42 protein-coding genes, 3 tRNA genes and 1 rRNA gene (2 of these 46 only partly in view) are annotated in these 57,671 nt (G+C 54.5%); 7 read left to right on the top strand and 39 right to left on the bottom strand.

Features of this window, described 5'->3' with window-relative positions:
• From OEV49_15330 to OEV49_15345, 4 genes are all read right to left on the bottom strand, one after another.
• Window positions 1-16: transfer RNA gene (locus OEV49_15330), tRNA-Ile, on the bottom strand; it reaches 58 nt to the left of the window's first position.
• Window positions 17-153: 137 nt separating this feature from the next.
• Window positions 154-1,707, bottom strand: a 16S ribosomal RNA gene (locus OEV49_15335).
• Window positions 1,708-2,388: 681 nt separating this feature from the next.
• Window positions 2,389-2,964: a hypothetical protein gene (locus OEV49_15340; protein MDH3892441.1), complete on the bottom strand. Its 576-nt coding sequence runs from the start codon at window positions 2,962-2,964 to the stop codon at window positions 2,389-2,391.
• A gap of 406 nt (window positions 2,965-3,370) precedes the next feature.
• Window positions 3,371-4,450, bottom strand: coding sequence for a hypothetical protein (locus OEV49_15345; protein ID MDH3892442.1), 1,080 nt, complete (start codon window positions 4,448-4,450; stop codon window positions 3,371-3,373).
• A 749-nt stretch (window positions 4,451-5,199) separates the two neighbouring features.
• Between OEV49_15345 and OEV49_15350 the strand changes: the two genes are divergently transcribed.
• The 4 genes from OEV49_15350 to OEV49_15365 all read left to right on the top strand — a co-directional run bounded on the left by OEV49_15350 (window position 5,200) and on the right by OEV49_15365 (window position 13,421).
• Entirely contained in the window at window positions 5,200-5,505 is a 306-nt protein-coding gene (locus tag OEV49_15350) for a hypothetical protein (GenBank protein ID MDH3892443.1), read from the top strand.
• Complete coding sequence (locus OEV49_15355; protein MDH3892444.1) at window positions 5,495-5,716, top strand: hypothetical protein; 222 nt, start codon at window positions 5,495-5,497, stop codon at window positions 5,714-5,716. The genes OEV49_15350 and OEV49_15355 overlap by 11 nt, the downstream gene beginning before the upstream one ends.
• Window positions 5,717-6,690: 974 nt before the next feature.
• Window positions 6,691-8,715, top strand: a complete 2,025-nt coding sequence (locus tag OEV49_15360) for a hypothetical protein (GenBank protein ID MDH3892445.1) — start codon at window positions 6,691-6,693, stop codon at window positions 8,713-8,715.
• A gap of 155 nt (window positions 8,716-8,870) precedes the next feature.
• On the top strand, window positions 8,871-13,421 hold the full coding sequence (locus OEV49_15365; GenBank protein ID MDH3892446.1) for a S8 family serine peptidase: 4,551 nt from the start codon (window positions 8,871-8,873) through the stop codon (window positions 13,419-13,421).
• Between the two features lie 53 nt (window positions 13,422-13,474).
• Here the strand turns inward: OEV49_15365 and OEV49_15370 are convergent, their stop codons facing one another.
• From OEV49_15370 to metH, 29 genes are all read right to left on the bottom strand, one after another.
• Window positions 13,475-13,969, bottom strand: a complete 495-nt coding sequence (locus OEV49_15370; protein ID MDH3892447.1) for a hypothetical protein — start codon at window positions 13,967-13,969, stop codon at window positions 13,475-13,477.
• A gap of 134 nt (window positions 13,970-14,103) precedes the next feature.
• Window positions 14,104-14,188: transfer RNA gene (locus OEV49_15375), tRNA-Tyr, on the bottom strand.
• 701 nt (window positions 14,189-14,889) lie between these two features.
• The gene (locus OEV49_15380) at window positions 14,890-15,960 is read right to left on the bottom strand and encodes an NAD-dependent epimerase/dehydratase family protein (GenBank protein ID MDH3892448.1); all 1,071 of its coding nucleotides are present in this window, start codon (window positions 15,958-15,960) and stop codon (window positions 14,890-14,892) included.
• A gap of 9 nt (window positions 15,961-15,969) precedes the next feature.
• Complete coding sequence (locus tag OEV49_15385) at window positions 15,970-17,037, bottom strand: glycosyltransferase family 2 protein (protein MDH3892449.1); 1,068 nt, start codon at window positions 17,035-17,037, stop codon at window positions 15,970-15,972.
• Window positions 17,030-18,181, bottom strand: a complete 1,152-nt coding sequence (locus OEV49_15390) for a Wzz/FepE/Etk N-terminal domain-containing protein (GenBank protein ID MDH3892450.1) — start codon at window positions 18,179-18,181, stop codon at window positions 17,030-17,032. The genes OEV49_15385 and OEV49_15390 overlap by 8 nt, the downstream gene beginning before the upstream one ends.
• A 299-nt stretch (window positions 18,182-18,480) precedes the next feature.
• Window positions 18,481-19,749 carry a hypothetical protein gene (locus OEV49_15395; protein MDH3892451.1) on the bottom strand — a complete coding sequence of 423 codons (1,269 nt, stop codon included), beginning with the start codon at window positions 19,747-19,749 and terminating at the stop codon, window positions 18,481-18,483.
• Complete coding sequence (locus OEV49_15400) at window positions 19,710-21,287, bottom strand: hypothetical protein (protein ID MDH3892452.1); 1,578 nt, start codon at window positions 21,285-21,287, stop codon at window positions 19,710-19,712. The genes OEV49_15395 and OEV49_15400 overlap by 40 nt, the downstream gene beginning before the upstream one ends.
• Complete coding sequence (locus OEV49_15405) at window positions 21,280-22,644, bottom strand: hypothetical protein (protein MDH3892453.1); 1,365 nt, start codon at window positions 22,642-22,644, stop codon at window positions 21,280-21,282. The genes OEV49_15400 and OEV49_15405 overlap by 8 nt, the downstream gene beginning before the upstream one ends.
• Window positions 22,628-23,668: a glycosyltransferase family 1 protein gene (locus tag OEV49_15410; protein ID MDH3892454.1), complete on the bottom strand. Its 1,041-nt coding sequence runs from the start codon at window positions 23,666-23,668 to the stop codon at window positions 22,628-22,630. Before OEV49_15410 ends, OEV49_15405 begins: the two co-directional genes overlap by 17 nt.
• Window positions 23,669-23,677: 9 nt before the next feature.
• On the bottom strand, window positions 23,678-25,360 hold the full coding sequence (locus OEV49_15415) for a hypothetical protein (protein MDH3892455.1): 1,683 nt from the start codon (window positions 25,358-25,360) through the stop codon (window positions 23,678-23,680).
• 328 nt (window positions 25,361-25,688) lie between these two features.
• Window positions 25,689-26,738 carry a hypothetical protein gene (locus OEV49_15420; protein MDH3892456.1) on the bottom strand — a complete coding sequence of 350 codons (1,050 nt, stop codon included), beginning with the start codon at window positions 26,736-26,738 and terminating at the stop codon, window positions 25,689-25,691.
• A 1-nt stretch (window position 26,739) separates the two neighbouring features.
• Window positions 26,740-27,984, bottom strand: a complete 1,245-nt coding sequence (locus tag OEV49_15425) for a hypothetical protein (GenBank protein MDH3892457.1) — start codon at window positions 27,982-27,984, stop codon at window positions 26,740-26,742.
• Window positions 27,981-29,078: a pseudaminic acid synthase gene (gene pseI / locus OEV49_15430; protein MDH3892458.1), complete on the bottom strand. Its 1,098-nt coding sequence runs from the start codon at window positions 29,076-29,078 to the stop codon at window positions 27,981-27,983. The genes OEV49_15425 and pseI overlap by 4 nt, the downstream gene beginning before the upstream one ends.
• Before the next feature lie 12 nt (window positions 29,079-29,090).
• Window positions 29,091-29,786: a PIG-L family deacetylase gene (locus OEV49_15435; protein MDH3892459.1), complete on the bottom strand. Its 696-nt coding sequence runs from the start codon at window positions 29,784-29,786 to the stop codon at window positions 29,091-29,093.
• On the bottom strand, window positions 29,779-30,459 hold the full coding sequence (locus tag OEV49_15440; protein MDH3892460.1) for a methionyl-tRNA formyltransferase: 681 nt from the start codon (window positions 30,457-30,459) through the stop codon (window positions 29,779-29,781). Before OEV49_15440 ends, OEV49_15435 begins: the two co-directional genes overlap by 8 nt.
• Window positions 30,456-31,022: a UDP-4-amino-4,6-dideoxy-N-acetyl-beta-L-altrosamine N-acetyltransferase gene (pseH, locus tag OEV49_15445; GenBank protein MDH3892461.1), complete on the bottom strand. Its 567-nt coding sequence runs from the start codon at window positions 31,020-31,022 to the stop codon at window positions 30,456-30,458. The genes OEV49_15440 and pseH overlap by 4 nt, the downstream gene beginning before the upstream one ends.
• The gene (gene pseG / locus OEV49_15450) at window positions 31,009-32,121 is read right to left on the bottom strand and encodes a UDP-2,4-diacetamido-2,4,6-trideoxy-beta-L-altropyranose hydrolase (GenBank protein MDH3892462.1); all 1,113 of its coding nucleotides are present in this window, start codon (window positions 32,119-32,121) and stop codon (window positions 31,009-31,011) included. Before pseG ends, pseH begins: the two co-directional genes overlap by 14 nt.
• A gap of 17 nt (window positions 32,122-32,138) precedes the next feature.
• Complete coding sequence (locus tag OEV49_15455; GenBank protein ID MDH3892463.1) at window positions 32,139-33,479, bottom strand: aminotransferase class III-fold pyridoxal phosphate-dependent enzyme; 1,341 nt, start codon at window positions 33,477-33,479, stop codon at window positions 32,139-32,141.
• A complete protein-coding gene (locus tag OEV49_15460; protein MDH3892464.1) occupies window positions 33,476-34,240 on the bottom strand; it encodes a glycosyltransferase family protein in 765 nt (254 codons plus the stop codon). Before OEV49_15460 ends, OEV49_15455 begins: the two co-directional genes overlap by 4 nt.
• Window positions 34,240-35,175: an aldo/keto reductase gene (locus tag OEV49_15465; GenBank protein ID MDH3892465.1), complete on the bottom strand. Its 936-nt coding sequence runs from the start codon at window positions 35,173-35,175 to the stop codon at window positions 34,240-34,242. Before OEV49_15465 ends, OEV49_15460 begins: the two co-directional genes overlap by 1 nt.
• Window positions 35,165-36,412 carry a UDP-4-amino-4,6-dideoxy-N-acetyl-beta-L-altrosamine transaminase gene (pseC, locus tag OEV49_15470; protein MDH3892466.1) on the bottom strand — a complete coding sequence of 416 codons (1,248 nt, stop codon included), beginning with the start codon at window positions 36,410-36,412 and terminating at the stop codon, window positions 35,165-35,167. Before pseC ends, OEV49_15465 begins: the two co-directional genes overlap by 11 nt.
• Window positions 36,413-36,434: 22 nt before the next feature.
• Window positions 36,435-37,568 carry a UDP-N-acetylglucosamine 4,6-dehydratase (inverting) gene (gene pseB, locus OEV49_15475; protein ID MDH3892467.1) on the bottom strand — a complete coding sequence of 378 codons (1,134 nt, stop codon included), beginning with the start codon at window positions 37,566-37,568 and terminating at the stop codon, window positions 36,435-36,437.
• Window positions 37,569-38,222: 654 nt separating this feature from the next.
• Window positions 38,223-38,690, bottom strand: a complete 468-nt coding sequence (locus OEV49_15480) for a dTDP-4-dehydrorhamnose 3,5-epimerase family protein (GenBank protein ID MDH3892468.1) — start codon at window positions 38,688-38,690, stop codon at window positions 38,223-38,225.
• Window positions 38,680-39,576, bottom strand: a complete 897-nt coding sequence (gene rfbD / locus OEV49_15485) for a dTDP-4-dehydrorhamnose reductase (GenBank protein ID MDH3892469.1) — start codon at window positions 39,574-39,576, stop codon at window positions 38,680-38,682. Before rfbD ends, OEV49_15480 begins: the two co-directional genes overlap by 11 nt.
• Window positions 39,566-40,456 carry a glucose-1-phosphate thymidylyltransferase RfbA gene (gene rfbA, locus OEV49_15490; protein ID MDH3892470.1) on the bottom strand — a complete coding sequence of 297 codons (891 nt, stop codon included), beginning with the start codon at window positions 40,454-40,456 and terminating at the stop codon, window positions 39,566-39,568. The genes rfbD and rfbA overlap by 11 nt, the downstream gene beginning before the upstream one ends.
• 12 nt (window positions 40,457-40,468) lie before the next feature.
• Window positions 40,469-41,524: a dTDP-glucose 4,6-dehydratase gene (rfbB, locus tag OEV49_15495; protein MDH3892471.1), complete on the bottom strand. Its 1,056-nt coding sequence runs from the start codon at window positions 41,522-41,524 to the stop codon at window positions 40,469-40,471.
• A gap of 136 nt (window positions 41,525-41,660) precedes the next feature.
• A complete protein-coding gene (locus tag OEV49_15500; protein MDH3892472.1) occupies window positions 41,661-42,614 on the bottom strand; it encodes a Gfo/Idh/MocA family oxidoreductase in 954 nt (317 codons plus the stop codon).
• Window positions 42,615-42,905: 291 nt separating this feature from the next.
• Window positions 42,906-43,847: a methylenetetrahydrofolate reductase gene (locus OEV49_15505; GenBank protein MDH3892473.1), complete on the bottom strand. Its 942-nt coding sequence runs from the start codon at window positions 43,845-43,847 to the stop codon at window positions 42,906-42,908.
• A gap of 66 nt (window positions 43,848-43,913) precedes the next feature.
• A complete protein-coding gene (gene metH, locus OEV49_15510) occupies window positions 43,914-47,591 on the bottom strand; it encodes a methionine synthase (protein ID MDH3892474.1) in 3,678 nt (1,225 codons plus the stop codon).
• Window positions 47,592-48,323: 732 nt separating this feature from the next.
• Here metH and OEV49_15515 point away from each other — a divergent pair.
• Window positions 48,324-49,259 carry a hypothetical protein gene (locus tag OEV49_15515; protein ID MDH3892475.1) on the top strand — a complete coding sequence of 312 codons (936 nt, stop codon included), beginning with the start codon at window positions 48,324-48,326 and terminating at the stop codon, window positions 49,257-49,259.
• Between the two features lie 90 nt (window positions 49,260-49,349).
• On the opposite strand, the gene OEV49_15520 is transcribed toward OEV49_15515, so the two are convergent.
• From OEV49_15520 to OEV49_15540, 5 genes are all read right to left on the bottom strand, one after another.
• Window positions 49,350-49,422 (bottom strand) — tRNA-Phe (locus OEV49_15520).
• A 77-nt stretch (window positions 49,423-49,499) separates the two neighbouring features.
• Window positions 49,500-49,898: a hypothetical protein gene (locus OEV49_15525; protein MDH3892476.1), complete on the bottom strand. Its 399-nt coding sequence runs from the start codon at window positions 49,896-49,898 to the stop codon at window positions 49,500-49,502.
• Window positions 49,895-50,872 (bottom strand): ROK family protein, encoded by a 978-nt coding sequence (locus tag OEV49_15530; protein MDH3892477.1) that lies wholly within the window; start codon window positions 50,870-50,872, stop codon window positions 49,895-49,897. The genes OEV49_15525 and OEV49_15530 overlap by 4 nt, the downstream gene beginning before the upstream one ends.
• Window positions 50,873-51,150: 278 nt before the next feature.
• Entirely contained in the window at window positions 51,151-52,071 is a 921-nt protein-coding gene (locus OEV49_15535; protein MDH3892478.1) for a carbon-nitrogen hydrolase family protein, read from the bottom strand.
• 677 nt (window positions 52,072-52,748) lie between these two features.
• The gene (locus tag OEV49_15540; GenBank protein MDH3892479.1) at window positions 52,749-53,552 is read right to left on the bottom strand and encodes an aminoglycoside 6-adenylyltransferase; all 804 of its coding nucleotides are present in this window, start codon (window positions 53,550-53,552) and stop codon (window positions 52,749-52,751) included.
• A 407-nt stretch (window positions 53,553-53,959) separates the two neighbouring features.
• Here OEV49_15540 and OEV49_15545 point away from each other — a divergent pair, with 407 nt between their 5' ends.
• Complete coding sequence (locus OEV49_15545) at window positions 53,960-54,550, top strand: DUF899 family protein (protein ID MDH3892480.1); 591 nt, start codon at window positions 53,960-53,962, stop codon at window positions 54,548-54,550.
• Between the two features lie 177 nt (window positions 54,551-54,727).
• On the opposite strand, the gene OEV49_15550 is transcribed toward OEV49_15545, so the two are convergent.
• Entirely contained in the window at window positions 54,728-55,438 is a 711-nt protein-coding gene (locus OEV49_15550; GenBank protein ID MDH3892481.1) for a hypothetical protein, read from the bottom strand.
• A 245-nt stretch (window positions 55,439-55,683) separates the two neighbouring features.
• On the opposite strand from OEV49_15550, the gene OEV49_15555 reads away from it, so the two are divergent.
• Window positions 55,684-57,671, top strand: the 5' portion of a protein-coding gene (locus OEV49_15555; protein ID MDH3892482.1) for a tail fiber domain-containing protein. It continues 172 nt past the right edge of the window; only the first 1,988 of its 2,160 coding nucleotides appear in the window; its start codon is at window positions 55,684-55,686; the stop codon falls past the right edge of the window.

Here is a 57,671-nt window from a genome sequence, read left to right on the forward strand (position 1 = left end):
ACTGAGCTATAGGCCCATTCAACTCGTACCGCCCATAATTGGCGGACGAATTTTTAAAATAGTCGGCTGAGACAAGAGTCTCTAATCGTGTCGGAGAATCGTGTCGCTCGACCTAAGCGTTGCTAAGCAAGCTTAGCACACCGTGCTCCTTAGAAAGGAGGTGATCCAGCCACAGCTTCCGCTACGGCTACCTTGTTACGACTTAGCCCCAGTCATCGGTTTCACCTTAGGCGCCGCCATCCCGTGAGGGTTAAGCTAGCGACTTCGGGTGCTCCCAACTTCCGTGGCTTGACGGGCGGTGTGTACAAGGCCCGGGAACGTATTCACCGCTGCTTGCTGATCAGCGATTACTAGCGATTCCTCCTTCATGGAGTCGAGTTGCAGACTCCAATCTGAACTGGGGTCGGCTTTGGGGATTGGCTCCACCTTGCGGTATTGCAACCTACTGTACCGACCATTGTAGTACGTGTGTAGCCCTGGACATAAGGGCCATGAGGACTTGACGTCATCCCCACCTTCCTCCAGCTTATCACCGGCAGTCTCCATAGAGTTCCCAGCATGACCTGATGGCAACTATGGACAGGGGTTGCGCTCGTTGCGGGACTTAACCCAACACCTCACGGCACGAGCTGACGACAGCCATGCAGCACCTGTGCAAAGGTCCCCGAAGGGAAAATCGGCTTTCACCGACGGTCCTAAGCATGTCAAGCCCAGGTAAGGTTCTTCGCGTTGCCTCGAATTAAACCACATACTCCACCGCTTGTGCGGGCCCCCGTCAATTCCTTTGAGTTTCAATCTTGCGACCGTACTCCCCAGGCGGGGTACTTAATGCGTTAGCTGCGGCACCGAGGGGGTCGATACCCCCGACACCTAGTACCCATCGTTTACCGCTAGGACTACCAGGGTATCTAATCCTGTTTGCTACCCTAGCCTTCGCGCTTCAGCGTCAGTATCGGACCAGAAAGCCGCCTTCGCTACTGGTGTTCTTCCAGATATCTACGCATTTCACCGCTACACCTGGAATTCCGCTTTCCTCTTCCGTACTCAAGACCTCTAGTATCGAGTGCAGGCTGGCAGTTAAGCTGCCAGTTTTCACATCCGACTTGAAGGCCCGCCTACGCGCCCTTTACGCCCAGTAAATCCGAACAACGCTTGCACCCCCCGTATTACCGCGGCTGCTGGCACGGAGTTAGCCGGTGCTTCCTCTGTGGGTACCGTCAGGTATCAGGTAGTTACGCCTGATATTGTTCTTCCCCACTGACAGGGTTTTACACACCAAGATGCTTCATCACCCACGCGGCGTTGCTGCGTCAGACTTTCGTCCATTGCGCAATATTCCCTACTGCTGCCTCCCGTAGGAGTCTGGGCCGTATCTCAGTCCCAGTGTGGCCGATCACTCTCTCAAGCCGGCTACCCATCGCAGCCTTGGTGAGCCGTTACCTCACCAACAAGCTAATGGGGCGCGGGCTCATCCTCAAACGGCAGATTGCTCCGCCTTTGACCACTTGATGATGCCACCTTGTGGTCTTATCCGGTATTAGACCTCCTTTCGAAGGATTATCCCAGATTCGAGGGTAGATTGCCCACGTGTTACTCACCCGTTCGCCACTTTACCGGGCCGGCCGAAGCCAGCCTTTCTCGTTCGACTTGCATGTATTAAGCACGCCGCCAGCGTTCGTTCTGAGCCAGGATCAAACTCTCCATAAATATTCTTATAGATTGTTATCAAATCCTGACGCAAACAAAACGTTTGCATCGTTCATAGATTCACAAAAATTAATAGAGTCTCAAAGTTTATAAAAAACTATTGGACCCGCGACACGAAGACAAGATTGAGTATCTCTTGTCTTCAGCACGACTATTTAGTTGTCAAAGAGCGTTCGATTCTACGGCCTGCTCTCGCAGGCAGGCGCCCAAAATACTGATTCGCATTGCTTTGTCAAGACATTTCTTTCAAAATGTCTTGTGGGGCCAAACTTTTTTTCGCTTGCGTATTCTGAGCGACTTTTTAGCGACAAAAAGCCCATTTATGGGCGGCCCCTTTTGTCGTAATAATATCGACAATATATTATACGACTTTAGCTTAACTGTGTCAAGCGAATGCGGCGGGATTTTGGGGTTGGCTGGCTCTCGGATGAGTCTCCGTAGGGCGGGTCCGTCTTCGCCTGCGCGCCGCGGCGTGAATCCGCCAAACAGTGCTTGGCAGATGTCCACATCTGCCGATGTCGCAGTGGGCGGCAAGACATACTGCAAACGGCACTAGCCCGACCTGTACAACCAATAACCGCAAACCTCATTTCCCTGCCGGCAATCGGATACTACCCTGTACATCAATCTTGGGTCTGTTGTCCTTCTTCGCTTTAGGCTTCTAAGTCGCAACCGCCTTTCTTAAGCGTATTCATTGTTGCCTATTACGGTGTTCGGATCCGGTTCAGGGTGGCAGCCGATCGTGTCCACATTGGAGATACTGGAATAGACATGGTGAATTCCGCGTGATTTGATAGCTAGCTGCACACGAAAAACCAAGCCCTCGTCGGTGGTTCCAGCGAAGGATTCGGAGCTTGTCTCAGGCACTGGAATCAACAGAGCCGAGACCACTTCCGACACAGGCAGCGCGCCTATCACAGTCTCCAAGGTCTTGTCGTCTACTGTCGCCTCAACTTTGTTCAACGTGCCGTCGGCCATCAAATCTACACTGGCGTCAGCGTTCCCGATAACCGGTCTTTTGGAATTGATGTAATATTTGTTAGTGTAATCGACCCTTGCTTCCTCTCGGAAGTCATTGGACACTACAATGAGGCCGGAATTGTCCTGCGGCCTGACTTGAGGATCGTAGCCTTGAATTGAATCAAAGAACCTGATTAGGGTTTCCAACTGCACCGATGGTATCGTCTGGTATCCGATAGCGTTCAAGTTGTCACGCAGACTGTTGAATTCGGTCGAGTGTAAAGCAAGTGTTGGCACTGTCTTCTTAAGTCTGTCAACCTCTATTGGCTCTTTGCTCGACAATACCGTAATTATGAGTTGCGAATCATACAAGGATTCGAGGAAAGTAACCTCCCTAACACACCCCCTTCTTGACATAGAAAGGAATGCCGGGCACCCCTTTGTAGTCAGATTTCCCTCTTTTCACAGTGAACACATGTCCACAGCCTACCGTCAAGAAGCACAAACAGATAAGCCAAACACTCTTGGTCATCACTGACCTCCTTCGATAAAGTTCATCGTTAACTCCCCTATGATATCAACGCGCAAACCGCCGTGCACTGTGGGCAGGCAGAGACCCACACCTACCCCTGGATGAAGGACCCAACAGGCTACCCTTTCACCATCGACCCGTTGAGCCAAACCGGTTTATGAGCACACCGGGCTATGTTAGGAGTGTTACGTTGAGATATTCGAGCACCTTATTGACATTGATTGCATACGTCCAGTTCTCCTGTTCGTACCCTTTGCGTAGCCTCTCCTGCCATCCACCCCATAGAAGAGCGACGGGATGATTCCCCTCTGTCGTCGCAATGAGCTTTCCACTGTCACCGTGATCCGAAAAAGCTCCTCCGGGATCTTCTCCGATGATGAGAAAATCGGTGTAGACGGACCACTTTTCGTCGTCGAGCCATTCGTATGCAAAGGCTGCAATGACTCCATGCTGTTTGCCTCTGGTACGACCCACGCCTGTCACTTCGGTACCTATTATATCCATTGAATCGTAGTCTACAGCCAGCGGTTCACCCAGCTTGTCGATGGAATGAACACCCGCCTTAATTGCGTTCTTAGCGTCATCGTTGACTTTGACAAACCCACAATCCACTCGCACCAACGCAAAGGCTTCGTCGATAATGTCGTCGTAATGTACTTCGTCCGGTTGGTACTCCAATTCCTTGGCTGTGCGGCCAATGGCAAACTGTCCCGGCAGGGGATGCGAAATCTGCCTACCGAAGCCGCCGGATACATGTTGGTTGGTTAGGAGTCCGACCCTTGTGTCGTCGTCGCGGTCAACCACGGCGCAGGCAGCGGTTCCAAGATAACCATCACCAAATTCGTCAAATGCTCCCAGTTGAACGCCGCCTACCAATCCAATGCGGCCTTGTCGAAGGTCTTGAACAAGTTCTGCGTTTTCGTCGCTCAACGGCGGAGGGGTCTTCTCTTCCTCAGCCTTGCCGCCCCTGACAACATCGGTAGGACAGTAGACCGTGTCTCCATCAATCGTCGCCTTAAGTTCCTTCGGCGCCTTCTGGTTCTTAGGTATCAGTCCCGGGTTGACCTTATCCGGCACGAATATGATTACCGCTGGTTGGTTGGTACTAACCCCACCTTTGTACTTGAATCCCAACGCACTCCCGAGATTTTGGTTGATTGAATCGATCTTATCGCGATTCTGGTCACGAATGATCATTAGCTCTCTCAAAGTGCTGGCTTGTTTTCTGCTACCGGCCTGCTTTTTACCCATGAAAAGCTCCTTCGTGATTTTGGTTATTTTAAGCCTCGCAAAAGATACGAACAGTGACCGCCGATTGTTGGCAACAAGAACGTCACATGGCAGATCAGGTAGGAGCATCCCTACAATCGTCCCAAAAGCTCCATATAGAGAGGGGAATACCTGCCACTCCCCTACACGTCCCAAGCCAAGCGAGTAATCCTGCTAACATGATGCTTCAATATGGCTAAGGGAGTCGTCGTTGTCACGCAAAAAGTTGTTGGGTGGGTGGCCGTGTCCTCACCCTTCGACTGCGCTCAGGGTGACAATGGGGGCAGATGTGGACGTCTGCCGCGCACAGAAATGAGATTGCCGCGTCGCTACGACACACGTGTCTTCGCTCCTCGCAATGACGCGCGAAGCGCGAAGAAGCCATTCATGGCCCCCTCGACTCCGCTCGGGGTGACAGGCTAGGGCAGATGTGGACGTCTGCCGCCCTTGGAAGACTGGATTCTGGCCTTCGCCAGAATGACTCAGACAGAGAAGATGGATTCCCGCCTGCGCGGGAATGACTAAGGCGGCGGGATCACAGTCCGCCGCGGCGGACTGCCCTACAAGACTAAGAGTCGGAACCCATTAGGGGGTCCCAACCTACGAAGATAGTTTTAACTTGACAATATCATCGATATTGTAGGTCACTTATGCAACAATGACTCTCATTCGTCGATTGTCCACCTTTGATAGAGTTAGTTGTGTCGGCAGTTAATGATAAGGAGGATCGGATGAAGAAGTTTTCCGGCCTGTTTCTGGCCTGTCTCCTGCTAATCTGTCTCGGGATCGCCTGCGAGAAAAATCAGGACGTCCCGTGGGCTGAAGCCCTTCCCGAAATCCCGGCCAGTTACGGCGAATTGGAGGCTGTGACATCGGTTCCGGAATATCCCGGCTGGTTGCAGTTGTGGTTCCAGGACGATGCGGGTACGATTCGAATCGTGCGCGTCCATTTGTTTGACAACGTGTTGCTCGACGATGTCAAGACCATTGAACGAACCGGATCGGTGGTAGAGGAGGTTGTCGAAGATGAAGGATAGCCACTACACAATCGTAAACCGCGCGCTGTTTCTGATAGCGGCCGCCATGTTCGTGGTAGCCATGTTGGAATGGGTGTTACGGTGGTTCGGGTATACGCTCACCTGGCTGCCCTACGGTCCGGGTCGTCTGCTTGAGTTGGCGGCTATGATGGCGGTCTTTGTCATTATGCTATTGCTGCGGCAGATTCGCGATATACTTAGAAGCAAATAGCCGGTAGCCCGAGTAACAATAGGCGTGGAGTTCATGCTTGGACTCCGCTTAGCATGAAGTCGGGTAGCCTGTGGGCTTGCCCCGGGCTTCAAGCCGTAAGTGAGCGGAAGGCAGGCTGATCGGTTCTTTAGAAATCCACCGCAAGCGGGTTGTTGAAAAAGGCCTGGCTCGCAGGTGGTGTTGGGCGACCCCGCCCGACACCTGCCGCCCAAACCAATGGCTGTCAGGCGAGTCACCTGACAGCACCTTCATCGCGAAGCACTTCACCTTGCGGTATTGAGGGTTTAGCAACAAACCGCAGGCAAATAGGCCGCCCAGAGGCAGGATCACAGGGAACCTGCTCTACAGTTCTGAATTGCGCACTCGCTCAAGGTGGAGGCAAACCGTCCGGAGTTGGATTGTTAAGTTGCGTCATTCGATGCCGGTGTTCTGCCTCTGTGATCCTACCTTCTGCCAGGGCAAGATTCGCCTCCGACACCGGGCGCAATTCCTCGTATTGCGCATTCGACAGTTTTATACCTACCTGACAAACCGGGCAGATGAGTAGAACGTCGCTCTCATAGGGAAACACCGGAATGAAAAACAGTGTAAACCAGACGGACCTCTTGCATAGGTGCCAGAGGTTTTCATTATTACAATTCTCGCACTTGTGAGCGATTGCGGGTCCGTGGTCCTTAAACTTCGTGTGCCCCCAGCCAAACAAGAAAAAGAAAGCGTACCTCCGTTCCAGGTTCGATCATTCAGAGACAGCGCGGAGATGTCAACCACAGACGCACAAACGTCACGAGTCACCTCCACGTTCGCTACTCTTATGTAAACCGACGGTAGTGACCCTCATGCTTATTGTCAAGCTCAAAAGGCTGGAAGAGGCGGACTCTTGATCCGGTTTCACACCAGGATGCTAAGCACCCACGGAATTGCGGCCTTGACGGATTTCGAAGGTGGGTTATCTTGCTGTAGACAAAGGTCTGTCCATGATTAGAAAGCTTTTCGCAAACAGTTGTATCGTTGTAGCAGTTGTACTCACGTTTTGTTCGCAAGCAGCAGCTCAGGAGTTTGAACTGACGAACAACTTCCTGATGAACCTGAGTTTTATCACCGGCACCGATCGGGGCATGCCGCAAAACCTCGACGACAATTTCGGCTGGATGCAGAACCAGGGTTACACCCATCTGCGCTTTTTCGGTATCTTTCCGGGCGGTGTGCACTGTTTCCCCTCCCCCACCCTCGACGCCAACGGATACCCGAACAGCAGCTACCATGAACCGGTCCTGCAACTTTTGGTAGCAAAAGCCGCGCAGTACGATATCGTGGTGAATTTCGATGGCTGGGAGATCATCGCCGAGTCCAACTATGACACCACGGCAACGGGCTTCGGATATATCACACCCGAAGAGATTGGAGAAGTCGTACAGGACGTTCTGGACCTGGGTGTAACACTGGTAACCGAAGAGCAGTTCGGGAGTGGATATTTGCAGGCAATACAAGCAACCACCACAGCCGCAGGTGCGACACACGAGACGACAGCAGGCCTGTGGTATCAATCGTCGTCGGCGTCGTTGATAGCCGATGCTCAATTGGTCAGCGTTTTCAACTACTTTCCACGCAATGACGTCGAAGCCGATTCGATCATAGCAGCCGGTCAGGGCTTTGATATCCCTGCCACGGTGGGTGGCATCCATGCATTCCTGGAAAGCCCTCGGCATTTCGGTGTACCGACATCGTTGGCGATAGGATCGTTCGGGACGATGGAAACAGAGCAGTGGCGGAACGTTCTTCGCTTCGTTCAACTCCAACATCACCCCGACCGGTTTTCTATAGAAGAGCAGAACCACAGTTTTCTCATTTCGGGCGGCTTCAACTTCGCGGACTATATCGGAACTGAGGTAACGGCCCTGGGCGAGGAAGCGATCGGTGAGCGCCCAATAGCCAACCTGGTTTTGGATGCGTCGGCGTTGTTTTCAGGGTCGTACATTCCGACCTGGCATGCTTCACTGGTCAGTAGTCCGGCTGTGGTCGGAACCTTCACCCAGTTGGGTTACAAAGTGATCGCCACGGTTGACTCAGTACTCCCGGAAGCTGAGATGGTCTATGTGCTGCTGGCCGGTGGCACCGATATCTCCAATGTAGCCCCATTGCCGGATTATGTTCTGGACCTAATTGCCGACACGCGGCCGGTTTTCATCCAACCTACCTACGGCATCCCGGACGACAATGACGCTCCCACCTGGCTGCCGCTGAGGCAACACTTCGGGCTGCCGTCGGGTGAGACACAGACACTCTTCAACGAGATACCTGACACTGTGATCTTCAACGGTCATCCGACGATGTGGGGAGGCGTTCAACTGTACTTGACTCCCAGCGTGGAGTTGTTGCCCGCGTCGCAGGTGGACACTTCGGTGGCCACTGTTGTGTTGTCGGGCGATGTCTTGGGTCAGGAGACAGCGCTGGTAATCGAACACGGCAATCACTGGGTTGTTAACAGCGGTGTGGTTCATCTGGAGGCTTCGTTTGTCTTTTCCAGTCTGCTGGGTGGACCATCGAATGAACCGGCGGGTGCGGACATCATGTTGGCCGACGGAACGGGTCTGATCTTTGCCGAATACGCCACGAGTATCGATGTTGATCTGCCTTGGGATGGGGTCTCTCGGGTCAGGAGGTTTGATCCTCTGGGCAATCCAACCTCCGATATCGAACTCGACCTTTTCGGCAATTACTCTGCGATGATGGCACGCGGCGAGTTGGTGATCTTAAGCAGTTTGTTCGTGCCATGCTGTAACGATGTACGTGGTAACATCGACAGCGATCCGGCCGAAGTAATTGACATCTCAGACCTAGTCTACCTGGTCGACTTCATGTTCTCAGGTGGCCCGGAACCGTCCTGCTTTGACGAAAGTGATGTCGACGGCAGCGGGGTTGAGCCGGTTGATATCGCCGACCTGGTGTATCTGGTAGATTACATGTTCAACGACGGCCCACCGCCAACGGCGTGCCCATGATGCTTCAGTGAAGAGGCGGATTCACGCCGCGGCGCGCAGGCGAAGACGGACCCGCCCTACCTGCAATCTCGTTTTCCCCTTGACAGAGGCGGGAAAAGCACTACTTTGAACGTGGATCACTTTTGATACCAAGAGAGCATACAACCGGAGGTCGCATGAAATCCTCACCGTGCATGCATCGACTCGCATTGGTGTGCTTCCTTCTTTTTGCAGCAACAACCACGGCCGCCGCAACCTTCAATGGACACGAAATTGTCAAGGGAACATGGCAAGGGCAAGAGGTCGAGTATGTAGAAGGCGACATTCTTATCGGATTACAATTCGGTAAGGCGGGGGCAGATTTCGCTGTTGAACTTGGTTCCATAGATGCTGAAGTTGTGCGCCCACCGGACCGTAGCGGATTCATGAAAGTGCGGATATCGAGCAAGAGCCGGTTTCTTGAGACCATTGAGCAAATCGCCGCTCTGCCGTCGGTAAGATACGCCGAACCGAATATGATCGACTACGAGTGCGGGGTCCCCGATGACTCGCTGTTCGATCTTCAGTGGCACTATCACAACACCGGCCAGATTCCGCCGGGCGGCACCGACGATGCCGACATCGATGCACCTGAAGCCTGGGATATTGCGACCGGTCGAAAGTCGATAAAGGTCGGTGTTCTGGACTCTGGTATCCCGATGCAAAACGGTTCGCTCAGTCATCCCGATTTGGATGACACCAGCCGGTTCTTTTTGGGCTATGATTTTATCCATTACGACGTGAAGCCGGTTGATGATCGCGGTCACGGTACCCATGTCACCGGGACGATTGCGGCTGAAAGCGATAACGGGGTCGGCGTGGCCGGAGTGGCACCGAACACCAGCGTTCTCGCTGTCAAAGTGTTTAGCTACGCCGGACTTGGGACTCATGAGACTTTTCGTGACGGGTGCGTCTATGCGGTCGATAACGGATGTCGCATAATGAATTATTCCGGTGGAGGCTCATCAACATCGGCCACCAAGGAATACGGGGTCGCCTATGCCGACTCGCATCAGGTTCTGTTGGTAGCGGCGGCCGGTAATACCTGGCAGGGTATGTGTATATGGCCGGCTGCATATTCGACTGTCTATTCCAATGTCGTTTGTGTCTCGGCCACCGACCACAACGACCAGAGTTCGCAGTTCTCAAGTATCGGCCCGGAGGTGAACGTCTGCGCGCCCGGAGGGTTTGGTGAAGACAAGGACGAGAATGATGTTTTCTCCACCATGCCCAACTACGAAGTGTTCATGAACATTACTTACGACCTGCCGCAGGATTACGGACCGATGGCAGGGACTTCGATGTCGGCGCCACATGTGGCCGGTCTGGCGGCCTTGATCCTGGGACGTAACCCCATACTCACGCCGGATTCGGTCCGGCAGATAATGATGAACACAGCCGACGATCTCGGCGCTATCGGTTTTGACTACAGGTACGGCTGGGGGCGAATCAACGCCGCTGCCGCCCTGGCCGTAGTGGCCTCTATGGGGATTGCTCACACCCCGATTGAGAACACCATCGACACGGTGAGTGACTTTGAAATTGTCTGTCAGATTCTCGCTCCGGCGCCGCTGGAGCCGGATTCGCTCAACCTGAAGTACTCGCTGGATTCTATTTGGTATTTCGAGCCCCTGGTAACAACTGGAGTTGAAGATGAGTATCATGCCTTTATCCCTGCGCAACCGGCTGGTACCGAGGTCAGTTACTACCTGGTCGCTTTTGACACCGACGGCAACAGCGACTCGACCGAAGTGTATACATTTCACATAATATCGTACGACTTTGAAATGTGGCCACCGGCTCTAAGCCTGAACGGAACGGTCGGGGACAGTTTGTGGTATCCGCTTTGGGTCCGCAACGACGGCGCTCTTACCGACAGCTACGACCTGACCGTTGCGGACGACGAATGGGCAACAACGATTTTTGATTCTACCGGGTTGAGCATTGTGTCGACCACGAGCCCTGTCAACTCCGGCGACTCGATCCAATTGCGGATACTGGATGAAGTACCGGCATCGTCACCGCTGGAGTATGACAGCACGACGGTGCTTGTGGTATCCAACGGTGATCCCAGCCTGAGTTCGACTCTCGACCTGAATTCTGTTTCCACCGGATCGACAATAGCATACCCGATCAGTGAATTCTTTGCTACCACGACATTGAATCCGGATCGTTGGTTCACCAATACCACAGCTGTCATAAACGATTCCGGTTTGCAAGAACTCACCGAGCCGTACTCTCTCAATCTCGACGGCGATCCATCCGGAGGCGACACTGTGGTTTCCCGAGTTTTCGACCTTTCCGCAGCGCCGGTGCTTCGAATTGTCTTTTACTATCAGCGCAGTGGCGGTGGCGGCTGGCCGGGTTACGGCAAGGATCTGATACTTGAGGTCCTGGACAACATCGGCAACTGGATTACGCTGGAGACGATTTTGGGCAGCGGGCCGCACATGTGGTGGTGGGATCGTGTGGAAGCGACTCTGCCGGCCTCGGCCCATCACAGACATTTCCAGTTTCGATTTGCAACCAGCGGACCGTTCGAAGCAGACAACGATTACTTCCTGGACAACATCTACCTCAACCAACCTGACGATTACTCTGTGGCCATCTCGCCGACCGACAACGACCAGATTGTAAACCCCGGTGACACCGCTTTCACCCGCCTCTGGGTTCACAATTACGGAAGTATGTCCGACATGTATTTGGTTTCGGTCAACAGCTTCCCGTGGGACGGCGACGTCTGGGACAGCTCCGGAACGTTTCTAATCGACAGTACGTCGGTCGTGGAGTCGGGCGACTCAGTGTCGATCATGGTGAAGATTCTGGTACCCCCGGGCACACCGCGCGGCTATCGCGACACCAGCGGCTGCACGGCCGTATCGTTGGGTAATGTCAACGAGTTGGTCACTGAACCACTGATAACAAGATCGGCCGGCGATCCGGTCAGCTTGCGGTTTAGCGAACAATTCCTCACGCGGCCTCTTCCGGACACCACTTTCTGGCTTATCAACCATGGCGCCAGAGTGACGCAGTATGTCATGAATCCACCCTCTCCCCCCAATGGGCTGGAACTCAACGGCGGCATTGACACAATAATCTCGGTACCGATCGATCTTTCCGGATTGGATCAGGTTTCGTTCATCTACTACTATCAACGCACCGGCCTCGGTGAATCACCCGATGAAGGTGATGACCTCTGGTTTGACTATCGCAATGACGCCGGGGATTGGCAGAACCTGAGTCACCACCTCGGTAGCGGGCCGGATATGAGCGTGTTCGAGGCGGTTCACCTCTGGCTGCCGCCGGATGCGATGCATCGTACTTTCCAGTTCCGAATTCGCAGTACCGGTTCCGGCTCAACGGCTGATGACTGGTACGTGGATGATATCGTTATCGACTACGCGTCGGCCATCCATATTGACCCGGCGGAGATTGACGTCGCTCTCGAATGGAAGGACACCAGCCAGGTCGGTCTTGCCGTAACCAATGTTGGCGCTGGTTTGCTCACCTACGAGGCCCGAGCTGTGCCGCTGTTTGGCGGAGGTTCGGCGTTTGGCCGGTTGTTTAATGCCGGACGCGTGAATCCTCCACGTTACGAGATACCTGAGGCAACAACTCCCGATGTTGCCGTCAAGGGTATTACCAACACCAGGCGGGGACCCGAAGTACTGTACAACGCCGGTGGCCCCGATGACTTTGGTTATGTCTGGCTGGACTCCGACGAACTGGGTGGTTCTGTGTTCAACTGGGTTGATATCGAATCTACCGGCATCGAGGTAACCGGACTGGCTGATGACAATGTGGTGGGGCCGTTCCTCATCGGATTCAGTTTTCCATACTATGATGAGGTCTTTAGCGGGTTCTATGTCGCCAGTAACGGGATGATCGGTTTCGGACCGCCGGAGGGGCTTGATTATCACGACAACGGCACCATTCCCTTCGGTCGTGAACCTAATGACATGCTGGCCTGGTACTGGGATGATCTAAACATCCTCGACCCATCCAACCCCGGCGGCAAGGTAGTATATCAGAGCGACGGAAACCAGTTGGTGATTCAGTTCATCGATTATCCGGCCTACAATGCTTTGCCGGGCGCGGTGATCAACGCCCAGGTAATCATGCGTAAGAACGGCACGATACAATTTCAATACCTGGAGATCGGCGCCGGATTCGACAGTGAAAGAGGCACCATTGGCATAGAAGACTACAACGGTACGGACGGGTTGATGGTCGCCTACAACACCGAGTATCTGCACGATTCTCTGGCGATTATCTTCACCAAGTCGGCCGGCTGGATATCCCTTACCGACACTATCGGAGAACTCGGTTCAGGTCTGGCCGACACGCTGTCTGCTCAGTTGGTAACGACCGGTCTCGATACCGGCTGGTACTACGCCTCGGTGGTGGTAAGCTCCAACGATCCGGACTCAGCCCACAATCCCTGGACGGTACCGGTCCGGATGAGAGTCGATTACGGAACCTGGGAGTGTGGTGATATCAATTTCAAGCAGGATGGAGTGAATATTTCGGACCTGATATATCTGCTCCAGTTCATGTTCTTCGGAGGACCGCCACCTGTTGTCATGGCCTCGGCCGATGTGGATGGATCAGGGATTCTGGACATTGCCGACTTGGTTTACCTGGTGGACTACATGTTCCGAGGTGGTCCGGCTCCTCAGTGCTATTAGTGGTGCCGAGCGTATAAGCTTCGGCTGCTCTCGTTCGTCTGGGAGAGACCGGGTCAGAATTTGAGAGTCAACCCGAGGTAGGGACGATCGGCTCGGTACTCGACCTTAAAGCTTTCCGAAAAATCTACTTTATCCCACGACTTCCACAAAGAACCGACCAACAAACCGGCCAAGCCTCCGAGAGCGGCGGTACCGGCCACCATGCCCAATCCCTTTTGTTCGTTCTTTTTGTATTCGGTTTTGTCGTCCTTGGCCGTATTGATAATGATACCTGTAAGGGCGCCAACGGCAATGCCGATGACAAGTCCGTCACCTGAATGGTCTCCGTTGCTTCGGTAAAGCGAATGGATATCATCCAGAGCAAATGCGACCTGAACTCCTGAAGGGGAATAGGCAGAAAGCTGCACCGAGTCAAGTACTGCGCTGTGACCTACAAACTCCGAGCCATCCAACATCTTCACCTTAAAGTCCGGTAGATACAGACTCTCGGCCTGCATCGTCGGAGCCATCAGCACACAAAACATCAACAGTACGATCAATCGAAGCATATTGTCAAAAACTCCTCCTCAAAGTTGCATTGCAGTAAAGACGTTGTGACTCGAATTATTGTCAAGCGGTTTGTCTCTATCCATACGGTAGAGGCTGGAAAATGCCAAAAGAAAACCACCCGGCGGTGGTCTAATGGTGGTGGGGGGAGGATTCGAACCTCCGAAGGCGTCGCCGACAGATTTACAGTCTGTTCCCTTTGGCCACTCGGGAACCCCACCACATACGGGGGCTATCTGAAAGTATCGGCCTTAAGGCCGATAATCAAGGCCCTAATAAACAGGTCGGTTCAGAAAAATCAACCCCTAATATGCAAATCGTTCAGCTTGGTTTCTATCTCCTCATGTGGCTTTTTCCGTCACGCAGCGGCGGGCCTTGTGTTCGCCAGCCGCAGGCGAAGACGGCTTACGAAGCTGCGCTCATGCTTCGACTGCGCTCAGCATGACATATAATGGAGCGTGAGGCACAAGTGAGTGATTTATCACCGGTACAGCGGTTCCCCACCCAGAGGCTTTGCGTCGGATGGGATCAGTAGTGGTTGCCGGGGAACCCACCTGTCGCAGGGCTATAGGTGGGGTACCGAAGAACTGGATGTGCAGGTGCTGTAAGGCGACTCGCCTGACAGCCAGTGGGTTGGACGGCAGGTGTCGGGCGGGGTCGCCCAACACCACCCACGATATGGACCTTTTTCAACGTGCCCTTTAGGTGGCGTACTGAAGAACTGGATTCCGGCCTTCGCCGGAATGACAAGTCAACGAGCGGCGGGTTCACGTCGCCGCGCGCAGGCGAAGACGGCCCCGGCCTACAAGAACTACTATGACGGAGTTCATCTGATTTCAGACCGAGGAATGTCATCATCGAAGTAATTGCGAACATATCCGGCACCGGCCGGCCCAGCCCTGCAGAGACCAATCTTGACGTTTTAACCCACCAGCTCAAGCGGTGAGGTCTCCCGGCTCGGCTGCGGGACGACTACCGGCGGTGCTTCCTGCGGCTTGATGAGCTGCACTTCTCTCACGGCCATCGGGTCGAAATCGTATGGCGCCATCTGTTCCCAGTGCTTCAGTGACTCCAGGAAACTGTAGCGGAAGTTGAACCCGGTATCGATCAATCGTTGTGGCACTATATGCGTCGGAGTTGCTGCTTTCTTTACTCTTACCGGGTGGATCGGGTTCGTGAATCCGGCTATTGCCTGAATCAGTCTTGATGCCGGAAGCAACAGCCACAGCGGAATCGGCAGAACCAAGGCACGACATTCCAGGTGGTCCTTGATGGTTGTTACCAGTTCCCCCAGAGGCTGGGTGGGCGACTCCGAGTAATTGTACACTACCATATCCTCGGACGAGTCCAGCCAATAGTCGATGCTGTCGATGAATCCGAAGATATATCCGTATGATTTGAAGATCCTCGGTGAGCCGGGGAAAGCGAAGTATCCTTTTTTGATAGCTTTGACCATGCGCAGGATGTTGCCGGGATCGTCGGGACCGTACAGCACGCCCGGTCGCGAGATGATCAAACGTCGACCAGACTTGGTCCGGTGCCATCGCTGATGTATTACTTCGGCCGGGTACTTGGAACCACCGTAGGGGGTGACCGGTCGTATAGCTGCGGTTTCATCGGTTGCACCAAGGGTGGGTCCATAGACAGAGATGCTTGAGGTGAAATACATGTTGTCGCATCCCACCACCTCGGCATAGTCACAGACGTTGGCGGCGCCGGCCAGATTTGTCTCGTAATACTCGTGAGGTTCATGGCCGGGTTCGCGATGTACGGCGGCCAGGTTGAAAATCCAATCCGGCGTGAACGGTGCGTGGGCGATCTCAAGCGGTTGTCGCACGTCGGTGATACTGGCGGTGACACCCGGGCTGCCTTCGAGCGGGGAACTTTGGATGTCTGCGATGTGCACATGTGTGAAGCGTCCGGTGTTCAGCAAGTGTTTGGTCAAATGTGTGCCGACATACCCGGCTCCGCCATAAATCACGCAGCGTTTCATAGTACTCCTTTAGGTCCAGTACTGTTTGTTCACACTCAGCCAGGGTCGTACTCTCGGCGGTAGTTTGTCTTGCAGTGTGCCCAATTTGTACCCTATCAATTTCAGGCCCGTCCGCACCAGCGCCGATGGGATCAAGGCCGGATTGGTTCGCAAAAGGTGTTTTATTTCAGATCGGACGAAACGCAGCCCTTCGCCACCGGCATGGCCGAAAGAGTCTCTAATCCATCGCTGGTCGGCGTGAAACACACCGATATCGAAGTAGCGCCGAAACTCCTGCATAAATCCGTAGCCGTGCGAATGATGCACCGTGGCCGCCGAACAATAGGCTATTTTCCAGCCGGCCTGGATCAGTTTGGAGGCGGCCCAGGCATCTTCGTTCTGGATCAGGCAGGTCGGGAATCCACCGATCTCGACCAGGGCCGAGCGACGCCAGACGGCAAACGAGTTCGACAGGAAGCTTGCCTTTATACCGAATCTGGAGATGTCCGAACGGTCGCGCACATGTGAATCGGTGGGATAATTAAACAGCCGTGCGTGTGCCTCGATGGAGGAGCTCCGGCGACGCGGCAATTGCCGTCCGTATGCGGCGCCGACCCGTGGATCGCGCATCCCTTTCAAAAGAACTTCCAGCGCATCGGGTGAGGCCAGCAATGCATCCTGAGTCATGAAGATGATCAACTCGCTGTCGGACAATTCAGCGACGGCCAACTGACGTGTTCCGCCGTGGTTGAAGTCGCGACGGTCGATGCTCTTAATCTCAAAACCAGAATCGGCGGCCATCTCAACGGTACTGTCGGTGGAGGCTGAGTCGATCAATAACAGGCGTTGAGGCCGGACGGTTTGCTTTTTCAGGACGGCCAGCCATTCGACGAAGCCATTTCCGGCATTAAGCGTGGGTACGACGAGTGCTGTCGCCATCGAGTCAGTGATCGGATTGTCGTCGCTATGTTGCGAACCCGAGGGGTCCATACCTGACGGGAAGGCCATGGTTTTGAGTATATTACTGAAAGAAGCCGCTGTCAAGGTCTGCCCCGTTGCATCGTTGGCCACGTTTGGCTGGTTGTGTCCCTTATTCATTGGCTATCGGCTGTTTGACCGCTCTGCTTGAGTTCGTCTCTGAGCCCGCACGGTTTTTGAGTGTTAACGGTCGAGATGTACCGATCCGGGTATTAAGATTGCCGGACAACCGACCAGCTGAGGTTTCGTGACCTTCCGAAGAGATCATTTGCCTAAAGATATCTCGCACAAACAGACAAGTGACGAAGAAAAGCAGCGTCAAGCATCCCACCAGTAGAGTGGTAAACGTGCGTCGTGGTCCCGACTTCACGGTGGGTCTGGATGGTTCATCAAGTATGCGGACAATGGGAATGTCTTTCTGTACTTCCAGGCGAGCCAGTTCGAGTTGTTGGGTGAGCAGCAGGTAAGTCTTGGCGCGCACCTCTACTTCGCGTTTGAAACGGGCCAGTTCGGTCTGTAGTTGGGGATCGCTGGAGGAGTTCCAGTTGCGATTCACTTGCATAAACTGTTGGAGACTATCTTCTGCTTGAGTCAGTTCCCGGCCGCGGGCTTTCTGTTGCCGAACCAAGTAAGCTTCGTTCTCCCGCGCCTGGGAACGTCGCTTGAATCTGAGATATGTTTCGAGTTGCGTTAGGTTCTCGCGCAGTACAGCCTGAGATAGGTCCGGATAGGTCGTCTCAACACTGAGATTTATGATACCCAATTTCTTGTCTTCTGAAATCGATGTGATCCTGGATAAGGCGGCTCGTAATTCGCTGGGGTCCTCGGTTTCGAAGTAATCATCGAGCCTGATCGAACGACTGTCACGGCCATCTTCGATCTGGTATTTCCTCTGCCACACACCGTCGCGCACCAGATCGGAACGTAGAATGCTCGGATACAGCGACGAAGAATTTTCGTCGGCCGCACCCATGGCTCCCACACCGAACTGTCCGGCCATCTCCATCAAGCCGGATAGCTGGTCTCGACCGCCTGATGGCAGAATCGAGGCGTGCGAACGGTAGCGATTGGGTGTCAACACCATCACCACGGCGGTGATAGTCATGGCGCCAAGCACCACGGCGGCTATTAGCAGCCGTTGCCGCTTGAGTTGGCGCAAAAAGGCCATCGGGTTGATTTCAATATCACCTTGGAAGGGTTGGTCATTTGACCGGTGGTGACCGCGGTTTGTTTCTCGATCTCCGGCGTTGGCGGCATGGTCCATTGCTGTCATCCTTGACGGCGTATCAGGTTCAATTATACGCTTGTCTACAGAGCAGACAGCATGCCAAACGAGGCCCCGAAGAGCCTGAATCGTCCTGCGTATCATATTGTATAACTGCGAGTTACAATAGTCGGATTGCGTCCGGGCCGACCCCGCCCCAGGCGCTGGGAAATGGTTTCCGGTTAGGTGAGTCATTTGCGCCATTGCCCATCGCAGCAGCACAGTTCCGCTGATCCAGGGACCTCTTTGCCGCCGGAAGTCAGTGGCGGTGACGCGGTAGGTTATGCGGAAGAGTCAGATCAGATGGCGTTGTCGGCGTTGCGCCGGCGTCGAATGGACTTTTTCAGAAACGAGACGGCGACCGCTACCAACATGAGACCCAGCCCAAACGAGATAAGCAGAGCATAAGCAATGCCGTGCATCTGCCATCGGTCAAAACAGTAACCGCTGATGCTTACGAAGAGGGCCAATACACCCAGCCAAATGTAGCCGACCGTCCTGGTCCGTTCGAACACCGCGAACAGCGTAGTTAGCATGGCGCTCACGCTGACCAACATGTTTACCAGGACCAACAACAACATGAGGTCGTAAGAGTGAACGTATTCCACCGTGGATACCAGCGCAATGACATCCTTGCCGAACAGATACATAAACAGAAGAAGCGGCAGGGCCAACAGGAGATAGATGCTCAGGAATATCAGAAAGGTGCGTCGGACGGCTGAGCCATTGGCCGATGACCGGCTCTTTTTGAGGTACTGTGCATATACATTGTTCACTATCGCGGTCGGAATGGTGGCTACCAACGCAACTTTCTGCGCAATACTGTAAAAAGCCACGCTCTCAAAACTGTCGTATAGTTTCAGCAATAGGGGCACCAGGGAATTGACTATCAGATCCGAAAAGGCAAAAGGAAGCAGTGGCAAGCCCAGGGCCAGGTACTTCTTCACGACCCGTAAGTCGTATCGCGTAACTTCCAGGTAATCTCTCAACAAATACATGCCCAGCGTCGTGGCCAGAAACTCGGCGGCGATGAATCCATACAACGCTCCTTCCAGTCCACCCTCGAAGTAGTAACAGCCAACCAGAATCGCTGCGATAATCAGTGCCGACTCCACAAACAGAAACAGAACCTGGCGACCAATCAACAACAGGGCACGGCACAATCCGAAGCATAAGTCATTGACAGTTCGACACACTAGAGCGGCGAACATCAACGCCAGCACCGTGGGCGTGAAAACATCGTTGTACAAGAGATAGCAGGCGAAGCATGCATACACCAGAAGAGTTACACATCCCTTGGTAACGCTGACCGAAAAGATATCTTGCTTTTGTTGTTTACGATCTTTGCCCGTAAGCAACACATTGGATGCATACATCAGATTCATGGATGAGAATGTTAGGATCAACCCGATCATGCTGATAAACAGCGACCAGTTTCCGTAGGACTCCACGGTCAACTGTTTGGACAAAAGGGCAGCCAGACAGAAGCCATAGCCAAACCGGATTACGGGCAGCAGACCTGAGATTGTCAGGTGACTGAGAACAGTTTTTTGTACAGGCAGTCCCATTGTTGGTAGACCTCGCCCAGAACCTTTTGATAGTCAGCGTGCGCTTCACTGTCCCCCCGGACTCGGCGGCCTCTCTCGATGAGGCCGGTATCAATCTTGTAACGACGCTGCAGAGTTTCTTCCAACACATACCGGGGGTGGCGAAGATTTCGGCTTTCGTCTTGCATCGACATTTTAAGGTAAACCAAACGTGCATCTACGAACGGCATAACCAGATTGTGACCATAGGCCCGAGTCGATTCGATTACGAAAATGTTCGACGTGCCCTGTAGATACATCATTTTCATGTACATGATGATCGCTTCGAGGTCGCCGTCAAGCTCGGTGACTATTCGTTCGGCGATTGAGCTGAGATATCGGGAGTAATCACCATCTGTCTTGGCCGAATGAACGACAGGCAGGTAACCGGCAGGGTCCAGGAGTCCCGTCCAGTAATCCGCAAAGCTCACCGGGACAAATTGGTTGCGTCCCATCTTTCCTCGGCGACGATAGAGCAGTCCGGCCATGGCCGCTATGATCCAGCGTTGGTAGGTTGGGCGGTCGACATATTGTCGGGAAGTTAACAGCCGTTGGATTCTGCCGCCCATGGTCTTGCTCGATGCGCTCCAGCAGTAGATACTGTCGGACGATTGCCCGTTAAAGATATTGCAGCACCCAAACTCCTCACCGAGCAGCCGGAGCGCCTCATAGAAAGGTACGGCCAGCGTCTTATCGAAGGGATGTCGCCGAACCGCGGTTTCAAGCAGATGATAGTTGTCTTTGATCGGCACTTCGATGGTTCTCACGCCGTGGGGCAACCATTGCGCAGCCGCTTGGGTCTTCGTTTCATCGATGAAGTTATCATTGTCCTGGGGACGGTACTTGACGAATACCGGGAGAAAGTCGATCTCTTGTTGCTTGAGAACCATGGCCAAATAGGTTGAGTCTATTCCGCCGGTAAAGAAGAGAATGTTTTTGCAATTCGGGCGTCTGCCTGAGGAGACGCTGTCCGCTATCAGTTGGTGGTTTTTCTCAGCGTAGAGCCTGTCGTTGCTTTTCCTGGCGATTCTGGTTCGGAAATAGATCTTCTCGACTAAGCCCTCGGGTCTGCTGATCAGCATGGTTGCAGGCATTAGTTTTTGGATATGACTGAACAGCGTGGCGCCGCCGGTGGTGTAACGGTGACGTTGAAAATAGAATCGTTCGTGGGCATCCTCGACCAGTGGCCTCCCTCCGTTCCTGGCTCCATCGCGTGCTACCAGTACATCATCACTAAGAAGAAGCCCTTCGGGGACCTCAACGCGATAGGTCCGAAAGTTGCCGAAAATGTCGTTGGCAACGACGTGCAAGCCGCGCCGGTGATCGACATACTCCATCAAGAAGAAACCGCCCAGCCTGTTCAGTAGTTCGGCCAATGGCCCGGCATTGGTCTCTTTGAACTGGAATGTTTCCAGTTCGTACCGGTTGTAAACCTGGCCGTAAAAGTTGACCTCAAAACCGTCCTTGCTCAGGCTGAAGACAGGCGAGTGCGACAGAGATACTTTGAGGGCTTTAGTCACTTATGTGACCCCGGATTTTCTCTTGAACCAGACGGCTGGACTCTTTGAGATCGTGCTGTACCGTGTCGAGTCGCATCACTTCGATGCCATGCTCTTCGATATAGACAAGGGCATCATTCAGGGCTGCTTGCATTTTGGAAAGCACCGGCACTTCAAACTCGCGGGCCCGCTTGTAGAAAACGGTGAGATCGCCGTGCAGGGCAATGACGAGATCAGGTTTCGGCAGGAGATGGAAGGACAGTCTGTTCCCCCACCGTTCGGCCGCCATCAGTTTGTCCAGCCACGTCCGATCGACGATAATCAGATCGTTGTGATTCCGAATAGGAGCAAGCGCAAACAGACACTTCGCATTGTATTCCAGGATATAGAACAGACTGAGCAGGAGGTTGAACATATTGGCCAGTAGGGTCCAGCGTTTGGCCAGACTATCGGCAATTCCGCGCTGTCCAACATAGCGTTCACGCGGGTCGCCACCGGGTCTTAGGAGTCTGCGGAAACGCTGCACCAACGAAAGCTTTAACCCCATGTAACGGTATTGACAGAAGAGTCCTCCGCCATCGTGTTGAGCCGCCACCTGCTGCGCCAGGGTCGTCTTGCCGCTGCCGTCGATGCCCATTATCACCACCAACAAACCTCGGCGCCGCCAAAAGAAGCACCAGTCGAGTCGCACCAGAATCCTGTGCGTCATGTAGGCCGACGCTCCACCGATACTGCCCGGTTGACCGAACACGAGGCGCAGGCGTCGCCACAGGGTAGGATGCGCCTGCGATCGGTTTAGCCGCTCCAATCGTTCAATCATCACATAGCTTCGCCCGAACAGCCTCTTCCCCATTGCGATCAGGTTTGGCCGGTCACACCGCGCCGCCACTTCATCGATGCGCCTGGGGTAGTCCATCTTGCCTCTGAAAAACCACTCCACGTGTAACACAAAGTAATCGAGCCATGCCTCGGCCACACGGAAACCACTGACTTCATAAGTGGCATTCACGGCTTTTTCAAAGGTCAACCAGGTGACTCCGAAAAAACGGAGATGCTCATGCAGATGCAGACGCACAAGACCTTTGGCGCTATCGTAGCCAACATAGACAACCTGAGAGCTCCCCGGGCTTCGATCAAGCCTGAACCAACCGTGTGCTTCCAGATAGTGCCGTGCGCGCCGGTATCCTTCGGTATCACAAATAAGATCGAGATCGCTGGGGGTTTTTTGCATCTGAAAGTGGAAGGGCAGGTTTATCAGAATGAAGTCTATCCCGGCTTGTTTGAGCCCCACGAGAGCCTCAAGATAGGTATCCGCCCGGCGACCGAAACAAGCGCCGAGAATCGGCTCGATCTGTCGTTGTTTAACAGACGTGCTCATACTGCGCGCAGGCCCTTTTGATGCGACTGAGATTCTGTTCGATACGCATGGGTATCTCGCCTGGAGAGGCAAGGAACCGCCGCGCCTTCTCAATGAACTGATCGGCGTTACCCGGTGGACACAGAAAGTAGTCGTCAAAATACTCGGCCACACCTTCAAGCCGCGACGACAAAAAGGGCGTACCGCAACAGAGGCTTTCGTACAAAGACAAAGGCACCGCGAAAGTTCCGCTGTGCGCTCTAATAGGATATATCAGCAGGTGCGACCGTCCGATTTCGGCAAAAACATCCACTTTGCCTTTCAATGTCACTCGTGTTGGATACTCATCGACCAAGTGGTGCACTGAATGCTCCAGATTGTCGTCGTAGGTCAGCCCGTTGCAGGCCAGCGTTAGATTGAGATTCGGCAACTCATGGGCAAGGGCGCGAAAGACCTTCATCACAATGTCGACACCTTTGAATTTGCTCAGATGTCCCATGTACAAAATAGTGGGCTGTTTAGCTTTTTCAGTCGGCGTAACCGGTGGCTCCATGAGGATCGGCCTGACTGTCTTCAGCTTGGTCTTGAAGCAGGGCGACAAGGCCAGCAACAGTTCTCGTTGGTATTCGGTGTAGGTATGAAACTGCTGGTAACATCGGTGGAACCGGCGGGCCAACCATCGGCGCAAGCCGACACGCCCCCCGGTCGAGAACAGGCCTCCATCGGTTGCCGTGAGAGTGCGGGTCCGGGATCGCATCAGCAAGGCAACTATCAGCGCAATCCAACCAACGGTGCCAAAGTAATGTACGCCGTCGGAAAGGCGGCACCACGGTCCCAGACGCATCAGGTTCCGCTTCGTGGTCAACCGAATCGGAATGCCCTCCTCAACGAACTCCCGGTTGAGGTTGCCGGTGACAATCAGAATCCGGACGTCGTGCCCATCGGCTCTGTGACACCGGGCGGTCTCGAACAACTGCTTGCGAGCGGCTTCCGCCAGCGGAAACTCGAAATCCTCCTGTGCACTGGCCAACAATATTCTCGACAACTTCTGCTCCTACCTTTCGTCTTGACGCCAATAGTCCTGAAAGTACTCACGTTCGCCGGCCATCACCCCAACCACATGCTCCAGGTTACGATCGCCCCATATTTCATCGGTCGGACACTCGTAGTTGGGCGTACCGGCGCGAAGAGGCGACATGAATTTCATCGGTACGCCGTGAAGGAAGAAGTACTCGTATGCAAACAGAAGGGCCGACTCAAGGTTTGAGTCCTGACGCTGCAATATCTGCTCGGTAGTATCAAAGGCTGCAAAATACTCGTTGCGATCATGTATGTCGTGCGTGAAGCCTGAGTCGGAATAGGCAGCCCGTGCGCCGATGATCAGCGCTATGTGCCCGAAAACAAGCTCAAGCCCGATCGTACCGTTGTACACGATGCCTGCCTTCATGAAGTCAAACAGGGCGTAGCTCGAGAGAGGTTCCTCAGGCGCCACGATGATGATGTTTTCTCGCCGGAGAACCTGCTCGCCCAGATGAAAGGTCAGTATGTCGCTAACGCTTTTTCTGACGGTCATGAAACTGCGCTCCGCCGGGTGGACGCGAATAACGAGCACCTTGTCCGGTGAGCGATCAAAATAACGTACCGTCTCCACCAGCCACTCGACCGGCGAGTCAAAGACCCGGTTGGACTCTTCGAAGGTAGTGGCGTTGTCCCACATCACGTTGGGGAACAGCGCAAAGATATCCCGACCGGCCGCCCGATGGGTGTCCAAACGTTGCAGCAACGGTGACCGCGAGGCTGTCTCGGTCCCGCCCAGTCTGGCAATATCGGCGCTGCCGTGATTGAAGCGTTCATTCATCAGGTGTCCGACCCGCTGGGCAACATCGATCCGTGAAATCGTCCGGTCCACAACCTGTTCGGCCAGATGTTTGAGATAGCCACCGTCGCTTTTGTTGGCCGCAATGTCGTCGGTGGCCAGGTCGAGGCTGGCGGCGCCGTAGCCGTTCAATCCATAGGTGATCGTGCGCACACCCTGCTGCATCATGAAGCTCATGAAGGTTCCCCAACTTGAGTAGATACCATGCGACGTGACCACCATGGTCGGTTTGAATTCTGCGTAGACCTGTTGAGCCGCACTTATGCTGACAATAGCGTTGCGCACAAACATGGCCCTGGCCTTCTGGTAATCGCGTTCACTTTCCAGCATGGGGCGGTCGGGCGCCGACAGATAAAATCGTACCAGCGAAGCTCGGACAAACGGTTCGAGTTCGATTGAACGAAAAGATTTTAGCTCCCCTACCTTCGGATCATCCAGCAGCGTGAGCTGGGCACGATCTACGAAACGCGAGTATGGCTCCATCATGCCGCCGACCAGCGGCAGGCGTCGCAGCAGGGCCAACGACAAGAGACGCCTCAACCGATAGTAGGTCTGCATCGGCGCCAGATCGTTTTTGGTAAGTGTCTCGTGGTGGTAGAGCGGGCCGTCATCATATAACATGCGGACGTCAAAACCGCGGGCCTTGAGCTTGAGGGCCAGCATTACCTCGATAACCAACTGGACGGACACATAAGTGCGGACAGTGTTGAACAGCACCACGCCGCGGTGCTCCACTCGCTGCGTCCCCTCGGCGTCGACATGCTTTTCCAGTCGGGATAGCATGTCTACCACCCGAGGCATTTCCCAAAGAAATCGAGCGGTCGAGAATATCCAACTGAGCAGCGGTGATCTCTTTTTCAAAGCGACTTTTAGATCGGACGCATTCACCATAGTTCTCGCGGCACGAGTTGCATCTCAGCGTAACCTCATGAGAGACTGTACGCTGATAAGTTTCCGGCCACCGGGTGGAGTACCCAGGGCGGCCAGTTTTCCTGATTGGAGAATAATTCAGGGCCACGATGTACGTCAACAATAACGTCTCGGCGACAAAACCCAGATCGGCGGAATACTGTGCTCTGGGAACTCGTTGTTGGTGCGGCAAGGCGACCGGTTGGTGCGCTCAAAGTCGCTTCGGGGACAACCTATCACGCATCCCGCCGCGGGCACGCGTTCTGGTTTTGATCGGGAATCAATCAGGGTGCGCTGCCACGTGGCCAATGCCTAACATATCCAGAGCGGCGATGATGGCCTCAGCAACTTCGGCCGGGCCGACCTGCTGCATGCAGACAGCGTGGTCAAAAGGGCAAGTGTGAAGATTGCACGGTTGGCAGGGCAATACCTGGCGGTACAGCATGGTCGACCTGTCCGGCCTTGGCGGGTAGGCACTGGGATCGGTCGAACCGAAGAGTGCAAAATGCCTGACGCCGAGAAATGCCGCCACGTGCGAGAAACCTGAGTCCATGGTCAAGACCACAGGGGCCCGGGCCACCACCCGAACAGCATCGGTAACAGATCCGGAGAGGTAAGCCACATTGGCCCGTTGCCCTAACGCATCTTCAATAGGTGACAGTTCAGCAGGAACTCCCAGAAAAGCTATTCGCAGATCGGTGTCCAGGCTCTCGATAAGCTCACGATGAAGGGCAATCGGCCACATCTTGATATCACGCGATGCCCCGGGGTGTATCACCAAATCGTAAGTAGTCTCCCCGTTGCTCGGCGACCTGGTGATAGTGAATATGTTCATGTTGAGCAGACAATTGTCTCTAACTGACCCAGCCGCCTGATGCAACACTCGTTCCCGGCTTGTTAGGTCAAGCTGTTTGTCCACCGTCATTCGTTGGTCGTACAGTCCGGACAATCTTTCATCAGCCGACCCCACCACTTTCAGCCTGGGACGCGCCAGATGTTTGACCATCCATAACAAAACCGGCAGCTTCCAACTGGACACCCTTTTCTGAGCGTGTGGAGAAACGACGACATAGTCAGCCTTCAGCCTAATCAAATCTCGCATCAATGCGAAACCAGCCCCCGGTTTCGATGAAAAAGGGGCGAACTCAATCAGCTTGATATGCTCATTCTCCCATGCCACTAACTCGGCTAACTCAAGATTGGTGCGGGAGACTACCATGCTGACTCGATTACCCTGACGTAACAGCTCGTTGGCTACGGGAATGGCCGACAGAAAGTCGCCGATCCCCTGGTAGAAGCCCATGACAATTGACTTATCCTTCCACGGCATATTAGACGGCCTCAAGCTGCGGGTTTTTCAGCAGCGATTCACGATGCCGCCATCTGATTCGAAGGCGCAACAGGACGGATACCAAAAAGGCCAGCAGCAGATGTTCCGGCAGCGTGTAACCGACACCGCTGGGGATCACGCCGACATTGGCCAGGAACAGGACGACGATGAAGTCCGACGGATCGCGATGTTCTCTCAAGCGCACTACGAATATCTTAAGCAGCCCGCCGGTGACCACAGCCCAGAAAATCAGGTACACTATGGCAAAATATCCGAAATCGGCGAACGGTACGCCCAGCACACCGAACGACGCCGCACCGATCTTTTTTTCGAACCAAACCGGGTAATATTTTTTGGCTAAGGCAAAAGTCCCCCAATCGTGCGGTTTGTTTGGATAGAGCACGCGCGGCACCCGACTGAAAACCGCCTGCTCAAGAGTAAGGCGGCCGTACTGCAATTCCGGGTGGTCTTCGATGAGCATCATGGCGTTGCGATTATAGTCCGAGTAAGTAGACACAGCCGCCATAACATTCAGGTCTCCGTCGCGCATGGACTCCGAGAAAGCGTAAAACAGGGAACCCAAACCTACCGCGAACGCGACCGAATATGCGCCCACCGTTGATAGTTTCATTTTCTTGTCACGAACGAGGACGCGGTACATCAACCCTATCAGGATCAGTATCACCACCTGACCTTTACTGCCGTGCGCAAAGCACCACAAGGCGCTCATCGCAAAAAACAAACTCTTCTCTCCCTTGAACGAACATTTCTTGAACAGGCAGAATATGTAAGCAAGGTAGGCCAACGCGGTCGACGTAAAATACATGTGACCATACCCGATGCGAGTTTTGGCATAAATGGCGCGCGGCGTGAAAATGAGGTCACGATACTCGACCAGGATCGGCAGGTAGACGAGTATGGCCATGGCGAAAACCACATAGGGCAGGGTTCTGATGTCACTGTTGATATTGAACGGCAACCTCACACGAATTGCCGGAAAGCGAGTATAGGCCAAAGCCAAAAACAGAAAGGTCAAAGCATAAGTGGCGTAGCAGTACAGATAGGTCGATGACTCACCACTATAGCCGAAATAGTGTATGTGCACCAACTCCAGCAGATAGTATCCGGGGATGAAGGTAAAGTAGACCGGCGTGAGTATATGAAAGAAGCTCTTGTCCTTCACCACGATCATGATATAGGCCGCAATCGCCACAGCTAATGATGACAGGATGATCAGTTCGTTCATTGACCTTCCATTTCAGGAACCGAGACCGCCGGCGTCACGGTTGCGATCATATCCCAGTCGGTAGCGGTGCCCTTTTTCAAGGCACGCGCTGCATGTCGGCCCATTATAGCCTTGAGATGCTTGGGCGCCAATCCGTGGGCGGGACGCACGATGCGCACATTTTGTTCGGTAAACGGTTCTCCCTCTTCGATATCTTCAGCCACATAGATGGATCGACGGAATTTGAGGCTCTTGGTCTCGTCGACGCTTGAGGGCCCATAGTTGACAGTTCCCATGGCTTGCCAGGCGCGCTCGGATTCATCAACAAGTGCTCTGAGTTCGCTCGGCTCAATGGAGAATGCAGAATCGACACCGCCGTCGGCTCGGGCCAGGGTAAAGTGCTTCTCGACAACCGTTGCCCCCAGGGCGACAGAAGCAATCGCCGCACCCGTACCCAGCGTGTGATCCGATAGTCCCACCATGACGTTGAACAAATCTCGCAAGTGCGGAATTGTTCGGAGATGTGTGTTCTCAGGCGTGGCTGGATAGGTACTCGTACACTTGAGCAGAATCAGGTCCGCGCATCCACCAGAGCGAAGTACGCCAACGGCTTCATCCAACTCCGATACAGTCGCCATGCCGGTCGACATGATGACCGGTTTACCGGTGGCCGCCACCGTTTCCAAAAGTGGCAGGTCGGTCACCTCGAACGATGCGATTTTGTAACACGGTACGTCAAGTTGCTCAAGAAACTCGACCGCCGCGGCATCGAACGGCGTGCTGAAACCGACCATACCATGTTGTTTGCAGCGATCGAAAATCGCCTGATGCCACTCCCACGGCGTGTAGGCTTGTTGATAGAGCTTATGAAGATTGCTTCCGTTCCACAGGCTGTTGGGATCGTCTATGCGAAAGTCCGAGCTATCTACATCGAGCGTCATGGTATCCGCAGTGTAAGTCTGGATTTTCAAACCATGAGCGCCTGATGCCGCAGCCGCATCGACAATGGCCAGGGCTCGATCAAGTGACTGATTGTGATTACCGGACATTTCAGCGATTATAAACGGACGCTGATCTGCGCCGATTCGATATGGCCCAAACGTTATCTCTTTCATAGCAAACCTACCTTACCCGACTATTCTGCGGCCCAGTATGAACGCTTCGGCAGCCTCGACGCCAATACCGGCACCGCGCCAGTGAGCCAGATGAGCCACCGCCTTAATCGAACGGGCATGTGGCCACGGCCGCATCTCCGACTGATAAGCTTCCAGCGCTTGTTTCTTGAGCCCGAGCGTCTCAGAGATGTCCAGGTACCAGTTCGGATGGAAGGGCGGCGCCGAGCCCGCTGTCTGCCACTCGGTACTTGAGGCTACTTCAAAAAACAACAGTGTGTCTACCTGGTGATTCCCCGGCATCGGCCGACAGGCGGTGACGACAGCTTCATGGATGCAACGGTGGTCGATGTTTACGTCACCGCTGTGATGCGTGTACAGAATGTTTGGACGGAATCGGTCTACCAGGTTTTCCACTTGTTTGACAATATCCAACCTTGGAACACTGTCCATCCGGTTGTCCGGAAAATCGTACAGCTCAACATCAGTGACACCCAGGATTTTATTTGCCTGTCGAGCTGCTTTACCAAGCTCAGATATCTCTTCCCGCCGCCGTTCGCGGTCGCGTTGTGAATCGCGACTGGTCAAGCCTTCGGCAAGGATGGCCAGACTTACATGGTCGCCCGCTTTCACGTGCCTGGCCATGGCTCCTCCGCAGCCGAGGATTTCGTCATCAGGATGAGCTGCTACCACCAATACTCTGTTACTCATCGCTCACCTCAGTGATAGCGACGTCGGCCACAAGTCGTCCGTCTTTGGGTACGGCACGGCTGAACTCGAGGCGAAAGCGTCCGCTCCGAAGGAAGGCCCTGGGATACCCATCGGCATCAAGCATGCGAATGTGGTCATACAGTTTGGAAATATCCGAGATGTCACACATGTCGCTTTCCTCGGGGCGACGGCGTCTGAAAGTCACTGCCTTTCCCACTTGTGGGTGTGGAGAAGGTTCGGTGTGGACGATCTCTTCGATCATCTCCTCAACCACCCTGCCCGCTCTCAAGTATATTTCTTCAGCGGTGCCGTGCAGAGGCAAGGGGCGTTTCATGTAGACGGGACCGGCGTCGACTTGCTCTGCGCAACGAAGGGCTGTGACCTTTGTGTCGGTAATGCCCCGCACGATAAGGTTCTGCAAGGGACTGCCGCCGCGGCCGAAGGGTACGTCGGTCATGTGGAAGATGACACACTCAAATCTGTTATGGATATCCGCCGGAATTATGTGCGACCAGTGTGGGAAAAAGACGTAGCGTGGCGCCAGTTCCATCAATCGTTCAGGGGTAAGGTCTTTCTTGCGCGTGATGAGATGAAACGGCATACCGCACTTTTCCTTCAGGCGTTCGGCCATCGGTTCATGCCAGGTGCGACTGGTAGCAATCACGTAGTTCATACCTTGACTTTCCGGTTCGCAATCAGGTCGCGCACTCTTGACGCATCTGCGTTAAGCCATTGGTTTCTCTGCAGCGAAAACATAATCACCTCGGTGTCTGAACCGTTCTTCACAACAGGCTTGGATCGACAGCCATTGTTGCTGAAGCCCAGACGATTAAACAGCTTTTGACTGGGCACATTGAAGGCCAGGGCTTCGCCACCCACTTCGCGCAACTGCTCCCGGACAAAGATGAAATTCATACTGAGAAAACCCAACACCGTCCCGGTGCCACGAGGCGCCTCCTCGTCACCCACGTAGAACCCCCACATGCAGGTGCCGTTCACGCGGTCTATGTTCGTGAAGTATGAAAGCCCCATCGGTTGGCCTTTGTATTCGATGATCGGATACCGCGAATGGTCATCGTTCGCCGTCTGTCTATACCAATCCCGATGTTCATGGTTGGTTATGATATGATCGGTGTACATGTTTGCCCGGATGCGCTGTGAGTTACGCCAAGTCAGCACCGTAGGAAGATCGTCCTCGCGCAGCCGACGTAATTTGTAGTCTTCAAGCTGTGGCATGTACTATCTCCGTCATGGCATTTACCAGCGGGTGACAAACACCGGTGTCACGCTCACCCATAATCTCCAGTGAGGCCGTTTGCATTTTGGTCAGGCTCCCCTGATCACGCAACAGTTCAACCAATTGCGCATTCAAGGCGGCCACCGACAGGTCGCTGTACCACCCGGCATTGATGGTAGCACCGCGCTCAGCCAACGCTTCGATCATGTCACGCTGATTGTCGGCGATCAATATGGTGATTGTCGGCAGCCCGAGGAAGCACCGCTCCCAAGTGGTAGTGCCGCCCGCTCCGACAGCGAGGTCGGCTTGCGACATTAGTTCGGCCATCTGCACGGCGTTTTCGTGAACAACAAACTGAGAGTGGCGGGAACAGACTTTTCGGATTTCGTCCTTGTGAGGATTACGACTTCCAATGACCACATCTAATTGAATGTCGTCGCGTTCCAAAGCAATAATCGCATCAATCGCTTTGCGGGTCTGGTTGGAGGGATCTACACCACCCAGGAATACTAGTATACGCTCGACATGACCGCCGCGCCTGCGGAGCTTGTGGCGAGCCTGGAGAAACTCCGGTCGAAGCAGCGCATACTGTGGTCCCAGGTAGACTCGGCAGGAATCGGGAACCAGCGAACGGTAGCGATGTTCGTAGTCCTCGACATAGCTCTGATCCAGAAGCAGGTCGCAGTTGTGGCATCTGTTGGCCAGGTCATCGATCACCATAACGGCCTTGACGGTCGCCCGCATCTCTTGCTCCCACCTGGCGTCCAGGCCATAATGATCGACTATCAGCCAGTCGATGCCGCCAGGCAGGCTTCTCAGAGCATCGAGGCTCTCAGATGCGTCAATCATGTCCGGCACAGCCAGCCAACGTGCGTATTCTGTTCCACCAAAGTTAGCGGCGTCGCTATCCGGGGACGGCAGTTCGCAAATCGCATATCCGAGTTCTTTGATGTAATCGTTAAGATGTCCCGGATGATTCCGGCAGATGAATGTGACCTCGGCGCTATGCGTCGTCAGTTGATCGGCCAGCGTGGCGCAGCGCATTACATGGCCGGTGCCTATGGCGTTGGAAGCATCACAGCGTATTGCAACTTTCATTGCCGAATCCATCCACCTCATGTCAGCCGCGTGAATCCCGCCACGGCCGGCGGTCCCACAAGGCTGTGCATCAATTCACCGTTGTTCAACAATTCGGACATCCTGCCGAAGCTTCGATCCACAGCTTCGAGATACCTGCTTACATGCTCATCGGTATGCGCCGCCATGGCATAGAACGACGTCGAGGCGAGGTATCCTTCATCAAGCATAAGTTGAACAAACTTCGCTTTGAGGGCATTTGCATTTTCGTTTTCGAAACTGTAATGACTGAGCGGCGGCAAACCTCCCACCTTAATGGACAGTTGGTGCCGGGTGGCGGTTTGCTTCCAGCCTTCCTGAACCGCTTGGCCGATCCGCATCAGATGCTCGCCGACGTTCAATCTGAGATGTTTTTCTATCGTGGCGATGGCGGCTGTCGGTCCAATTCTTTCAGTCCAGCAAGTGCTGCTTATGAACGTCCGTTGGGCGGCCTGCATGACATCCTCACGACCGATTACGGCAGCGATAGGATAGCCGTTGCCGATGGCTTTTGAGAAGACAGCGATATCCGGGTTGAAGCCCAACTTGAGATGCGCTCCTCCCGAATTCATGCGAAAGCCGGCCGAGATTTCGTCGATGACCAGCAGCGCACCCGATTGTGTGGCCAGTTTCATCACTCCATCAAAGAAGCCATCATCCGGCCACTCCGAACGAATAGGTTCCATCACGATTGCGGCCAGATCGGCGCCGTGCTCGGAGACAATAGCTTCGAGTTCGCTCAATCGGTTATACCTGAACGGCAGGCTGGTTCCTTTGAGTCCTTGCGGCACACCGTTGGGGCTCAATCCGCGAAGCAGATGCTCACCGAGGGCGTCCTCGGTACCGAGGTTGGCCGCCAGGTACCAGTCATGCCAGCCGTGGTATCCACAGAAAGCAATTTTGTCACGTCCGGTGCAGGCACGAGCCAGGCGAACCGCCACGGCCATAGCTTCACCGCCGGTGCGGGCAAAGCGAACCATCTGCGCCCACGGATGCAGGCTGCAAAGTAGCTCGGCCAGTTGGACGTCCTCCGGACAGTTCAACGAGCTACTACTGCCACTGTCGACAGCTTTGTGCACGGCTGCATCCACATCGGGATCGGCGTAGCCGAGAACATTGGCGCCAATGCCACCGATACTCATGTCGACATAGCAATTACCATCCAGGTCCCACACTTCTACACCGGCCGCCTTACTGAAATATCCGGGCCAGACATCCGGCGCGAATTGATCGGGACGTTTCGACAATAGTTGGCTAAGGCCCGGTATGAGTTTCCCGGCCTTTTTCTGGAGGTCCAGACTCTTGCTTCGATCAGCAGTTCTTTTACAGGCCGTGTTCATAGGCAGCCTTTGGTTTTGTCATGCGTGAGTGATTTGTTCAGTCCCTCGTTGCGTCGGAAACCGGAGTTCAGTTTTGATAATTGAGGATGGTCCTCCAGATACTCGACGACATCGGCCATCGAGAAGGTTGGTTTTTTCGGGTACAGCCCTTCGAAAATTCTTGTTATCAAATCAAAATCTTCAGGTTCATCCACCGTCCAGCGCAGGTGAGACAAGTCGGCCTCATTGGTGCAATTGGTTATTCCGAATCGTTCAGGTCGGTTGCGGATGAAGGGTGTGACATGCTCTCGTTCCGAGATCAGCTTTGCCTCGCGCCAGGCCGTCTCCAGACAATCGATACCCATTACTTCAACATCGAGTCCGTCCGGATAAGTGGGCGGATTGGTGTTGGTGGCATAGTCGCACGCACTCTTTTGGAACTGATCTATAACAATGTCAACAACCTCGGCGTCGATGATGGGACAGTCTCCGGTGAGACGTACAATCGTATCGGCGCCGACACTCTGCGCCGCCCGGTAGATGCGATCCAGAACATCGTCCAGGCTACCGCAGAAACAGGGCACATCGAAGTCTGCACAGATAGCCAACAACTGCCGGTCATCAGGCTGGTCACTGGTAGCAACCATCAGTCGATCGATTCGCGAGGCATGCTGAAGACGCTCCAACTGACGCCATAACATAGGGCGACCCAGGATCGGTTTGAGAACCTTTCCGGGCAATCGTGTCGACGACACGCGAGCTTGTACCACAGCCAACACCATCAGGCTGTTCTCCTGTCCGCGGCACCGCCGTGTAAACGCCACTTGGACGGATCGATAAAGCGCGGATCATTGAAGGCCCAACGACTGAAGTCTATATCGGCAGAGGCCGGATGTATCTCTGCCGTGCGAATCTCTTCCAGTTCACTACGCGAACAAACTCCGACCAATACGGTATCCACTTCGACTCGACTTAGAGCAAATTGTAAGGCTCCCTGCAAGGGCGTGGTATCCATGGCCGTCATGTCGTTGTGAAAGCTCTCAAGTCGGATGCGCATCGGCTCAAAGTACGAATCCACCGCCTGCGGTTTCATCAGGAGCAGACCCTGCAGGAATACCGAACGAGCATGGATCTCTACCCCGCCGCGGCGCAATCGTTTTAGATGACCGCCGGAGATCAAACGCTGGTCGAGCACATTGAGCGGCAGTTGAATCAGATCAGGTGTGAAAAGCGCAAGTACGTTGTCGATTTGTTTGGGTGTATAAACCGAGACTCCGATTTTGGTCACCCGCCCGTCCCTCTTGAGTCCATGCAGAGCGTCAAGCAGTCGTGCCCCACCCGGTTTCAACAGATCGTTTGCGTCGTGAAGCAGAAGACCGTATATGGAAGCCTGATTCAAGCGAGTCAAGGATCGATCAAAGGTGCGCGCGAGTTCCGCCGCATCACTATCGGACACGATGTCCGAAGCTACCTTGCTCGTCTTAGTAACAATTCGGAAAGGATGTTCCGGTCCCAGGATACTCCCCAATGTTTCCTCACTGAGCCCGTACAAAGCGGCCGTGTCCAGCACTTTGATGCCGAGCGTAGCTGCCCGCCCAAGAATCCGTTCCACCTCCTGGAACGAGACTTGCCCGGACGGATTGGTGATACCGTAGTCGCACCCGAACTGCACCGTGCCCAGACCGAGAGCGGTTAATGTTGACCCGTTACAACTCATGACCGTCTGTTTCCCTTTTTAGGATTCGATCGAGTTGATCTACCACGCGTTCACAGTCGGATTCGTTTAGGTTGGGATACATCGGCAGACTCAGCGCCTGGGTGTAGTACCTGTCCGTTTGTGGCAGATCGCCGGGATGTCCGTCGTAAAGCCGCCTATAATACGGCTGCAGGTAAATCGGAATGTAGTGCACCTGGGTACCGATACCATGGCGGCGAAGTTGCATCATTACCGAAGCTCGCTCTATCTGATACCGTTCAAAGTCTATCCGCACAACGAACAGATGATATGCATTGGTTACATGCGGCCGTTGTTCCAGCGGGCAGACCAATGTTCGGTCGAAGCGCTCCGCAATGAGACGGTGGTAGACATGGGCCAGTTCATTGCGACGTTTGACCGACCTGTCAAGCCGTCCCAATTGAGAGACACCGAGCGTTGCCTGCAAGTCCGTCAAACGGTAGTTGTACCCCATTTCCTGCATCTCGTAATACCATGGGTTAAGCTCACCCGTGGCCGATGTTGCCATCTGGTCGTTGGTGAAATCTTCTTTTTGCATGCCGTGATTTCGGAAGCTTCGCAATCGCTCGGCCAACTCGTGGTTGTCGGTGGTGATGGCGCCCCCTTCACCGGTAGCAACATGCTTGACCGGGTGAAACGAGAAGACTGAGGCATCGTTGTGGGCACCGGACCCTAGAGAATATGTACTCCCATTCACTTTGTAGGTTGCCCCCAGAGCATGGCAGCTGTCACTCACGACAAATGCGCCATGTGCGTGAACGATCCGATACAACCGTGGAATATCCAGAGGTTGTCCGGCAAAGTGTACCGGTACCACAGCCTTGATTCTGTGATCAGCGTCCGCCGCGAGGACCGATTCAAGCTGATCCACATCCATCAGACCGGTTGATGCATTGATGTCCACAAAGCGTACATCGGCGCCGACATAGCGCGCGCAATTGGCCGAGGCAAGGAAACTGTTGGCCGAAGTAACCACAATGTCACCGGGACCGACGCCCAGGGACAACATGGTCAGGTGCAGAGCAGCGGTGCCGTTGGCACAAGCGACCGCCTCGACAGTACCCACCCGAACAGCCAGTTTCTGCTCAAATTCGTTCACGGCCGGGCCCTGGGTCCACCATTCGGAGCGCAAGACCTTCACCACGGCCTGAATGTCTTCTTCTGCCAGGTGCTGGCGTCCGTAAGGCAGGAATTGTACTGAACCGGTTGCCGTGGTCACGGGTTGTTGCTCCCTTGAGGGATCACTGCCTCACCAATGTGCTCATGGACCGTTGTTTCGCGCCGGATGCGGCCACCGAGTTCAGGTCCTCGCGCATGCTCTTCAGCGAGAGTGTGCGCCTCCCCTCCGGTCTCGCCGGTGGCACAGGAATGGCCAACGTTGGATCGATGTCGGCTTTGATTAATCGCCGCAACTGGTCCACGCTTAGCCAGCGGTCGTTGGTACCACTGGAATATGAGAAGCCTGCCGCGCAGCGTCGTCCCTTGAACGTCTCCATGTATTTCGGAACATCCCATAGGTTCATCGAAGGAAGAATCACGAAGTAATGCTCGAACTCAAGACTGTTGATAGCGTCGGTTTCTGTGATCATTTCTTCGTGCAGTTTTTCACCCGGCCTTATGCCGACTGTTTTTTGACGGCAGTGTGGCGCTATAGCTTTGGCCAGGTCGGTGATGTGGTAGCTTGGTATCTTCGGCACGTATATTTCTCCACCCCACATATTGGCAAAGGCATAAAGCACCAGATTGACGCCTTCTGTGAGAGTGATGTTAAACCGGGTCATTCTTGCATCAGTGATCGGCAAGACGCCGTCGGCACGCTTTTTCAGGAAGAACGGAACGACGCTGCCTCGGCTGCCCATGACATTACCGTAGCGGACGACCGATAATTTCAAAAGGCGATCCCCTTTGAAATTGTTGGCCGCGACAAACATCTTGTCCGAACACAATTTCGTAGCACCGTACAGATTGATCGGCGCCGCCGCTTTATCGGTGCTCAGAGCCACGACCTTCTCAATATTGCGGTCAATACTGCACTCGATCACGTTTTGGGCGCCAATGATGTTGGTCTTCACAGCCTCAAACGGATTATACTCCGCCGCGGGCACCTGTTTCAAAGCGGCAGCGTGCACGACCATGTCGATACCCTCAAGGGCACGATACAAACGTTCCTTGTCACGCACGTCACCGATGAAGTAGCGCAGTTGCGGGTATTCCGTCTCGGAAAACTGCTGGCCCATCTCAAACTGCTTCAACTCATCCCGAGAGTAGATGACCAGCCGCTTGATGCCCGGATACTTCGTTAGAACTGTACGAGTGAATTCCTTACCGAAGGAGCCGGTACCACCCGTTACAAGTATTGACTTCCCTGTCAACATAAGTACGCATTCCTATTGCGGAGCCGAGGACGTACCGCCGACTCTCATTTGGTACACATTGGGTCGGTAAGCCAAAACCACCGACACTCAGTCACCATTACATGTAACAAGAGCCGTGCCGGACACACTAAGTCATTAGACGATTGAGGATTACACCTATCCGCGGGCATTGGTTTATGCGCTACAGGGGAACGAATAACCCGTCCGGGCGATTAAACAGTTCCTCCATTTGGCTATGTGGGTAGCATTCGCCTGGTTGTTGTTGAGTTTTCGGGCTCGGCAACTCTTCTTGAGACCCGGACGAACGGGCTTGTTGATAAAGCCTGTGTAGCCTGTTGCGGTGGGTCTTGTCCGCCGCGGCGGACGCAAGCGAATTCGTGCCACCCGCCGCCACTGTGTCACATTGAGTTGGGTGTCGGGTCACACTTCCGTTGGCACGGAATCAAGACAGAACACAACGGTGCCGAAGTTCTTCAGCAAGCCCTTTAGGTGGGGTACCGGAGTTCACCCTTCGACTCCGCTCAGGGTGAGGTGGGGACGCTCAGGGTGAGGTTGCCACCCGCCGAGTCTGAAGACTCAGCGGGCACAACGATGGCGCGCGAAGCGCAAAGAAGTGATTTATCACCGCGAAGCGCAAAGAAGTGGTTTATCACTTCAGTCCAGCCGGAACCTCGATTCGGGGTCGTCTTCGTGGCGGATTTCATCAACCGGCTGGCTGCGTCCTTCGCCAGTGTACAGTCGATTAGGCGCATTGAACACCAAGCCATCGATCCGACCGATATTGCGATAGGCATGCACAACCCCGGGCGGTACGATTACCAAAGTGTGGTTGTCCCGGCCCACCTCAAAAACAGCATTGGCGCCGGATGTGGCCGACTCCGGTCGATTGTCCCAGAGGTAAACGCGAAAAGTCGAGGGACCGAAAAATGCAAATAGATCGGTCTGTTCGACATGTTCGTGCGGGCCACGCGCAACACCCGGTTTGGTCATCGATACATAGGCCATTACCGGGAGAACATCCGGCTCGATTTCGTCGCTACGGAACAACTCCAAAAGCCAACCGCGCGTGTCGTTGTGTTTGGTGATCGACCGTACTACCACACCTTCGATGTTAACATTCACGGATAAGCTCCTTGCCTTCCTCGTGCAGGAATGATTCCAAGGCCGTCTTCCAGTTACGCATGACATTCAGCCCGGCAGCGGCCAGGCGAGTGTTGTCCAAAGTTGATCGCACCGGCCGTTGCGCCGCTCGGACAAACTCGGCTGAAGTGCATGGCTGCAGCAACACATCCATGGCTAAAATTCCGAATACCGCCCGGGCCAGGCCATGCCACGTGGTTTCGCCCTCTGATGTAGCGTGAAGCAATCCGCTCAAGTGTCCGGCCAGCACCACGCGAGTTTGACGCGCGATGTCCATAGTCCAGCACGGATTACCGACCTGATCATCAACGACCTTCAAAGCTGTTACATCGTTGCCCGCCTCACGCGCCGCCACTTGCTTGAGACCGAGTCTGATCATGGTCTTGACGAAATTGTGCCCCTTGCGTCCGTAGACCCAGGATATGCGCATGATGATAGGATCATCCAACACGGCCTGCACGGCTCGTTCGCCCTGAAGCTTTGACTGACCGTACACGGTTACCGGGTTTGGTGGATCATCCTCGGTGTAAGGTCGGTCGTACTTGCCATCGAATACGTAATCGGTGGAGTAGTAGACCATTCGGGCGCCGACATCACGGCAGGCCAGAGCCACACTGCCGGCTCCTTCGGCGTTTACAAGCATGGCTTGCTCGCGGTTTGCTTCACACTCATCGACCTCTGCGTAGGCTGCGGTGTGAAGGACGACCTGCGGGCCGGCCTCGACCACTGCTTTGAGCACGGCCTCACGATCGGTAACATCACAGTCTTCTATGTCAATACCGTGAACAGAGTGCTCCAGGGCCAAGAGGCTCATCAAATCGCTGCCAAGCTGACCCCGGCAGCCGGTGATCAGAAAATCACAGGCCACGATCAACCTCAGCGATGACCTCGCTCAGGTACCGCTTGTACTCGTTGTCGACCATGTTGCCCAGCAGCGACTGCACCTGCGTTTTGTTGATGAACCGCATACGATAAGCTATCTCTTCAATGCATGCGATCTTCTGACCTTGCCGCCGTTCGATAGTGGCGATGAAGTTGCCGGCATCGAGCATGCTGCCGTAGGTGCCGGTATCCAGCCAGGCGATTCCGCGTCCCAACTGTACCACCTGCAGGGAGCCTCGTTTCAGGTACTCGCGATTGACATCTGTGATTTCCAGTTCGCCGCGTGCCGACGGCTTCAGTGACCGGGCAACCGATACCACTTCCGAATCGTACAGGTACAGCCCGGTGACGGCGTAATTCGACTTTGGGTTTTCGGGTTTCTCTTCGATTGATACGACCTTACCCGAGGCATCGAACTCGACCACACCATACCGCTCGGGATCGCTGACGTTATACCCAAAAACAACCGCCCCTGCATCGAACGAACGCGCCGCCCGCAAGAAATCGTAGGCGCCGTAGAAGATATTGTCGCCCAAGATCAAAGCCACCGGGTCTCCCGCAATGAATTGTTCGCCTATGAGAAAGGCCTGGGCAATCCCGGCCGGCTTCGGCTGTACCTGATAGCTGATGTTCAGTCCGAGAGGTCGACCGTCACCGAGCAATTCTTCAAAACGTGGCGTGTCTTCGGGTGTCGAGATCAAGAGGATTTCCGTAATGCCAAACAGCATCAAGGTCGACAGCGGATAGTAGATCATCGGTTTGTCGTACACCGGCAAGAGTTGCTTGCACACAACATGGGTGGCCGGATAAAGGCGGGTGCCGCTACCGCCGGCCAGGATGATCCCCTTGGACAGTTGGCTGGTCATCTGAACCTCCGACTAACGATTGGCATACATCTTGGCATAGTAGTTCTTGTACTCGCCACTGATACATTCTTCAAGCCACACTTGGTGGTCAAGATACCATTTGATAGTGGCATCAAGTCCCTCTTCAAAAGAGACACTGGGCATCCAGCCAAGCTCTCTTTTGATTTTTGAGGCGTCGATGGCGTACCTGCGATCGTGTCCGGGACGATCCGTCACGAATTCGATCAACCGCTCACGTGGACCTCCCCCCAATTTGTCATCCAATGACTCGCAGACGAGTTTCACGAGTTCTATGTTGGTAAGCTCACTGTCGCCACCGATATTGTATGTTTCACCCGCCTTTCCCTTGTGGAATGCGATATCCAGCGCTCGGCAGTGGTCTTCTACGTAGAGCCAATCACGGACATGCAGACCGTCGCCATAGACCGGTAGTTTTAGTCCTTCACGAGCATTACGTATCATCAACGGGATGAGCTTCTCCGGAAACTGGTAGCGTCCGTAATTGTTCGAGCAGTTGGTGGTCACCGTGTCCATACCATACGTCTTGTGGTAGGCACGCACCAGATGATCGGCCGCTGCTTTCGATGCCGAGTATGGAGAGTTGGGATTGTACGGAGTTGTCTCGGCAAAGAAACCGCTCTGTCCAAGCGAACCATACACTTCATCGGTGGAAACGTGGAGAAAACGAAACCGTCCCGACTGGCGATGCCGGGCCAGAGCCGCCTCAAGCAGGTTGGCCGTGCCGACGACATTGGTCAGAACAAAAACCATGGGGCCGTCGATTGAACGATCGACATGCGATTCAGCCGCCAGATGTAAGACGCTGTCGATTTGGTGTCGCTCGAAACAATGCAGAACAGCCGATTGTTCGCAGATGTCCAGTTTCTCGAACCGGTAGTTCTTGCAGTCTTCAAGTGAACTGAGGTTTCTCAGATTCCCTGCGTAAGTCAGACTGTCGATGTTAACGAAAAGATATTCGGGATACCTGGGCACCAGGTGCAACAGCAAATTCGAGCCGATGAAACCTGCGCCACCTGTAACCGCCACTCGTCGCCTAAGCTCACTCACGGGTTTTTGTACTCCTCACTCATCGCCGGTGAGATACTGAAGCGCGAGGACCTTTTCAACTAAAACTTGATCGCGTGTGATGAGTCGGTTGACAAGCGTGGCTCGGCAACCGCCAGTGATAACGGCGGGGGCGTTTCTATTTGTCGCCGCGCAGCATGGGATGCGAGTCGGCCGTGATGCCGGTCGGTTGGGCGTTACGGATGTCGTGGACTAACTCAATCGATGGTCGGGCATCATCCAGGGTGAAACCATGCCCGCTCAACACTTCGCGGTATACCATGGTGTGCAAGTCGGTGAATCCGCCGGAGAACTCGACCTCTTCCCCGTCTATTGTAATAGAGCGATAGGTCGGTTGGTCTTTTTGCACAGCCACTTCCGGCAGGTCGTTTGAGTCGATTGACAGGAACCACTGCACGTCGGCGTTGTCGAGTTCGATGGATCCCCCTACACGATTGGGAGTGGCCAGATGCACCTTGTTGTTCTGGACATCTCCGAACAGCCACATGAGCAGATCGAAAAAATGCACGCCGATATTCGTAGCCAGACCGCCCGAACGCTCCGGCTGACCTTTCCACGACACCAGGTACCATGGTCCGCGCGAGGTAATATAGGTCAGCCGCACGTTATGTTTGCTCTTTGTCTTGACAGTTTTCAGCTTCTCGCGCAAGGCAACCAGAGCTGGATGCACTCGCAATTGCAACACCGTATAGATATTGCGATCACTCTCTTGCTCCAATTCCTGCAGGGCGTCGATGTTCCATGGATTCAACACCAGCGGCTTTTCACAAATCGCGTGCGCCCCGACCCTCAACGCAAACCGAGCGTGAGCATCGTGCAGGTAGTTAGGCGAACAGATGCTTACATACTGCACTGCCTTATTGGAATTCTGGCGGCGCAGCCGCTCGATGTGCCGATCAAATCGTTCGAATTCGGTAAAGAAGGCCACATCCCTGAAATAGCCGTCCAGGACACCCACCGAATCGTGGGGATCGACAGCGGCGATCAATCTGTTGTCGGTCTCTTTTATCGCCTTCAGGTGGCGCGGGGCTATGTATCCGGATGCTCCGGTAAGGGCGAAATTGCTTGGCATTTACTCTCCTCAAACTGCGGCAGGTCTGGCCGCCGATTCTAATCTATGTCGCAGAGATTATACCGACAGAGAGGCGCTGGGCAAAGAGCTTTTTGCTCAGCTCAGAATTTATCCGTCGGCCGGCACTCTCAAGCGAGTTTCAGGAAGAGCGCGCGAAGCGCGAATACCGCGGCCTGACCGTGTCACCCTGGGCACCCCTCCACCTCACCCTGGGCACCCCTCCACCTCACCCTGAGCGGAGTCGAAGGGCCCACGAGGACCTAGACCACCCACACCCCGAGTGAGGTCTTCCTAGAACTGTTTGACCACTTTCAGCACCGAGCGGACATCATCCAGGACATACAAATGAATACAAGGGGCGCCTTGGTTGAACAGTTCCTCACACTGTTTTACCGCCCATTCCACGCCAATCGTCTTGGCATGTTTTGGATTCTCAGTGATCTCATCTACCAGTGCATCCGGCAGATTTATATGAAAATTCCGAGGTAAGCTGGCTAGTTGCCGCGCGCTTTTCATTACCTTGAGACCGGGTATGATCGGGACGGTAATCCCGGCCTCTCGACAGTCGGCCACGAAATCAAAATACTTCCGGTTGTCGAAAAACATCTGTGTCACGATATAGTCCGCCCCGGCTTCAACCTTTTTGACCAGACGCTCAATGTCCGTCTTGGGGTTGGGCGCTTCGACATGTTTCTCCGGATAGCCGCATACTCCGATACAATGCTCAATAGGATCCGAGTTCTCGACATCTTCCAAATACTTTCCCGCCCGCAAATCGTTGAGTTGCGCCACTAATTCGTTAGCGAATGCATTAACGGTTCGACTGCCACCGACGTTCTTATCGTAGTTTCTCTCGTCGCCGCGCACGGCGAGAACATTTTGGATACCCAGGAAACTAAGCTCAATCATAACATCTTCGGTTTCTTCGCGCGTGAATCCCCGGCAGAGTATATGCGGGACGGTGTCGATATTGTACCGGTTCTGAATGATCGCGCACATGCCCATAGTACCCGGTCTTTTGCGGCTGACTCGACGCCGGATAGTGCCGTCATCAAGTTCGTCGTATTGAGCCACGGCGCTGTGGCTGGTCACGTCAATGAATGGCGGATCGAACGGCAGAATCTGCTCGACCACATCAAGAATATCCCGCGCCGATTTCCCCCGCGGCGGCGGGATGATTTCGTAGCTGAACATCGGGCCACTGCTTCGATAGACTCGTTCGGTTACAAACATCGTATCATGATTCCATTCTTCTCATCGGACGTTACACCGCCCAAACCAAAAAGCTCACAAAAAGTTTCATTCGTCAATCAGGTTCGGCGCCAGCCAACGCCTGGCCTGGTCCAGAGGCATTGACTTACGTTCGGCATATTGCTGTAACTGCACCATGTCAATCTTTCCCAGCGGGAAATAATGCGACTGCGGATGGCCGAAATAATATCCGCAAACGGTGGCAGCCGGCGACAATGCAAAGCTCTCCGTTGCAACAACTCCGATCCGGCGTTCGGCATCCAGCAAGGTCAGTAGTGTCTTCTTCTCAGTGTGATCGGGACAACTCGGATAGCCCGGCGCCGGTCGGATTCCATAGTACTTTTCCTGGATCAACTCCTCATTGTCCAGCATCTCATCGCGCGCGTAGCCCCAGAATTCCCGGCGCACGCGCTCGTGCAGCCTTTCGGTCAAGGCCTCGGCCAACCTATCGGCCAACGCCTTGGTCAGGATGGCGCTGTAGTCATCGTGGTCGCGGTCGAACTCTTGAACAAGTTGCTCGACACCGAATCCTGCGCTGGTCACAAAAGCACCCATGTAATCGGCAACTCCCATCTCTTTGGGGGCGACGAAATCGGCCAGGCTTACACTGCCCCCTTCCTTGAGCGGCTGTTGACGTCTTAGCATGTGAAAGACGGTCAGAACTTCTCGCCGTGAGTCGTCGGTGTAAAGCTCGATATCCTCACCAGTCGAGTTGGCCGGGAAAAGACCAAGCACCGCCTTCGCGGTAAGCAACTTCTCACCTACCAAACGTGCCATTAGGCACTCGGCATCGTCCATCAGTTTGCGCGCGTCGGCGCCGTACTTTTCACTGCTTAGAATATTCGGGTAGCGCCCCGGAAGTTTCCAGACATTGAAGAAAGGCGTCCAGTCGATATAGGGCACGACTTCTGCAATCGGATAATCTTCAAAAAGAGTAATACCCGGCGAAGCGACCTCAGCCGGTGTGAACTCCTCCCAATCAAGTATCGGCCTTCGCTCATAAGCCTCCGACGGTGACATCAGTTCGATTGTCTTGGTCTTGGCGGCTCGGTTCTCACGCAGGTAGGCATAGTCACTCTTGGTAGTCCGCACGAAGTCGTCGCGCCCACTGCTATCCAGAAGATCGGCGACGACACCGGGGCAGCGAGAAGCATCGGCCACATAGTTGACCGGACCGTTATAAGCCGGATCGATTCTGAGGGCGGTATGCAGTCGTGAAGTTGTGGCGCCGCCGATCAAGAGCGGCATCTCCATCCCGCGTCGATCCATCTCCCGTGCCACCTCGACCATCTCCTGAAGCGAGGGCGTGATCAGACCGCTCAACCCGACGATATCGTACTCGCCCTCAATCGCAGTATCCAGTATTTTATCACCCGGCACCATCACACCCAGATCGTCTACCCGGTAGCCATGGCAACCCATAACCACGGCGACCAAATTCTTGCCGATATCGTGCACGTCCCCTTTGACCGTGGCCACCAGAATCTTCCCGCGCGAAGACTCCCCGCTCTCTTTTTTTTCGGCTTCCAGATAAGGCGTCAGGACAGCCACTGCCTTTTTCATTACACGCGCCGTCTTCACTACCTGCGGCAGGAACATCTTCCCGGACCCGAACAGCTCCCCCACTTTGTCCATTCCGTCCATAAGGGGTCCCTCGATCACCAGTAGTGCGTCGCCCATCTCGCGCCGTGCCGCTTCGGCATCTTCCTCGATAAAGTCGGCAATCCCGGCCACCAGAGCATAAGACAATCGCTGAGTCACCGCCCAGCCTCGCCAGTCGTCGTCTTTAGCAAGTTTGGATTTCTTGCGCGAGGTCCCTTCGGCCAGTTCGGCCATCCGAGCGGTGGCCTCGGGGTGATGGTTCAGGATTACATCTTCGGCCACCTGCCTCAGTTTTGGTTCGATGTCCTCGTAGCCGATCAACTGACCGGCGTTGACAATGCCCATGTCCATCCCGGCCTGGACAGCGTGATAAAGAAAGACGGAGTGCATGGCCTCCCGCACCACGTCATGACCTCGGAACGAGAACGACAAGTTGCTCACGCCGCCACTGACCAGACAATGCGGTAGTGTCTCTTTGATCGTGCGACAGGCCTTGAGAAAACCGACGGCATAATCGTTGTGCTCATCCATCCCGGTGGCGATGGTGAGTATGGCCGGGTCTATGATAATATCTTCGGGAGGGAAACCGTTCTCGACTAACAGATGATAACAGCGCGTACAGATATCGATCTTGCGCTGATAGCTGTCCGCCTGCCCTTGTTCATCGAAAGCCATCAGCACAACCGCAGCACCGTACTTTCGCACCAACTTAGCCCGTCTTAGAAACTCTTCCTGGCCGTCCTTCAGGCTGATCGAGTTTACCACACCTTTCCCCTGTACGCATTTCAGACCGGCCTCGATTACGGACCAATCGGAAGAATCAATCATGACGGGAACGCGACTGATCTGCGGGTCCGAGGCCACCATATTGAGAAAGCGGGTCATGGCCGCCACCGCGTCCAAAAGCGGGGCGTCCATGTTGACATCTATGATTTGCGCACCGCCGATGACCTGGCCACGGGCGATCTTTAACGCCTCTTCATACTTGTCTTCGCGGATTAGTCGTGCAAACTTCGCCGAACCGGCCACGTTGGTGCGTTCACCGACATTGATGAACAACGAGTCGGGACGAATCTCCAACGCTTCCAGCCCGGACAAGCGACAGCGCGTCGGAACAACCGGCACCCGACGCGGGGCGATACCGGCGACGGCCTCTGCTATGGCTTTGATGTGTTCGGGTGTCGTGCCGCAGCATCCGCCAACGATATTGACCAGCCCTGCCTCGGCGAACTCTTTTAACATTGATGCGATTTGCTCGGGCCTTTCGTCGTAGCCGCCCAGTTCGTTGGGTAGCCCGGCGTTGGGATGAACGGTCACGAAAGTGTCGGCCACTTTCGACAGCGCTTTCAGGTGCGGGCGTAATGCCTCGGCGCCCAGTGCGCAGTTCAAACCGACCAGAAGCGGCGCGGCATGGGCCACCGAAATCCAGAAGGCTTCGGTGGTCTGGCCCGACAAAGTGCGCCCGGATGCATCGGTAATCGTTCCGGAGACCCAAACCGGCACCTCGCGCGCGCCGGCCTCGAACAGTTCAGCGATGGCAAACAGGGCTGCCTTGCCGTTGAGCGTGTCGAAGATCGTTTCGACCATCAGAACGTCAACACCGCCTTCAAGCAGCGCCGCCGCTTGCTCTTTGTAGACAGTGACCAGTTGATCGAACGTGACGTTACGAGAGGCCGGGTCTTCAACGTTGGGTGAGATTGAGCAGGTGCGGTTTGTCGGTCCCAGCGATCCGGCCACGAAACGCGGCTTTGATGGGTCCTTCTCAGCAGCACGATCTGCTGCTGCGCGGGCCAGACGAGCTGCGGCCACGTTCATGTCGTGCACAAACGGTTCGGTTTGGTAGTCGGCTTGTGAGATACTATTGGCGATGAAACTGTTGGTGGTGAGAATGTCGGCGCCGGCTTTCAGGTAGGCTTCGTAGATGCCGGTGATTACATCCGGGCGGGTCAGACTCAGGATGTCGCCGTTGCCGCGCAGGTCAACCGGGTGATCGGCGAATTGTTCACCACGATAGTCCGCTTCGGCCAGCTCGTGCGACTGGATCAGCGACCCGTACCCTCCGTCGAGCACAAGGATGCGCTTTTCAAGCTGTTCGGCGATTGAATTGTCCGACCTTGCCGACATTCGAGCCTCGCTGTGATTTCGTCTACGCCTGTAACCTGCCAACCACCCCTTCCCCACTTCATCGGATCAGCGCAAGAAGGGGTTAGGAATAATACGGGAGAAACGGATGATTGCACAGCGAAAAGTGGACCGTTGATGATTATCTTTGTAGAGCAGAACCGCTTCTGGTTCTGCCGCACTTCAGCTCCGACCCAAAAGACGAACCCCTCTTAACAGTAGGTCGAAACCCCTGTGGTTTCGACATCACGCGCCTTGAAAGCCATTTATGGCCGCGTGACTCTTTGGCTTTGTCTTTGTGACCCAAGATGTCGAAACCCGTCCTTCGCCTACGCTCAGGACGCCCCTTCGGGTCAGGGGTTTCGACCTACAAGAGGACGACAGCGTTCATGCTTCGACTCCGCTCAGCATGAGGTTAGGTTTGCCGCGTAGGGTGGGGGCTTGTCTCCCACCGCTGACACAAGGCCCGCCACTACGCACTGTGATGTGAGCGGCAGGTCACACGAATCCGCTAGCGCGTGATTCGCAAGACCTGCCGTAACGTGTTATACTCCGCCTAATTCTTCCTTGACCGATTTGTCCGCATTCGGTACTATTTGAAGGCAGTTTACCTTGAGACGACAGGTGGCCAGTAGTTGAACGCCCAAGAAGTAGCTGGCAGCAACAGGTCAGTGGCTTCAGTCAACATATTGATTTGAACCTCTGAACCAAACCTCGTCAAAGGAGACCTCCATAGTGTCAGACAATGAAAGCAGACCTTTTTACGCAAACCCAATGATAATGGTCCCCGCGGTGGTTGCTATCATTGGCGTGATACTGGGCGCTTGGTTGATTCCATCTGCAGCCGACTTCGAGATTTCGGTTAGTCCTGTTCAGGGCACAGCCCAACAGGGTGGCGAAAACCAGGCGACGATCACAGTACGAAGTATGCACGGATACAGTCATTCGGTCAGGCTCAGTACCGGTGAAAACCCATCCGGTGTGGCCATTGACTTCTCTCCCCCATTCGAGCAACCTGCACCAGAATACACATCAACTATGAAGATAGTGGCGGGGCCGGACGCACCTACCGGGGTTCATAGTATAGAGATAAAGGGCACCGGCGGAGATGGCGAAATACGAAGTTGCAGCTACTCTTTGACCATCATAGCTCCGCCACCGCCACCACCAGACACTTTCGTGGTCTATAGTGACCTCGACCTTGCCGGCCATGTTTGGACGTGGAATGGCACCAATGGCCTAATGTCAGATGGCAACTATGTATCAGGGGATGCTCCGGAGGGTGTGGAGTGCTATGCGGTTACGGTCGGAGATGGCCGGACTAACTTTTCGGGTTGGGGTGTGTTTCTTGGCGCTTTTACCGAGTCGCATGTGCTAATAGCAGCACACACTATTGACCTTTCAAATCATGGGAGTCTTGAGTTCTGGGTAAAGACACCGGTCGATCTGAAGGTGGAAGTTCAGCAAGATGATACGACCGGCGGCAAATCTCCTGTACTAATTGGGAAGCACGGCTGGGATTCCGATTCGCCCGAAACATGGCAGCGAGTAGTCATACCCGGCAACACATTCAGCCGCGTGGATCGATCTAAGATATTCTGCCCTTTTATGATCACTGGTAAGGGTGGCGGAATCAGCTTCTACGTGGACGACGTTATGTGGGTTCCATAGACGTGCGCGGGTCCACGCCACGTCGTGCACGCGATGACGGGCCCGCCCTGCAAGAGAACTCTGAATCGGAATTGGTCTGACAAAAAAAAGTGGCGCCCCGCAGAATTGAACTGCGGACACACGGATTTTCAGTCCGTTGCTCTACCAACTGAGCTAGGGCGCCAACTTAATGCGTCACTTAAACGTGACCAATTTGGAAATGGCAATTTATTGCTTTGTCGGATGTTGTCAAATGAAATCTTAGCGATGTTTGGTCAAAAACTCCCTGGTCGATGGCGCAAACAGTGTGTACAGAGCCGCTCCCGAAAGAACCAATAATACCAGGTTTTCATACTGCTCATAGCCGATGGCGGCCAGAATGACCACCGCCGCGTTAATACAGACCAAGCCCCAGTAGCCCCATCGCTTATACTCCCTGAAAGCAAATGCGGGTACCAGCAGTCCCAGCCCGATGATCACAAAAATGATCGGCTGCGCCAAATCATCGTAGCTGTGATCGAGAAAACTCAAAACCACTTTCACCCCGCCATAAAGCAGGAACAGCCCGGCGAACATAAACGCATAAAACCCGGCCAGGGTGATGGTAAGAGGATGGCGGTCAACAGGGCGGGTTGGTTGATTTGCAGCAGTGTCATTCATCTTTTGATTTCTCCTAAAAGTCCGGCGCCGATAAAACCGGCGTCGTTGCCCAGGCTGGCTTTAACCACTCTGAGATCTTGTACGGCCGAAGCGAAGGCGCGTTCTTTTATTTCTCGGGCCACGGCGTCGACAAAACCACCGCCACCGTCGGCCATTCCACCACCTATGACTACGGTCTGCGGGTTGAGAAGATTCACTACCCCGGCCAATCCAGTGCCGAGATACTTGGCTGTTTCATCCAGAGTTTCCCGCGCCACGCTGTCGTGTTTTTTGATGGCCTTGAACAGTTTCTTGATGGTCAATTTATCGAGGTCGCCATCCAATAACGAGTCGAAGACCGGTGTCGGTGTCTTTTTCAGTTTGGACCGGGCCCGCTTGATTATGGCATCACAGGAACAGTAGGCTTCAATACACCCGGCCCGTCCACAGGAACACCGAACGCCGTCATAACAGATTGACATGTGCCCCAACTCGGCCGCCGAATGACTTGAGCCGCGCCACAAACTGCCGTCAATCACGATACCGCCGCCGATCCCGGTGCCGACCGTAACACAGACTATCGATCTGGAACCGACCGCCGCCCCGAAACGTGACTCGGCCAGAGCCACGACATTGGCGTCATTGTCGACGTGCACCGGCATGTTCAATCGTTCACCCAGAACCGAACCGATCTCAGTTCCCTGCCAACCGTCGATGTTCGGACAGGGGCCGATAACCTTGCCGGTCTCGGCATCGACCGCCCCGGGACTGCCGACACCAAGCCACTTGACCTGGTGGTCCTCCTCGGCGGCATGCAGAAGCAACTCCTCGGCGATGTTTGTAACCAGATGCATAAGCACCTTGGGGCCTTTGTCAGCCATGGTCGGACGCTGTTGGCGGTGAACGACCAGGCCGTCTTCATCGACGAGCCCGAACTTGATGTTTGTGCCGCCGATATCGATTCCGGCGTAGATATTCTTCACAGGCTCGGCCAACGACCTACTCCTTGCACAGATGTTATGAGCACATCTTTAGTCCTCGGCCATTATAAGAGGGTAGTTTCAATCCTGTCAAGGCAAAACCGGGGTGTGATAAATCACTCTTGCGCTACGCGGCTTGTGATTCCACAGATTGTGCCCGCTGAGTCTTCAGACTCGGCGGGTGGAAACCTCACCCTGAGCGGAATCGCAGGGTGCATGGTCAAGCCGTGTCTTGGCAGCTCCACCTTTTTCAGAGACAGGCGCGAAGGGCCAAGAACCCATTTAGGGGTCGTTCACCCCTTCACACCAAAATCAAAGACGTCCGGCCGTGAATAATGACCGGCCACATCGAACATCCACTTTTGCGTTGGAATCGTCGACAGGTCAACCTCGGCGTAGAGAATCTCAGCAACCGAGTTGGCCGGTCCGGCGATAATCGCACCGGTCGGATCGACGATCAGACTATTCCCCTGGTTTACCCAGACTTTGTCTTCCGGGTAAAGATTCTTGTAGTCATATTTGTCCGGGATGTCATCCTTGTGCATACCCGGTGCGACACTGATTACGTACATGCCACCCTCGCGTGCAATATGACGCATGGCCACCTGCCAGGCCTCAGACTGATCCCAGGTGGGGGCTACGTAAAGTTGCACACCTGCCTGATACATAGCCATTCGAGGCAACGGCATGAAATTCTCCCAGCAGATCAGCCCGCCCAACTTGCCCAAACTTGTATCGAAACTGACCAGGGTACTGCCGTCGCCGGGCGCCCACATCAGACGCTCTCCCCCGGTCGGAATCAGTTTGCGGTGGCGTCCCATGATTTCGCCGGATGGACTGAGATACAGGATCGTGTTGTAGACACTTGAGTTGCTGTCGGCGCTGTTTCGTTCGTTGATCCCGATAGCGACATAGATACCGGCGCTCTTGGCGGCTTTGCAAAGTTGCGCGGTTGACTCATCCGGAATAGTCACGGCCGAGGCGAGAAAGTCTGCATACAGATCGCTTATCGCCGCCTTGTTACCGGCCGGCAGGACCCACACCCAGTCGGGGTAGCCGGAGATAAAGGCTTCGGGAAAGACGGCCAGCGATGCGCCGTTCTTACCCACTTCAACGATTAGTTGACAAGCCTTCTCGACCGATGCCTCTTTATTGAGGAACACTGGACTGGCTTGCACGGCGGCTACTTTGAATGGTGTCGGTGTACTGCTCACATTGGCTCCTGAGGATTACAATTAACTTATCATGCCTAAACACGGTAACTATAGAAGTGTTCAAATGAAACCGAAATGTCAATGGATGGTGTGGGGATTGACTTCGTGATCCCCGGGTGGCCGTCTCAAACCTTGTTTGGGGCGGCGGGCCAGCAGGCAAGCCTGTTCCTTCGTGCTACGCACCCATCTCTGGAGAGTGTCGAAGACACAAAGATACGGCTTGACCGTGCACCCTTCGACTCCGCTCAGGGTGAGGTTGAAAGGTGCTAAGCGCGTGATAATGAGGCAACACCGCGGAGCTTTGGGACAGTTACCTCTGTGTCATTCTGGCGAAGGCCAGAATCCAGTCTTGGGACTGCAAGTCTGGGACCCTGTTTTAACAAGAATTACAATCGCAAATCGACGAGCGAAGCCCAAAAAACCGATTTATCAGTGTCATGCCGAGCGCAGTCGAGGCATGAACAATCTTGATATCCGGACTGAAGTCAGGTCGGCACGGCAGTCAGGCGGAGACAAGCCCCGCCGCTACGCGATCAGACAACAACCTCATGCTGAGCGGAGTCGAAGCATGAATGAGATTGCCGCGCTCATTCGCCTCTGGCACACACGACGGATGGCCGCCTCAACCTTGTATGGGGCGGAGAGGTAAAGCACCACCTACCATCTGTCGACACCGCCTAAAGCCCGCATCGTTGCTCCATTGTCGTCAGGTACTCCATCGCCGCTTTCTCGGCCTGGTCTCCAAGCTTCGTCTCGCCATCTGAGGAGCGCAAAGATCGGTAAAGCTCAACACAGACTCGCAAGGCACGAAAGCAATCGGCGGCATCGTAGCTCGCAAGCGTACCGCGAAGCCTGTGCGCGAACTCCGGCGCCACAGTCTCGATTCTTCGCACCCCCGATGGACAACCTCCCGCACGATGAAGACACAGAGGTCCCAGCACCTTTCCACGCAGAAAAGAAAAGCCGTCGATGGCCTCAAACAGCTCACCCCTGCCTATCTTCACCGCAATATAGTGCACCCAGACCCAGAAACGGTCTTCTATCCACTGGGCATCGGGTGATGGAAACTCCGCCTTGCCGTGCTTTAGCGCTTGAGACATGCGTCCCACGCGCTCCCAAAGTATGGCCGGGTTCTCGACCCGTTTCGCGATATCATCAAGAGCCACGAATTTCAGATCGACGTGCACCAGCGGCTCATCGTACAGACAAATGAGCAGGCGCGGTTCACCGACATGCTCACCGGTGAAGGCGGCCAGGAGAACTCCGAATGAAGCGGCAATCTCTCGGCGATTATCCATCACCTCATCGTAATCGCGAGACTCAACGGCAATCACGAGGTCCAGGTCACTGAATTCGTCCATGGAATCGTTAAGGTACGATCCACCGATAGCGACACCGACGATTCGAGTATCGTGGCATATTGACTTGACCATGTTTTGGAGAAACTGTCGATGGACTGCGGGAACCGACGCTGGGAACATCCACCAGGATAGATGATTGGGAAGGAGCAGGCAAGCCCATAAATGGGATTCTTGCGCTATGCACGTATTTCATGTAACCCTTCGACTCTCAGGCTGTGTCGCAATCATGTGTTCCACCGGTTCCTGCGTTCGCCGAAAGCGAGCGTGTGAACCGGTGGTTCCTGAGGTTGCTCTCTCACAACACGATGCCGAGCATCGCAGGGTCACAACCACGCCTGGGGCGTGGTCAGGACCCTGCGAAACCCTATTATGACACAGCCTGTCTGCTCAGGATGAGGTTGTTGGCATTCAAAGCCATAAATGTACTCAAAAAAGTGACACACCGGCGAACTCTTGATGCGTATTTCTGGTTAGATTAGCAAAGTTAGTCGTCAGACACCGGGACCACCGGTGAAAGGAGAACTCAGATGACCAGGATAGCCGAAGCTCAACCGACCGAGTTAGCCAAAATCCAGGAACTACAAAACAAGATACTGGAAGACAAGAAGAAACTGGCCGAGATGCGCCGAAATGCCCCGAATGAAGAAGTGTCGGATTATACATTCACCTCACACGATGGCTCTGAAATCAAACTGTCCGACATGTTCGGTACCCATCAGGACCTGATTCTGATTCACAACATGGGCAGAGGATGTGCCTACTGTACTCTTTGGGCGGACGGTTTCATCGGTTTCACCGAGCATCTTGAGAACCGGGCAGGTTTTGTTGTGATCTCCAAAGATGAGTACACCATTCAGCGTAATTTCCACAAGAGCCGCGGATGGAATTTCAAGATGCACTCAAGCCACAACTCGACGTTCAACAGAGACATGGGCTATGAAGACGACAAGGGTTCGCAAATGCCCGGCATCTCTGCTTTTCACAAGGACGCCAACGGCAAGATCTGGCGGACCGGCTCGACCTGGTTTGGACCCGGCGATGATTTTTGTGCCGTGTGGCCGATGTTTGACCTGTTGAAGGATGGCCCCAACGGCTGGGCGCCCAAGTTCTCGTATTAGTTATAGCCTGGGCTGATTAGGTGGTGTCGGGCGACCCCGCCCGACGCAGGCAAGCCTGTTTTTCGCGCTACGCGCGGTCACTCTCTGTCCTATTGCGTGCCCGGCAGATGTCCACATCTGCCGCTCGGCTCGCAGATCATCCGGCGGTGCATGAGGACATACGCCGACCACGTGAAGTTACTTACCGATAGCTTCCGTCACCTTCGTCGTTGCCGATTTGTCGAGCTTGTTGTAAGGAAAGTCGGAGGCCACAGCCTTGACCTCATCCTGTGAGACGTGTTGGTTTCCCTCAACCTGGACGAGGATACGCTCAGACACCAAAACCATGAACTGGGTTTGCTCGACATCCATGTCGTCATTAAACTGTAACATTACCTTAGCGGGATAACCACTAATCTCCGTGGACTTTAACATGCCTTCAGGCGTGTCGTACTCTACTGCCGAAAAGAAGGCCGCCAGCATCATCTTGACCATCCCAGAGTCCATTACGCGAAGGGTGATCTTCTTCTGACCTTTGTCGAGTTGCTTGGTATAGCTGCGCTCGACTGTGGAGTAGCTCATTGAAGGCGTCTCGGCCGATTGCGCTGTCTTGTCATCGGTCCCACCGTACCCGGCCATCCCAGCAGCGGCTCCGTCGAAGTTGAACGTGCCGCCGTCGATCTTTCCGGCCTCCAAGTCGCCTATGGATTTCGGAAGGAGCTTGGCCAACTCGCGCCAGTTTAGGGCCTCGACTTGTTCTCCTGTCCCACCTCCGGGCAGTCCCATGGACTTCATCATCTCCATCGCCTTAACTTGCGCCTCGGCTTTTTTGTCTTGAGCCTGAGCGTGTACTTCACCCGTGAAGAATAAGCCCAGCACTAACAGGACCAAACTTAGCTTTACAATCATACCCCAGCACCTCCTTCGGTTACAAACCGGTTAATACAGCTTCATATCTATTGATACGCTTCTACCAGGGGGATTGTGGGACTGACAGCGCCGGAAGGCCAAAGGTTTGGCCGAAAATGCCGTATATATCTATTATGGAGTGTTTTAGCCCACGCTTATCGTCGGCCGGACCTACTCGATTACAATTTCTGCACAGCTTGTGCCCTGAATCTAAGAACTGACCCTCAATCCCACGGAGGAATACAATGCGAAGTCTAACAGTTATCATTCTGTTCACGATCCTTGTCACATCGGTGGCTGCTTCGGCACCATCAATAATCAACTATCAGGGTCGATTGACCGACAACGGTGTACCCGTACCGGATGCTGACTTGTCTGTAACGTTTACCATCTACGATGCCAAGGTTGGCGGTAATCCGTTGTGGACCAGGACGCAGACTGTCAGTGTCAAAGACGGTCTGTTTTCTGTGTTGCTTGGCATCCCTGCACCGATTCCGGACAGCGTCTTCGACGGCTCAACGCGCTATATGGCCTTCGCAGTTGACGGCGGGCCGGAGATGGACGGTCGTGTGGCACTCGTATCCGTCCCCTATGCGATAAAGGTAGGCAGTGTCGACGGCGCCAGTGGCGGGAATATCACCAGCAAACTGTCGATTGGACCCTCGCACACAAACACTGGGGATCATTCTTTCATTACCGGGTCTAGCAACACCGCATCGGGTGACCATTCGGTTGTCGGCGGTGAAGGAAATACCGCTTCCGGAGCCTGGGCTGTGATTGGTGGCGGTCAGAACAACTCAAACGCGTCTCTTTTTGGTACAATCGGCGGTGGTCAGGACAACATTATTCTTGGCGGCAACCATGTAACTATCTCTGGCGGCAAAACGAACTCGGTCGACGGGTTGTACGGCACGGTGGGAGGAGGGTTTAGCAACCAAGGGGATGCCGGCTCCACCGTTGCCGGTGGCTATGACAGTGAGGCCGTAGGCGCGTCTACGGTAGGCGGTGGTTTACGAAATACTGCGACCACCTTTCAGTCGACCATCTCCGGCGGGATCTATAACAGAGCGGAAGACACTCTGTCGACAGTTAGTGGTGGTGGATACAATTTCGCACGGGGCGCCTTTTCGGTGGTGGCGGGAGGTGGAGGAATGTCGGACGCAGATTCCAACTCGGCAACCGGTATATATGCAGCAATCTCGGGCGGGACACGCAACGTGGCCTCGGGAGGTAAGTCGGTTGTCGGTGGTGGAGATTTTAACACGGCGTCAAATACATTCGCCACCGTAGCAGGTGGCTGGGCCTGCCTGGCCGGGGCTGACTTTGCGACTGTTGGCGGAGGATTTGACAACGATGCGATCGGTAACCGTTCCGTTGCATCCGGCGGTAAGTGGAACCGGGCCAACTCGGACGCTTCCACCATTGCAGGCGGTCACGGAAACCAAACACACGCCACAGGGGCAACAGTCGGTGGAGGGGGGCGCAACAGAGCGTCCGGTGACTTCTCAGTTATAGCCGGAGGTGGTGGCTACTCAGTGTCTGACTCGAATACGACCACCGGCTTTAACTCGGCGATAGGGGGTGGTCGCAAGAATCTGGCAGGCGGAGATTGGTCCGTCGTCTCTGGTGGCTCAAACAATGTAGCCGAAGGGTGGGGCGCAACTGTTTCCGGAGGAGCATACAACTCTGCGAACGGCGATTTCGCTGTCGTGGGTGGAGGGGGGTCCGATTCTCCAGCCGATTCCAACTCCGCTTCGGGAGGCGGCGCGACCGTTCCGGGGGGATTGCGAAACGTGGCATCAGGGTTCGGATCGTTTGCCGCCGGTGTCGGTGCCCATGCGATATCGAATTTTAGTTTTGCCTGGGCGGACAATCCGGGAGTGAGCACTCCCTTCGAGGCGGTCGTCCCGCGGTCCTTCATAATTCGGGCCAGTGGCGGTGTTGGAATCGGAACCAATGAGCCGCTGGCTGATCTCCACGTCAACGGCAATATCTGTTACACAGGTTCTATTGGAGCCTGCTCCGACAAACGCTATAAGAAAAACATCTCCAATCTGAGCGGCAGTCTGGACAAGGTCCTCAAAATGCGGGGGGTTAGTTACGACTGGAATCAAGTGGATTATCCGAAGCACGACTTTGACGACCAAAAACATCTCGGATTCATCGCGCAGGAAGTTGAAGAACTGTATCCTGAGATGGTGATGACTGACAAGAACGGTTACAAGTCTGTCGA

This window comes from Candidatus Zixiibacteriota bacterium (assembly GCA_029860345.1).
Lineage (GTDB): Bacteria > Zixibacteria > MSB-5A5 > GN15 > FEB-12 > JAJRTA01.

Bases quoted from the DNA above. Each gene is read 5' to 3' on its own strand.
- OEV49_15385 (MDH3892449.1), bottom strand. From the start codon at position 17,037: ATGAATAAGGGACACAACCAGCCAAACGTGGCCAACGATGCAACGGGG.
- OEV49_15350 (MDH3892443.1), top strand. From the start codon at position 5,200: ATGAAGAAGTTTTCCGGCCTGTTTCTGGCCTGTCTCCTGCTAATCTGT.
- OEV49_15455 (MDH3892463.1), bottom strand. From the start codon at position 33,479: ATGAACACGGCCTGTAAAAGAACTGCTGATCGAAGCAAGAGTCTGGAC.
- pseG (MDH3892462.1), bottom strand. From the start codon at position 32,121: ATGAAAGTTGCAATACGCTGTGATGCTTCCAACGCCATAGGCACCGGC.
- OEV49_15360 (MDH3892445.1), top strand. From the start codon at position 6,691: ATGATTAGAAAGCTTTTCGCAAACAGTTGTATCGTTGTAGCAGTTGTA.
- OEV49_15390 (MDH3892450.1), bottom strand. From the start codon at position 18,181: ATGGACCATGCCGCCAACGCCGGAGATCGAGAAACAAACCGCGGTCAC.
- OEV49_15505 (MDH3892473.1), bottom strand. From the start codon at position 43,847: ATGTTTGTAACCGAACGAGTCTATCGAAGCAGTGGCCCGATGTTCAGC.
- OEV49_15405 (MDH3892453.1), bottom strand. From the start codon at position 22,644: ATGAGCACGTCTGTTAAACAACGACAGATCGAGCCGATTCTCGGCGCT.
- OEV49_15465 (MDH3892465.1), bottom strand. From the start codon at position 35,175: ATGAGTTGTAACGGGTCAACATTAACCGCTCTCGGTCTGGGCACGGTG.
- metH (MDH3892474.1), bottom strand. From the start codon at position 47,591: ATGTCGGCAAGGTCGGACAATTCAATCGCCGAACAGCTTGAAAAGCGC.
- OEV49_15370 (MDH3892447.1), bottom strand. From the start codon at position 13,969: ATGCTTCGATTGATCGTACTGTTGATGTTTTGTGTGCTGATGGCTCCG.
- OEV49_15460 (MDH3892464.1), bottom strand. From the start codon at position 34,240: ATGGTGTTGGCTGTGGTACAAGCTCGCGTGTCGTCGACACGATTGCCC.
- rfbA (MDH3892470.1), bottom strand. From the start codon at position 40,456: ATGACCAGCCAACTGTCCAAGGGGATCATCCTGGCCGGCGGTAGCGGC.
- OEV49_15365 (MDH3892446.1), top strand. From the start codon at position 8,871: ATGAAATCCTCACCGTGCATGCATCGACTCGCATTGGTGTGCTTCCTT.
- pseH (MDH3892461.1), bottom strand. From the start codon at position 31,022: ATGCCACAGCTTGAAGACTACAAATTACGTCGGCTGCGCGAGGACGAT.
- OEV49_15435 (MDH3892459.1), bottom strand. From the start codon at position 29,786: ATGAGTAACAGAGTATTGGTGGTAGCAGCTCATCCTGATGACGAAATC.
- OEV49_15420 (MDH3892456.1), bottom strand. From the start codon at position 26,738: ATGCCGTGGAAGGATAAGTCAATTGTCATGGGCTTCTACCAGGGGATC.
- OEV49_15550 (MDH3892481.1), bottom strand. From the start codon at position 55,438: ATGATTGTAAAGCTAAGTTTGGTCCTGTTAGTGCTGGGCTTATTCTTC.
- OEV49_15545 (MDH3892480.1), top strand. From the start codon at position 53,960: ATGACCAGGATAGCCGAAGCTCAACCGACCGAGTTAGCCAAAATCCAG.
- OEV49_15540 (MDH3892479.1), bottom strand. From the start codon at position 53,552: ATGTTCCCAGCGTCGGTTCCCGCAGTCCATCGACAGTTTCTCCAAAAC.
- OEV49_15345 (MDH3892442.1), bottom strand. From the start codon at position 4,450: ATGGGTAAAAAGCAGGCCGGTAGCAGAAAACAAGCCAGCACTTTGAGA.
- OEV49_15525 (MDH3892476.1), bottom strand. From the start codon at position 49,898: ATGAATGACACTGCTGCAAATCAACCAACCCGCCCTGTTGACCGCCAT.
- pseI (MDH3892458.1), bottom strand. From the start codon at position 29,078: ATGAAAGAGATAACGTTTGGGCCATATCGAATCGGCGCAGATCAGCGT.
- OEV49_15500 (MDH3892472.1), bottom strand. From the start codon at position 42,614: ATGCCAAGCAATTTCGCCCTTACCGGAGCATCCGGATACATAGCCCCG.
- OEV49_15355 (MDH3892444.1), top strand. From the start codon at position 5,495: ATGAAGGATAGCCACTACACAATCGTAAACCGCGCGCTGTTTCTGATA.
- OEV49_15440 (MDH3892460.1), bottom strand. From the start codon at position 30,459: ATGAACTACGTGATTGCTACCAGTCGCACCTGGCATGAACCGATGGCC.
- OEV49_15395 (MDH3892451.1), bottom strand. From the start codon at position 19,749: ATGGGACTGCCTGTACAAAAAACTGTTCTCAGTCACCTGACAATCTCA.
- OEV49_15380 (MDH3892448.1), bottom strand. From the start codon at position 15,960: ATGAAACGCTGCGTGATTTATGGCGGAGCCGGGTATGTCGGCACACAT.
- pseB (MDH3892467.1), bottom strand. From the start codon at position 37,568: ATGTTGACAGGGAAGTCAATACTTGTAACGGGTGGTACCGGCTCCTTC.
- OEV49_15425 (MDH3892457.1), bottom strand. From the start codon at position 27,984: ATGAACGAACTGATCATCCTGTCATCATTAGCTGTGGCGATTGCGGCC.